Raw genomic sequence first — 57281 nt, 5'->3', positions numbered from 1 at the left:
CGATCTCGGCGATCAGCTTGCCGATCAGCGCCTGGCCGAAGGAATCGAAGTTCTGCGCCGTCATCACGAAGGCGCCCGGCCCGCCGATCACGTTGTTGCGGAAATAGGCGTCCAGCCCGCCGGCCGGGTTGGTGTGCTCGGCGTTCCACGACAGCGGCTGCTCGGTGAGGATGACGAGGCCGTTGATCTGGATGCCCTTGGCGACCGCCTCGTCGCGCGCCGCCGTCACGTCGCGACCGGAATTGTTGGTGCCGTCGCCCGACACGTCGATGGTCTTCCGCCGCGCCTGGAAGGGCGCCCGCTCGAGCTGCGCCACCGAAAAGTCGATGCCCCCCGAGATCGAGGTGCGGTCGGCGAAGGCGCGCGGGCTTTCGAGGAGCTGGGTCGCGAACTTGCCGGCGCTGTCGGCGTCGCGGATCACGGTCCAGTCGATCACGACCTTCTGGTTGCCGGCGCCGGACCACTCGATATAGGCGACCGCGATGCGGCCGAGCGTGCCGCCCGTGATCGCCGCGACCACCTTGGGGTCGGTGAGGGCCGCCGCGTAGCCGTCACGCTGGAGCTGGAACTTCTGGCCGTCGACGCTGCGCGACACGTCGGCGGCGAGCGCCAGCAGCAGGTCGACCTCCTCGGCGGCGCGGGCCGGCGGCGTCCCGGACAGCACGGCGGCAAGCATCCCCACGGCGAGCACCAGGACGCCGAGCGCGGCCCGTGCCGCGCGTCTCGGCCCGTCGAGCATCGGGATGTCGAGCATCGGGATGCCGACCACCGGGATGCGCATCGCCGCCTCCGATCGCCCCCCGCCTCGATCGGACCGGCCTCGCATCGCGGCGGACAGCCCCGTGGCGGCCGACGCCGCGCGGGGGTGTCGCGGAGCGGACGCCGCCGGCGCTGACGCACCGGCACCTCGCAGCATAACGCAAATATGACGGGAGGGATCCGTCCGGCCGCGACTCACGTCTTCGTCATGGCCGGGCTCGTGCCACGGCTGTCCACGATCTTGAGTGTCGCGAGGCGTTCGGCGCGTGGACGCCCGCGACGAGCACCGACATGACGAACGAGGGGCAGACGGCCGACCTATTCGGCCGGAATCTTCGGCCGCGGGAACGTCACCTCGACGAGGGTGCCGTCGTTGACCCGGCTGGTGATCGCGAAGGTGCCGCGGTTCGCCTCGGCGAGCGCCTTGGTCAGCGGCAGGCCGAGGCCGTTGCCGGCCGGCGGCGCCGTGTCGGCGCGGGTGTCGGCCTGCAAGGCCGACTGCAGATCCTTCTGGCTCATGCCGTGGCCGGTGTCGCGCACCCGCAGCACCACCTGGCCGCGGTCGTTCTGGCCGGTCGAGACGATCACCTGGCCGCCCGGGCCGCCGAGCCGGATGGCGTTGCCGATCAGGTTGAGGATGATCTGGTGCAGCGAGCGGGTGTCGGCGACGATCGGCGGCACCCGCGGGGCGAGCGACGAGCGGATGATGATGCGCTCGCGGTTCGCCTGCGGCTGCATGCTCTTCACGGCCTCCCGGACGATCTCGTTGAGATCGACCGACACGAAGGTCAGCTCGAGCGTGCCGCTCTCTGCCTGCGACAGGCTGAGCGTGTCGTCGATCAGCCCGGCCATCTGCTGGGCGGCGGCGCGCACATCGCGCAGATAGCCGCGGTAGCGCTCGTTGCCGACCGGGCCGTAGCGCTCCTCCAGCATCAGGTCGGTGAAGCCCATCACGGCGGTCAGCGGGGTGCGCAGGCCGTGCCCGAGCTTGGCGACGACGCCGGCCGGCTCGCCGACCGCGCGCTCCGCCGGCGCGGCGCCGGCCGCCGGTCGGTGCGCACGGGCCGCCGGCCCGGCCGGCGCGAAGGCGAGCGTCGCTCCGGCCGACGGCGCGCCCGCCCGGTGCGCCGAGAGATCGCGGAACACGACGCACAGGCGGTCGCTGCCGTCGCTCATCGGACCCATGGTCATGGCGAGCGGAACGGCGCCGCCGCCGCGCACCGCGCCCGTCACCTCGCGACCGGCGTCGAGGGAGACGCGGCCGCTCCGCCGCACCCGGGCGAGCGTGTCGCGAACGGCGTCGCGGCTCGGACCGGCGAACAAGTCCTCGAACGGCGTCTCGGCGAGGCCGCCGGCCTCGGCGCCGAACAGCACCTCGGCGCTGTGGCTCGCCGACACGATCCGGCCGTCGCGGGTCAGCACCACGACGCCGTCGAACGCGGTGTCGAGAAGCGCGTGCAGCTCGCGGATGGTCGCCTCGGCCCGCCTGAGCGCGACGTCGCCGGCGCGGGTGCGGTCCTCGCCGGCCGCCGCCAGCACGAGCGCGAAGGCGCTCTCGCCGGCCCAGCTGATCGCGAACAGCCGCGCCGCCACCGGCTTGCGGTCGCCGCGCCGGGTCAGGATGGCGAGTGCCTGGCCGTGCGGGCCGGGCGTGGTGGCGGCGAGATCGGCGTCGCCGGCGACGAACAGGCTGTCGAGTCCGCCGGCGGCGGCGAGCGCGTCGAGATCCGGATAGCCGGTCGTCGTCAGGAAGCTGCGATTGGCGAACAGGAGCTCGTCGTAGCGATAGACCAGCACCCCGACGGGAAGGCGATCGATGAGCCCGGTCGCGTCCGTCGCACCGGCCCCGCCGGACACCCCGGCGCACGCCGTCGCGTCGCCCGCCGCCGCATCGATCGACGCGACGGAAGGGCGCACGTCCCCCTCCCCGGCCGCGGCGCCCGCCCCTTCGTCCGGGCCACCCAGGCGGGCCTGGAGCTGGCGGGCGATCTCGTGGAAGGCGTTGTGCTCGCCGGCGGTCAGCGCGGCGGCGGCCGGCGCCGACGACCGCGGGTCGGGCACGACCGGAAAGCGGACGACGTTCTCCGGCGCGGCGGGATCGGGCTGCTCCTCCGCAACCGGCCCGATGGCCGGCCCCGGGACCGGGGACGGCACCGACGGGGACGGCACGGCTTCGCCGATCGTGAACACGGGCGCGCGGCGCAGCCGAGCGAAATCGGCGAGCCGGCCGAGGTCGCGACACACGCCGAAACCGCGATAGCCGAGGAAGGTGCGGGCGCGGTCGTAGACCGGCAGGCCGGAGAGCTCGACGTCGAGCCGATCCTCGCTGCCGTCGACCGGAAACGAGACGACGATGCCGCTCCAGGTGTCGCGGGTCTCGACCGCGCGCAGAACCCGGCCGTCGGGATCGAGGCCGAGCGCGGCGGCGATCTCGCGCCATGGGCGGCCGAGCGCCAGCGCGACGCGCGGCCCGATCACCTCGGCGAACTCGTCGGAGCCGAGCGTAAAGCGGCCCTCGGCATCCATCTGCCAGACGAAGCGCAGCGGGTAGCGCCGCTCGGTCGCCGGCCCGTCGATGCGCCGCGGCGTCTCGGGATCGGGGCCGGAAGTCGCGGGCCGTGGCACGTCCAAGGCGTCGGGACGGGACGAATCCGGGCCGCTGAGGTCCGCGTCGGAGGCGTCCGCATCCGCATCGTCGCGCCACTCCGCCTCGTCGTCGCGGACCGTCGCCGCGGCGCCCCCCTCGCTCGCCCCGCCCGCGGCGGACCCGACGGGCGGCGGCGATTCGGCGAGGGCCGGCGCATCGACCGCAGCGGCGTGACCCGGCCCGTCGCCTTCGGGCTCCACCTCCGGCGCGGGCTCGGGTTCGGCGATGTCGGCCGCGGCACCGACCGGCTGCGGCGCGACGACCGCCGTGGCGGGTTCTGGGCGGTCGGCCTCCGGTCGATCACCCACTGCGGCGATCTCGCCCGCCGCGGTGGCGGCCGGCGAAAGCCGGGCCAGCAGCGCCGTCTCGGCGCCCTCGCCGACCCGCACGATCTCCACCGGGCCGGACGGTCCGTCGCCGGCGGCACCGCCCTCGGCGAGCGCGCGGGCGATCAGCGTCGCGAGTGGAGGCGCCGCGCCGGCGCTCGCCTGCGCGCCGGCCGGGTTGGACGCGATTCGAGTGCCGTCGGCCGCATAGGCGGCGACCGGAACCTCGAAGGCGGCGCACAGCCGCCGCACCCGCTCGGCGAAGCTCAGCCGCGGGCCGGCCGGCTCCTGCGCGACCACCAGGACGGCGCCGCGGCCGTCCACCGTCACGCGGGTGCAGGCGCACAGGAGCGCCCGGCCGAGCGGCGCACCGAAGCCGCGCAGTCGATGGAGGATCGTGGTTCCGGACGGATAGAGGGTCGCGGCCAGCCGGGCGACCTGGGCGCCCATCGGATCGGCCGGATCGAAGCGGCGGTCGGCCAAGTCCGCGAACGAGCCGCCGCCCAGCACGGCCGCCCCGGCCGGGTTGGCGAAGAGCAGCCGCGTGGCGTCGGTCGACCACAGCCAGACCGGGGCCGCCGCCACGGCATGGACCGTGAGCCGGTATCTGAGGAGTGCCGAAAGGTCGGCCGACAGATCTCCCATCCGCTCCGCCCACATCCCGCGTTCAGCGTGTCCGCCGCGGGCCCTCCCGCGCCTCGGCGACGCGCCGGGGCGACCGCGCCGGATCGACGCCCATCGTAAACAAACCCTTAATAAATGGCGCTTTCGCAGGCGTCCACGGCGGAGCGGGCACATCCCCCGCCGACTGTTCGCTAACGTTAACGGCGGGCGCCGCCCAGAGGTTGCCGGATCGATCCGCCGATCGGGGCCGCGCCATATCGCGTACGGGTTGTTTCCGATTTGCCATTTTCATGTTGCAGTGCAATAATGACAGTGTCGCAGGCGGCCAGATCGAATCCGCCGTCGTAGGAGAGGAAGATGATGAAAGGCACCACCCCGTCCTTCGAGATCCCGTCCGAGATGCGGGCCGTCGCGGAGCGCAGCGTCGAGCAGGCCAAGCTCGCCTTCAACAACTACATGCAGGCCGCCCAGGAGGCCGTCTCGGCGTTCGAGGAGCGGGTGAAGGCCAGCCAGGTCGGCGCCCAGGGCATCAGCAAGAAGGCGATGAACTTCGCGGAACGCAACGTGATCTCGGCCTTCGACTTCGCCCAGCGGGTGGTCCAGGCGAAGGACATCCAGGAGGTCGTGAAGATGCAGACCGAGTTCGTCCAGACCCAGATGCAGGTGCTCAGCGAGCAGCTGAAGGATCTCGGCGAGACCGCGACGCGGACCGCCATGGACAGCGTGAAGGTCGCCGGTCGCGGCACCGCCACCTGATCGACCCCGCCCCTGGTGCGACGCAACATGCATTCGATCCCACGCATGTTGCACCGCATCAGAATGGGCAGACGCCCACAATCCTGACGCGCAGGATCCGCGGGAGCGTGGCTCCCGCCGGTGGTCGGCACCGGGATTCGTCCGAACCGGCCCGTCCGGGATTTGCTCGGCCGACTCCACGCGCCACATCGACGCGCCACATCGACCGCCACAGCGACGTGGCCCGCCGAACGCGCGGCGCGCCCGCATGGACGGCGCGCCCGCATGGACGGCACGCTCGCTCGGTACGGCGCGCCCTCGGCACGGCGGGCTCGTGACCCGCCCCGTGGCGCTCGACCCGAGGTGCCGCCGCCGAGGCTCCGCCCCGAAGTTCCGCGCCGACGGTCCACGCTGGACCGCCTCGCCGCTGCAGGCGGAGCCGAGCCCGGTCCGCCGCGGGCGATCCCGCTCACATGCGCGTTCCGGCATGCGACACGCGGCCGCTCCCCCGAGGCGCCGCCACCGCCCCGTCTCAGCATTTCTCCCGTTGGCGGAAGCGCGTAGACGCACCGCAAAAAGTGCGTTTCATGACAGAACCACGCTCGCAGCGGATTGCGCCGAGGCGATCCCGCGTTATTAACTCGCGCCGAGACCGGGATCGGGATCCGCGCCCGCCGCGCCTTCGCAACGCGACGTGACACCGCGACCCGCTCGTGACGGCTCGTGACGGCCCTGAGAAACGCGGGAGCGCCTCGTGACGACCAAGAAGCCTCTGAAGATCGTCGAAACTGTCCTGCGCGACGGACACCAGTCGCTCGCCGCGACCCGCATGCGCACGTCGGACATGATTCCGATGCTCGAGCAGCTGGACGAGATCGGCTACTTCGCGCTCGAGGCCTGGGGCGGCGCCACCTTCGACGCCTGTCTGCGCTTCCTCGACGAGGATCCCTGGGAGCGGCTGCGCACGCTCAAGAAGTACATCAAGAAGACGCCGATCTCGATGCTGCTGCGCGGCCAGAACGTGCTCGGCTACAACCACTACGCCGACGACGTGGTCGAGACCTTCGTGCAGCGGATGGTCGACAACGGCATCGGCCTCGTCCGCATCTTCGACGCGCTCAACGACACCCGCAACCTGGAAGTCTCGATGCGGGCCGCCAAGAAGGCCGGCGCGCACGTGCAGGGCGCCATCGTCTACACGATCAGCCCGTATCACACGACCGAGAACTTCCTGAAGGTCGCCAAGGATCTGGTCGACCTCGGCACCGACTCGATCTGCCTGAAGGACATGGCCGGCCTGCTCGCGCCCTACACGGCCTACGAGCTCGTGAAGACCATCAAGGAGAAGCTCGGCGTCCCGGTCGACGTGCACTGCCACTACACCAGCGGCATGGCGTCGATGACCTATCTGAAGGCCATGGAGGCCGGTGCCGACGTGGTCGACTGCGCGCTGTCGCCGTTCGCGCTCGGCACCTCGCAACCGGCGACCGAGGCGCTGGTCGCGGCGCTCGAAGGCCATCCGCGCGACACCGGCATCGACAAGGAGAAGCTCTACCCGATCGCCGACCACTTCCGGAAGGTGAAGAAGGATCTGGCCGACACCTTCAAGCTCAACACCGCGATCGACATCGACACCAAGGTGCTGTCGTTCCAGATCCCGGGCGGCATGCTGTCGAACTTCCTCAACCAGCTCAAGCAGCAGGGCAAGGCCGACAAGTATCCGGAGCTGATCGAGGAGCTGCCGCGGGTGCGGGCCGAGATCGGTTATCCGCCGCTCGTCACCCCGACCAGCCAGATCGTCGGCTCGATGGCCGCCTTCAACGTCATCCTCGGCCGCTACAAGGTGGTGCCGCAGGAGATCAAGGATCTGGCGCGCGGCGCCTATGGCCGTACGCCGGCGCCGATCCAGGACGTGATGAAGGAGGTGATCGCCGGGCAGAAGGTGATCGACCATCGCCCGGCCGACGACATCGCGCCCCAGATGGAGCTCCTCAAGCGCAAGCTCGCCGAGAAGGGCTACCCGGACGCGACGCTGGAGGACGTGCTCTCCTTCGCGCTCTTCCCCGAGGTGGCGCTGAAGTTCTTCGCCGCCAACCGCGGCCCGGAGCTCGCGGCGGAGTGAGAATCGACGGCGCGGGCGAGGCGTTTGCGCGCCCCGCCCGCCCTAAGGGCGTTTCGCCTGGCCGCGGCTGATCAGCCCGCCAGCCCCCGCGTCACCAGGCGGTTGAGGCGGCGGGCGAAGGCGGCCGGGTCGTCGGGCAGCTCGCCGTCGAGAATCTGCGCCTCCTCGAACAGCAGCAGTGCGAGATCCGCCGCCTCGTCGGCGTGACCGCCGGCGCTCTCGCGCGAGAGCGCGCCGACCAGCGCGTGCTTCATGTTCAGCTCGAGGATCGGCTTGGTGCCGGAGGCACGGCTCTGCTTGGCGAGCAGGCGCTCCAGCTCGCGGTCCGGCCCGGTACCACCGGCGACCAGGCAGGCCGCGCTGTCGGTGAGGCGACGCGAGGCCTTCACGTCGGAGACCCGCTCGCCGAGCGCCAGCTTGACGGCGGCGATCACCGCGGATTCGTCGACGGCCGGCGTGTCGGTCGTGCCGGCCGCGGCCTCGGCCTCGGCGTCCTCGGCGAGCGGCACCAGGCTGAAATCGACCTCGCCCTGGCTGAGCGACTTGAAGCCCTTGCCCTTGAAGTCGAGCCGCAGCGAGGTCCACAGCGCGTCCACCGGATCGGTGAGCAGCAGCACCTCGATGCCGCGCGCCTTGGCGGCTTCGAGCTTCGGGTTGGCCTTGAGGCGATCCAGATCCTCGCCGGCGAGGTAATAGATCTCGGTCTGGTTCTCGCGCAGCTCGTCGACATACTGGGCGAGCGTGCGGCCCGTGCCCTTGGTCGAGGTGAAGCGGGCGAGCGAGAGGATCTGCTCGCGCCGGTCGGGCTCCTCGTAGAGGCCCTCCTTGATCACGGCGCCGAACTCGCTCCACACGGTCGCGAGCTTCTCCGGCTCCTTCGAGGCCACGCTCTCCAGCTCGGCCAGAACCTTGGTGGTGATCGCCTTGCGCATCGCCGCGACCTGCGGATTGTTCTGCAGCATCTCGCGCGACAGGTTGAGCGGCAGATCCTCCGAGTCGACGACGCCGCGCACGAAGCGCAGCCAGCTCGGCAGCAGCGAGGCATCGTCGGTGATGTAGACGCGCCGGACATAGAGTTTCAGATGGCTCTTGCGGGCCGGATCGTAGAGATCGAACAGCGAGCCGGACGGCACGAACAAGAGCACCGCATAGGACTGCCGGCCCTCGGCGCGGTAGTGCAGCGTCACGGCCGGCTCGTCGAAGGCGCCGCAGATCGAGCGGTAGGCCTGCGCGTAGTCCTCCGGCTTGAGCTCCGACTTGGAGCGCTGCCACACGGCGCTCGCGCTGTTGAGCTGGCGCGGCTCGCCGGTCGGCCGCTTGCCGCCCGGGATCAGCATGATCGGGAACTGGATGTGGTCCGAATAGGCGTGGACGACGCGCTCGATCTCGTACTCGTCGAGATACTTCTTGGCGTCCTTCTTCAAGTGGAGGACGATCTCGGTCCCGCGTGAAAACCTCGCCGCCGTCTCGGGGTCGGCGGGCGCCACCTCGAAACCGGCGCTGCCGGTCGAGCGCCACACCCAGGTCTCGGCGGAGCCGGCGCGGCGGCTCGTCACCTCGATGCGGTCGGCCACCATGAAGGCGGCGTAGAAGCCGACACCGAACTGGCCGATCAGGCCGGAGCCGTCCTTGGCCTGGGCGAGCTTCTGGACGAAAGCGCGGGTGCCGGACCGCGCGATGGTGCCGAGATTGTCGATCAGCTCCTGCCGGTCCATGCCGACGCCGTTGTCGGAGATCGTCAGCATGGCGTCCGACTTGTCGGCCCGGATGCGGATCTTCAGCTCGGGATCCTCGACGAGCAGCTCGGGGTTCGCGATCGCCTCGTAGCGGAGGCGGTCGCAGGCGTCCGAGGCGTTGGAGATCAGCTCGCGCAGGAAGACGTCGGTCTCCGAATAGACCGAGTGCACCATGAGGTGCAGCAGCTCGGCGACCTCGGCCTGGAAGGCGTGGGTCTCGCCCGGCGGCGACGCCGTGGCGGTGGTCGCGGCCTCGGCGGCGTCGGAATCGGAAGTCACGGCGTCGGGGTTCGGGGCGTCGGAAGTCATGGCGTGCGTCCTGGCATGCGTCCTGGCGGCCACTCGGAATGGTGATGGAAACGAGGGGGATATAGCGGCGGATTCGAGGCCTGCAAGAGGGCCGGCGAGGGTCAAGCTCCGGCGCTTGCCGCGGCCGGGCGTGCCGCGGCGCCGAGCCGGCGCCCGGTGACCAGCACGGCGGCGACCGAGACAGCGAGGCAGGCCGTGACGGCGAGGAGACCGGCATGGGCGCTGCCGGTGTGCTGCAGGCTGACGCCGACGACGATCGGCCCGAGGAAGCCGCCGAGATTGCCGACCGCGTTGATCAGCGCGATGCCGCCCGCCGCCGCGGTGCGTCGGAGAAAAAGCGGCGGCATGCCCCAGAACGGCCCGAGCGTCGCGTAGATGCCGACCGTCGCGACGCCGAGCGCGACGATCGACCAAAGATTCGGCGGCAGCAGCACGGCGGCCAGCAGGCCGGCGGCGCTCAGCATGGTCGGCAGCGCGACATGCACGACGCGCTCGCGCTTACGGTCGCTGCGGCGGCCCCAAGACAGCATCGCGACGGCGCTGACCGCATAGGGGACCGCGACCATGAGGCCGACCTGCTCGATCCCGTAGCCGAGCGCCTTGACGAGCTGCGGCAGCCACATGCCGACGCCGTAGAGCCCGACCACGACGCCGAAATAGGCGAGGCCGAGAAGCCAGACGCGGGCGTCTCCGAGCGCCGGACCGAGCGCGGCGTGCAGCCGGGTTTTCGTGCGCGCCCGGTCGGCGGCGAGCCGTGCCGCCACGGTGGCGCGCTCGTCGTCGGAGAGCCAGGGTGCTGTCTTCGGGCCGTCCGGCAGATAGATCAGCACCGCGACACCGAGCCCGCAGGCCGGCAGGCCTTCGAGGATGAACAGCCACTGCCAGCCGGACAGGCCGAGAAAGCCGTGGGTCTGCAGGAGCAGGCTCGACAACGGCGCGCCGATCGCGCTCGCCAGCGGCACCGCCATCATGAACAGGCCGACGAAGCGCGCGAGCTTGTCCTGCGGAAACCAGGTGGTGAGATACAGGATCATGCCTGGCAGGAAGCCCGCCTCGGCGACCCCGAGCAGGAAGCGCAGCACGTAAAAGCTCGTCGGCCCCTGCACGAAGGCCATGCCGGCCGAGACCAGCCCCCAGGTGATCATGATGCGGGCTATCCACCGCCGCGCGCCGACCCGCTCCAGGATCAGATTGCTGGGCACCTCGAACAGGACGTAGCCGAGAAAGAAGATGCCGGCGCCCCAGCCGTAGACCGAGGCCGAGAGCCCGAGCTCGGCATTCATGGTCAGCGCCGCGAACGACACGTTCACCCGGTCGAGAAACGCGACCAGGTAGAGCACCATCATGAACGGGATCAGCCGGAGCGCGATCTTCTTGTAGAGGGGGTCGTCGGTGGACATGGGGGTCATCGGAGCCTTTTCGACTCAGCCCGCCAGGCCGAGGACGACCATCAGGGCGCTGTTCAAGTCCCGAACAGTCGCACTGTCGAGTCGGCCGAGTGGTCGCCGAATGCGGTCGCGGCGCGCCGCGACGATCTTGTCGGTCATGATCTGCGACTGCACCACGAGCCCGGTCTGCGTCGAAAACCGGATGGTCGGTCGCAACGGCAGGTCTTCGGTGACGTCGGACGTCAGCGGGCAGACCAGCACCGTGTTGGTGTCGGGACCGAGCGCGTCGGCCTGAACCACCACGGCCGGACGGGGCTTACCGAGATCGCCCGACAGCACCACCAGAACGAGGTCGCCCCGTTTCACCGGTCGTCAGGCTCGTAGACGTCGTCGATCCACGCGTCGATCGCGGCGTTCTCGGAGTGACGCGCGAGCAGCCGGCCCTGGCGCAGGATATCGGCGCGGACCGCGGGGTCGCGCAGATCCGGCACCCAGTGCTGGACCGGACGGAGGCCCCGCGCCCGCATGGCTTCGCGCCGCGTCTGCATGCGCTGACGCGGACTCTTCGGCGGCGGCTTCTTGGCGCGGGCGGGCATGGGAGGCTCCGGAGGGTGCGTAACATGTTACGCACCGGAGCGATCCGGGGCAAGCTGCCGTCGGCGAACCGAAGCTGGACGCCGTAGCCAGGGCTGAGCGCAGGACGCGCGACGATCAAGCCTGCGGGGTCGGCGTCGTCGGGGAGCTCGGGATTTCGGTCGGCCCGGACGGCGGCACGCCGAGCGGCTCGCCCGGCGTCGGCGTCTCGGTCGGCCGCGCCGGCGGAATGCCGATCGGCTCGGACGGCGAGCCCTCTCCCGGCTGCGGCGGCCGCGCCGGCGCCGGATTCGGATCCGCCGGCGTCGGCTCCGGATCGGCGGGCGCCGTCGGATAGGGCTGGTTCGGCAGCGGAATGGCCATCGGCGCGGTCCCTCGTTCGAGGGACAAGCCGCGAGCTACCGCCACGTTCCGGGACGACCGTGGCGTTGCTCCCGGATGTCGCTTCGCTACTTCTGCGCTACGCTTGCTACTGACTGCCAGGGCAGAGATCCCGGATCGTCGCACGCACACCATCCGCGCTGGGTCGACAACGAAATGCAGGCGGCGGGGCGGCTCCCGGCCAGTTGCATTGGCCGGGGGCATAAAACGCGGCAACGTTTTCAGCTTGGAGAGCCTCATGGATTGGCCAACACGACTACTCCCAATTACTGTGATTTCAGGGATAGCCCTGTTTATAGCGAAAGAAGCAATTGAGTGGCTTAAAAGAGCGCGCGCAGACAAGCGGAAACGCAGCGCGCTCAGAACCCTACTCGCCAGGGAGTGCGAACTTAACCACTGGGCCTATAAGCGGATAAAAGACGCCATTGAAGATATTAAGAGTAATTTCGAAAATCAAGAACAACATGAATATTCAATAGAGCGCCGAAAATCAGGAGAGGTGATATTTCAGCGAGCGTACAGGGATGTTAGATGGTCTTCGTTTCCACTGCCGCCAGTGCAGGCCGAACAGATGGGCAAGCTTATGCTCGAAGTTGCTATTATTGATATTGATCTATTTGCATCCCTCGAGGCCGCATACGACTCAATGATCAATTTGAACCATGTTCGCCAAAGCTTAATAGATCACATTGAGGACGAGGATGAGGGTGATGAACTGGCTGGATTTTTTGAGACGTTTCCTGAGTACGGACTAGGTGAGCTTGCTACGATAAAAGAGGATCTTGAAGCCCTATATCGAGCATGTACAGAAAAGAGCTTGGAAGGCTTCAGAATACGCTAACGAGCGCCTGATAGCGTCATTTACATGAACGCGTTCAACACACCCGCGTGGGCACGGCACGCGCTGTGCCCCTTTGACCACCCGACGGCGCGAAGGTCATTCCCTCACACATCCACCTTCAGCGCCGCAATGAACGCTTCCTGCGGGATGTCGACCTTGCCGAACTGGCGCATGCGCTTCTTGCCCTCCTTCTGCTTGTCGAGGAGCTTGCGCTTGCGCGTGATGTCGCCACCGTAGCACTTGGCCGTCACGTCCTTGCGGAACGCCCGCACCGTCTCGCGGGCGATGATCTTCGCCCCGATCGCCGCCTGGATCGGCACCTGGAACATGTGCGGCGGGATCAGCTCCTTGAGCTTCTCGCACATGGCGCGGCCGCGGCCCTCGGCGCGCGTGCGATGAACCAGCATGGAGAGCGCGTCGACCGGCTCGGCGTTCACCAGGATCGACATCTTCACCAAGTCGGCCTCGCGATAGTCGGTGAGGTGATAGTCGAACGAGGCGTAGCCCTTCGAGACGGACTTCAGGCGATCGTAGAAGTCGAACACCACCTCGTTGAGCGGCAGCTCGTACTTCACCATGGCGCGGTTGCCCACATAGGTGAGCTCGGTCTGCACGCCGCGCCGGTCCTGGCACAGCTTCAAGACGCTGCCCAGATACTCGTCCGGCGTCATGATGGTGGCCTGGATCCACGGCTCGTGGATCTCATTGATCTTCACCACGTCCGGCATGTCGACCGGATTGTGGATCTCGATCTCGGACCCGTCGGTCATGAAGATCTTGTAGATCACGCTCGGCGCGGTGGCGATCAGGTCGAGGTTGAACTCGCGCTCCAGCCGCTCCTGGATGATCTCGAGATGCAGGAGGCCGAGGAAGCCGCAGCGGAAGCCGAAGCCGAGCGCGGCCGACGTCTCCATCTCGAACGTGAAGCTCGCATCGTTGAGCCGCAGTTTTCCCATGGCGGCGCGCAAGTCCTCGAACTGCGCCGCGTCCACGGGGAACAGGCCGCAGAACACCACCGGGATGGCCGGGCGGAAGCCCGGCAGCGGCGTCGCGGTCGGCTTGCGATCGTCCGTGATGGTGTCGCCGACCCGGGTGTCGGCCACCTCCTTGATCGACGCCGTGATGAAGCCGATCTCGCCCGGGCCTAAAACGTCCTTCTCCTGCATCTTGGGCGTGAACACGCCGACGCGGTCGACCTCGTAGGTCGCGTCGGTGCCCATCATGCGCACCTTCTGGCCCTTCTTGATCGCGCCGTCGACGACGCGCAGCAGCACGACGACGCCCAGATAGGCGTCGTACCAGGAGTCCACCAGCAGGGCCTTGAGCGGCGCGTCGGGGTCGCCCTTGGGGGCCGGCAGGCGGGTGACGATCGCCTCCAGCACGTCCGGGATGCCGATGCCGGTCTTGGCCGAGATCTGCAGCGCGTCGGACGCATCGAGGCCGATCACGTCCTCGATCTGCTGCTTCACCTTGTCGGGCTCGGCGGCCGGGAGATCGACCTTGTTGAGGACCGGCACGACCTCGTGGTTGTTGTCGAGCGCCTGGTAAACGTTGGCCAGCGTCTGCGCCTCGACGCCTTGGCTCGCATCGACCACCAGCAGCGAGCCCTCGCAGGCGGCGAGCGACCGGTTGACCTCGTAGGCGAAATCGACATGCCCGGGCGTGTCGATGAGGTTGAGGACGTAGTCCTTCCCGTCCTTCGCCCGGTAGGCGAGCCGCACCGTCTGGGCCTTGATGGTGATGCCGCGCTCGCGCTCGATGTCCATCGAGTCGAGCACCTGCTCGCGCCCCTGCATCTCTCGCTCCGAGAGCGCCCCGGTGAGCTGGATCAGCCGGTCGGCGAGCGTCGACTTCCCGTGGTCGATATGGGCCACGATCGAGAAGTTGCGGATGCGGTCGATGGTCTGGGTGGTCATGAGCCGGGGGATATCATTCGCCCCGGACGGCGGCAAGGCGAGGCGGGGCGCGGAGGGCCTTGGGCGGCGCGGCAGGCGCGACGTCCCTCTCCCCGCGCGCGGGGAGAGGGTGGCTCGCCGCGAAAGCGGCGAGACGGGTGAGGGGGCGTCTCCCAGGAGCCGAGACTCGCGGAAACGCCCCCTCACCCGGATTTCCCGCCTGCGGCGTGAAATCCGACCTCTCCCCGCACGCGGGGAGAGGTTAAAGCAAGGCCGGGCTCGGAAGGCGGCTCCGCCCTACTCGGCCGCGAGCGCGTCGGCGACCGCGAAGGGCAGCACCTCGACCCGGCGGCCGGCGCGGGCGACGACGACGCGGTCGGGCTCGACCGCGTGCCAGCCGGTGCGGTCCTCGTCGAGCGGCTCGGAGACGCAGACCACGTCCTGGCCGGACGCCCGGTAGTAGAGCGTGTTGGCCTGGTCGTTGACGGCGTACCGGAAGGCATAGAGGTCGCGCCCGTTGGCGATCGCCGCGGTGAAGCGCAGCGGGTCGGCGCGCCCCTCCTCACGGGTCATCGCGGTGATGGCCGCCAGCGTGCGGGCCGTGGCGCCGATCGGATCGCGATCGAGCCCGGCGCCCAACATGGCCAGGAACACGGCCTCGGAATCGGTGGTGCCGGTGCGCGAGCCGTAGAGCTCGTCCGGAATCAACCCCTCGACCCGTCGGCGGATGCGGTTCCAGTCGCCGATGAAGCCGTTGTGCATGAACAGCCAGTTGCCGCAGGCGAACGGGTGGCAGTTCGGCCGGGTGATCGGCGTGCCGGTGGCCGAGCGCACATGGGCGAAGAACAGGTGCGAATGGATGTGGCGGCAGAGATAGCGCAGGTTCTCGTCCGACCAGGCCGGGCGCACCTCGCGGTAGAGGCCGGGCTCCGGGTGCTCGGCGTACCAGCCCAGACCGAAGCCGTCGCCGTGGGTGGCGGCGGTGGATTCCAGGGCGTGGATGCTCTGCGCGACGAGCGAGCGGGCGGGCGCCGTGACGTAGTGCTCGAGTGCGATCGTCTCGCCCCGATAGGCGATCCAGCGGCACATGGGGACATGCTCCTTCCCGGCCGCGGCTTTCGGCCCGACCGGCCGATTCACCCCTTATAATCGCAGTGCGGCAGGGGGAAGGTCAAATCGGGGTTCTCCGGACCCGACTTGGTGGCGCGAGGCTCCGGCGCGATGGTTCGGGCGGCACCCGGACCCGTTCGGATCGGCACCGGCACGCGAAACGGCCGGGCGAGGCCCGGCCGTTCGACTCGTTCGTCATGTCGCACGTGGCCGCCCTCCGGCGGCCGCGTCGTTCAGTAGCGGTAGAGCTCGGGCTTGAACGGGCCTTCGACCGGCACGCCGATATAGGTGGCCTGCTTGTCGGACAGCCGGGTCAGCTTGGCGCCGACCTTGGCGAGGTGCAGGCGGGCGACCTTCTCGTCGAGATGCTTGGGCAGCGTGTAGACCTTACGCTCGTACTTGCCCGGGTTGGCGAAGATCTCGATCTGGGCCAACGTCTGGTTGGTGAACGAGGCCGACATCACGAAGCTCGGATGACCGGTCGCGTTGCCGAGATTCACCAGCCGCCCCTCGGACAGCAGGATGATGCGGTGGCCGTCCGGGAACTCGACCTCGTCGACCTGCGGCTTGACGTTGTGCCACTTGAAGTTCTTGAGGCCCGCGACCTGGATCTCGGAGTCGAAATGGCCGATGTTGCAGACGATGGCGCGGTCCTTCATCTTGCGCATGTGATCGACCGTGATCACGTCGAGATTGCCGGTCGCGGTGACGAAGATGTCGGCGCGCGGCGCCGCCTCGTCCATGGTGACGACCTCGTAGCCTTCCATGGCGGCCTGCAGGGCGCAGATCGGATCGATCTCGGAGATCATCACGCGGCAGCCGGCGTTGCGCAGCGAGGCGGCCGAGCCTTTGCCGACGTCGCCGAAGCCCGCGACCATCGCGATCTTGCCGGCCATCATCACGTCGGTGCCGCGGCGGATGCCGTCCACCAACGACTCGCGGCAGCCGTAGAGATTGTCGAACTTCGACTTGGTGACCGAGTCGTTGACGTTGATGGCGGGCCACAGGAGCTGGCCCTTCTTCTGCATCTCGTAGAGACGGTGCACGCCCGTGGTGGTCTCCTCGGTGACCCCGCGGATCGCCTCGGCGTTGCGCTTGTACCAGCCGGGCTGCTCCTTGATCCGCTTCTTGATCGCGGCGAAGAGAACCTCCTCCTCCTCGTTGGTCGGCTTGGCGATCAGCGCCGTCTCGCCGGCCTCGACGCGAGCGCCGAGATGGATCAAGAGCGTCGCGTCGCCGCCGTCGTCGAGGATCATGTTCGGGGTGCCGCCGTCGGCCCACTCGAAGATCTTGTGGGTGTACTCCCAGTAGTCGACCAGGCTCTCGCCCTTGACGGCAAACACCGGGGTGCCGCCGGCCGCGATCGCCGCAGCGGCGTGGTCCTGGGTCGAGTAGATGTTGCACGAGGCCCAGCGGACGTCGGCGCCGAGCGCCTTGAGGGTCTCGATCAGCACCGCGGTCTGGATGGTCATGTGCAGCGAGCCGGCGATGCGGGCGCCGCGCAGCGGCTGCTCGGGGCCGTACTCGTCGCGGGTCGCCATCAGGCCGGGCATCTCGGTCTCGGCGATGGCGATCTCCTTGCGGCCCCAGTCGGCGAGGCCGATGTCCTTCACGGCATAGTCGGGGGCGGCGGCGGACGCGGGCTTCGCGGAAGCGGTCATGGAGATCCCTGGGCTGAGGCGTTTCAACAGGCGCGCCCCGACCCTCGCGGCCGCGGGCGGCGTCGGGAGCCCTATAGCAGGGCCGGGCCGCCCCTGCAAGAAACACATAAAGACTTCTTTATGTCGTTAAGCCGCGACCGGGGATGACGGATCTGACATAAGGCGACCGCAGGCGCCCCCACCGGCACATTGGGCATTCGCGGTATTGAAATGCCTCCATAAAAGCGGCCGCGGCCTGCGAAAGCGCGAGCCTCATGCTTTGCGGTGCTTGGCGACGATCGCCTCGATCTCGGCCTCGCCGACGACCTCGGCACGCCTGACTTGGGCTGCCGTTTCGTCGAGCTAGTCCAGTTCCTCGGAGGTCGCGTGATAGCATCTGCCGCGGACCGAAGGGTCGCGGCGTCTCCCGGGCTCTCGACCGCCCGTCAGTCGTCCTCGCCGAAGCGGTTGCCGATCAGCTCGACCAGGGCGGCGACGACGGCCTCCGCGTCGGGACCGAGCGCCTCGACCATGATGGTGGTGCCGGGGGCGGCGGCCAGCATCATCAGGCCCATGATCGAGTCGCCGCCGACCGTCTGGCCGCAGCGGGTGACGAACACGTCGGCCTTGAACCGCTCGACGGTCTGGACGAACTTGGCCGAGGCGCGGGCGTGCAGGCCCTTCTGGTTGATGATCGGGATGTGACGCACGACGGCGCCCTCGCGGGGCGGCGGAAACTCCGGCCCGCAAGTCCCGTCGACCGTGTCGGTCTCGTCGCTCATCGCCTGCTCATTTCCCGGCCAGAACGCGGCTGGCGATGGTGATGTACTTGCGTCCCGATTCTTGCGCGGCCGCGACCGATTCGGCCAGCGGGCATTCGACGCGGATCTTGGCGAGCTTCACCAGCATGGGCAGGTTGATGCCGGCCAGAACCTCGACATTCGGCAGGCTCATCACCGAGATCGCGAGGTTGGACGGGGTGCCGCCGAACATGTCGGTCAGGATGGCGACGCCGTCGCCGGTGTCGACCCGGCCGACCGCGTCGATGATCTCCTTGCGGCGCAGCTCGACATTGTCGTTCGGGTCGATCGTGACGGTCTCGATCTGGCTCTGTGGACCGACGACATGCTCCAGGGCGGCCCGGAACTCGACGGCGAGCCGACCGTGGGTCACGAGGACGAGGCCGATCATCGGAGCACCCCGCGGCGCGCGAACCGCGCCGCACGACAAAGCGACTGGATCATGACATCCCGGAGCCCGAGCGCAAGTCCCCGGGTCTTCGGCCTCTGCGTCCGCGGCGTGTCCCCCGACGGCCGGCGCGGCGCGGACAGCCGCGGGCCGGGCGTCGCCGATACCGCAAGGCCCGCGGACCGGCAAGCCTCGCCGGAGCACACCGGACCACCGCCCCGCGCCGGAAAGGCGACCGTCGGATCCTTTCAGACCGACGGCTAAATTCAAGTTGTCATTCGTTAATAGGCAGGCGTGACCGTTCGGTGAAGAACCTGCGACGCCACGCCTCGCCGGCCGGCGGCGTCACGGCGGGGCGACCGGCGCCGGACCGAGGCGGGCCAGAGCGGCCAGCACGGCGGGCAGAGGATCGACGCCCGCCGGAAGACGCAGCCGCGGCATCGAGACACCTTCGAGAACGACGCGGGCGTCGGATGCGGCCGGCAGGCGCTCGGCCTGCGGATCGGCGAGATCGACGACCAGCCCGACCACCGCGACCGGCTCGTGCGGGTGGCGATCGACGCCGATGCCGCGCACCTCGATCATCCCGGCGAGGTTCTCGGGCGGGCGCGCCAGGAGGCGGCCACCGACCGCCGTCACGATGGTGCGATCGTCCGCCACCAGCCGGGCGAAGCCGCCGGCCGTCACGGCCGCCTCGATCAGCCGCAGCGCCAGCCGCGACTTCCCCGATCCCGACGGCCCGCGGATCAGCACGGCGCAGCGCCCGACCAGCACCGCGGTGGCGTGGATGGTGGGGGTCACGGTGCTGGGAGTCATGGCGCTGGGGGTCATGGCGCTGGGGGTCATGGCGGAGCGAGCCCGCGGCCGGACAAGGCCTCGCCGCGGTCACGAGCGTCGCGGCTCCCGCGTTCCCTCCCCCCTTGGCGGGGAGGGGGCAGACTGCGGCCCGCCGCAAGGGACCGGCACATCAAACACTTCGGGAATGCAGGCGCCGCCGCGACACTGCATGCCCCGCGTCGCAGTCTCGCCGACGTCCCCACGGGCTCACATCGCCGGCAGGCGGACGACGAAGCGGGCGCCGAGGACGGTCGGGCCGTGGTCGCCGTCGGGATCGGGGGCGGGGGGCGGGCCGAGGCGGTTCTCGGCCCAGATGCGGCCGGCATGCGCCTCGACGATCTGCTTGGAGATCGACAGGCCGAGGCCGGAGTTCTGGCCGAATCCCTGGTCGTCGGGCCGGTCCGTGTAGAAGCGCTGGAAGATCTTGTCGAGCGCGTCCGGCCGGATGCCGGGCCCGTCGTCCTCGACCGTGATCTCGAGCTCCTTGTCGCGGCGCCGGCAGGTGACCCGCACGGTGCCGCCCTCCGGCGAGAACGAGCGCGCATTGTCGATCAGGTTGTGCACCACCTGGCCGAGCCGCGAGTCGTTGCCGGAGATCTGGAAGCTGCGCGGACCGCCGCCCTCGAAGGCGAGCGACACGCCGACGCCATTGACGCCCTTGCCGCGCTTCACCTCGTTGGCCACCGCCACCACGGTGGTGAGCAGGCGGCGCAGATCCACGGTCGCCGAGTCGTTCCGCTGCAGCTCGGCGTCGAGCCGGCTGGCGTCGGAGATGTCGGAGATCAGCCGATCGAGCCGCTTCACGTCGTGCTCGATGACGGCGAGCAGCCGCGCCTGGCTCTCCGGGGTCTTGGCCCGCGGCAAGGTCTCGACCGCGCTGCGCAGCGAGGTCAGCGGGTTCTTCAGCTCGTGCGCCACGTCGGCCGCGAAGCTCTCGATCGCCTCGATGCGGCTGTAGAGCGCGTTGGTCATGTCGCGCAGCGCGCCGGAGAGATGGCCGATCTCGTCGCGCCGGCCGGTGAAGTCAGGGATCTCGACGCGCGTCTTGATGCGCCGACGCACCCGCTCGGCGCCGTCGGCGAGCCGCCGTACCGGCCCCGCGATGGTGCCGGCGAGCAGCAGCGACAGGATGAACATGATGCCGGCGGCGATCAGCGACACCTTGAGGATCGCCAGCCGCTCGGCCTCGACGATCTGGTCGATGTCGCCCCCTTGCGTCGACAGCAGGAGCGCGGCCCGCACCACGCGCGATCGCTGGATCGGGATCGCCACCGAGACGATGACGTTGCCGCGATCGTCGATGCGCACCACGCTCGCCTTCTGGCCGGCGAGCGCCTGGGCGATCTCCGGATAGGCCTTGCCGTTCTCCTCCGGGCCGAGCTCGCGGTAGCGCGGCAGGTCGCCGCGGCCGAGCCAGCGCCGCACCGCCCCGAAGGTGCGCTCGACCGCACCCGGTCGCTCGGCGGTCGGCGGCGGCAGGTCGTAGCGCAGCACGTCGCCGCGACCGAGAAACGTGCGGCTGTCCATGAACAGCGTGCCCTCGCGGTCGTAGATGCGGGCGCGCGTGTTGGTCGGGGTGACGAGCCGGCGCAGGAGCGGCGCCACCTGCTCGGGATTGAGCGGGAACTCGTAGCCGAACAGCACGTCGTCGGAGGGTCCGTAGCTCTCGCCGGCCTGCAGCTCGAGCAGGCGCTGCGGATCGATCGTGATGGTGTCGGTATCGACCGTCGCCGACGCGGCGATGGCGCCCGAGATGATCTCGCCCTGCACCAGCAGGCTGTGCACCCGGGCATCGATCAGGCCGGCGCGGAACTGGGTCAGGTAGAGGATGCCGACCACGAGGGCCAAGAGGCCGGCGACGTTGAGGAAGACGATACGCCGGGTGAGGCTCGAGAAGGTCAGGGCCGTGAACAGCTTCCAGGCCGGCTGCAGGGCCCGGCCGAGGCTGTCGAGGCGCAGCGCCCGCGCGGCGGGAAGGGCCACGGCCTCGAGCGCCGCCATGTTGCGGCGATGGAGGGCGACGAGCCGGGAGCCGACCACGAGGGCGGCGCGTGCGGCCGGCGCCAGGGCGACCTGCAGGCGCAGGCGGGAGCGGCGCAGCGCCCGCCGCGCCCGGGCGATCCGGCGCAGCCCGGCGATGCCGAAGTAGCCGGCCAGCACCGGCTCGGTGGGGCGTGGGGCGGCGCGTCCGGGAGCGGCACGGTCGGCGGACCGGCGGATGCGCTCGGCGGCCGGCTGCAGCCAGGAGCGGACGGCGCGTCGGAACGGCCGCAGCAAGCGGCGCAGCGGGCGCCGGCGCCGGGACGGTCGCCGAACCGGAACGGTCGGCGGAGCGGCCCGCGTCTCGACGGTCGGGTCGGCGCTGTCGCGGGGCGCGCCGTCGCGGTCGGCAAGTCGATCGAGCACGGGCCGTGCGCCTCGCGGTGTCTTCGGGGCGGTGTCGTCAGGGCGTCTCGCCGGTTCGCGTCCGACCTTTTCGGCGCACCTGCGCGTCGCTCGGACCGCGCCGCCCGGCCGGACGAACCGAGGCTATTCCTTGAACCGATAGCCGACGCCGTACAAGGTCTCGATCATGTCGAAGTCGTCGTCGGTCTGCTTGAACTTCTTGCGCAGCCGCTTGATGTGGCTGTCGATGGTGCGGTCGTCGACATAGACCTGGTCGTCGTAGGCCGCGTCCATCAGGGCGTTGCGGCTCTTGACCACGCCGGGCCGCTGGGCCAGCGCCTGCAGGATCAGGAACTCGGTGACCGTGAGGGTCACGGGCTCGCCCTTCCAGGTGCAGGTGTGGCGCTCCGGATCCATGCGCAGAAGGCCGCGCTCCAGCACCTTGGCCGAGTCGGTCTCCTTCGGGGCGGCGCCGTCCTTGGGGATCGCCCGGCGCAGCACCGCCTTGACGCGCTCGACCAGGAGCCGCTGCGAGAACGGCTTCCTGATGAAGTCGTCGGCCCCCATCTTGAGGCCGAACAGCTCGTCGATCTCCTCGTCCTTGGAGGTGAGGAAGATGACGGGCACGTCGGACTTCTGGCGCAGCCGGCGGAGCGTCTCCATGCCGTCCATGCGGGGCATCTTGATGTCGAGGATCGCGAGATCCGGCATCGAGGTCTTGAACCCGTCCAGCGCCGAGGCGCCGTCCGTGTAGGTCATGATCCGATAGCCTTCGGCCTCGAGCGCGATGGAAATCGAGGTGAGGATGTTCCGGTCGTCGTCGACGAGCGCGATGGTCGGCATGGGCCTCTTTTCCCGTTGTCGGGCAAACTCTTCGGGCCTTGAAGCCCGCAAAGCTGGGCCGAAATGTGACCCCTTTCGGCGGTTCCGAAGCGGGTCCGAGCTGCGCGTTCCGAGCCGGAGTCTAGTGTTTTGCGAGCGATTTCGCCATACCGGGATCGCTCCGGGCTTTATTTCGTCGTTCCGGCACCCGACAGTCGGGGCTCGACCAGGAGACCCTCCGTGACCGACATTCCGCCTCCCCGGCCCGGCACGATGCCCGGGCGCATCCCGGAAAACGCCAAGCTTCCCGAGGACTTCGTTCCTGTGGCGGTGGCCCGGCACCTGCTGCGCGCGACACGCGCCGGCACCCTGTCGACCAACGACCGCCACACCGGCCACCCGTTCGGCTCGCTCGTCAACGTGGCGACCGCGGCGGACGGGTCGCCGGTGCTGCTGCTGTCGCGGCTCGCCACCCACACGGCGAACCTGGAGCGCGACGGCCGCGCCTCGATCCTGCTCGCCGCGACCGGCAAGGGCGATCCGCTCGCCCACCCCCGGCTCACCGTGCTGGGCAGCCTGGTGCGCGACGACGACCCGACGCTGCGGCGCCGCTTCCTGTCGCACCATCCCAAGGCCGAGCTCTACGCCGCCCTGCCCGACTTCTCGACCTGGCGCATGATGGTCGCGGCGTTCCACCTGAACGGTGGCTTCGCCCGCGCCGCCGATCTGGCGCCCGAGGAGGTGTTGAGCGACCTTTCCGGCGCCGACGAGCTCGTGGCGGCCGAGGAGAGCGCGATCGCCCACGTGAACCAGGACCACGCCGAGGCCGTGACGCTCTATGCGACCGTGCTGGCCGGCGCGCCCGCCGGGCCCTGGAAGGTGACGGGCCTCGACCCCGACGGCCTCGACCTCGCCGCCGGCGACCTCACCCGCCGCGTGGCATTCCCCGAGCGCATCACGACGGCGGCGGGGCTCCGCAAGGTGCTGAAGACGCTCGCCGACCAGGCCCGGGCGAAGGGGTGAGAGCGCATCGCGCCTCGTTGCATGTCTCCGTCGGGCACACGCGGCGCGAGGCCTTGCGGCGCCGATCGGGCCGTCTACCATCCCGGGCGTCGTCACTTCCGGGAGTCTGCAATAATGAAAACACTGCTGCTGGCCGGGCTCGCGCTCGGCCTTTTCGGCGCGTCCGCGCTCTCCTCGCCGGTCCTCGCCCAGACCGCGCCCACCACCACGCCCACCACCGCACCCGCCGCCCCGTCCGCTGCGCCGGCCCCGAGCGGCCCGGTGCTGCCCGACCCCGCCGCCAAGAAGGAGCCGATCCAGCTTCGGGACATGGGCTCGTTCCACATCGGCGGCCGCATCGTCGAGGTCACCGGCAAGCCGGTGCGCGAGGTGGTGTTCTCGGCCGGCGGCACGCCCGCCAAGATGGACCCGAACGGCCCCTATCAGGTCGAGCAGATGTACGTGCAGTACTTCTTCCCGGCCACCCGCAAGGGCAAGTTCCCGCTCCTGATGTGGCACGGCGGCGGGCTGACCGGGGTGACCTACGAGACGACACCGGACGGCCGTGACGGCTGGCTCAACATGTTCGTCCGCAAGGGCTGGGACGTCTACGTCTCCGACGCGGTGGAGCGCGGCCGCTCCGGCTATCCGAGCCCGGACATCTGGTCGAGCTCGCCCGTGTTCCTCACCCGCGGCAACGCCTTCGAGCGCTTCCGCATCGGCGCCGGACCGGGCTCCTGGAACCCCGATCCGGCCAAGCTGAAGCCGCTGCCGGGCAGCCAGTTCCCGATCGAGGCTTATGACAGCTTCGTGCGCCAGAACGTGCCGCGCTGGCTCGACAGCGACAAGGCGATCATCGCGGCCTACACGGAGCTGGTGCAGAAGGTCTGCCCCTGCGTGATCCTGTTCCACAGCCAGGCCGGCGGCTTCGCCTTCAAGATCGCCCAGGAGCATCCCGACAAGGTCAAGGCGCTGGTGGCGGTCGAGCCGGCCGTGCCGGGCGACCCGGCCAAGGCCGCGGCCCTCAAGAACGTGCCGACCCTGATGGTGTTCGGCGACTACATCGAGCAGGATTCGCGCTGGCCGACCATGCGGGCCAAGGACGTGTCCTTCGGCGACGCCGTCAAGGCGGCGGGCGGCAGCGTCGACGTCGTCGACCTGCCCAAGGTCGGCATCAAGGGCAACTCGCACATGCTCATGATGGACAAGAACAACGGCCAGGTCGCCGATCTCATCCAGGACTGGCTGGTGAAGAAGGGCCTGGTGGACTGAGCGTCCGCTCGCGATGACCCACCCCGCCCTCGTCCCGAGGAGCCCGCGTGGCGGGCGTCTCGAAGGGCGGGGGCGGCCCCCGGCGGACGTCGTCGTTCGATTCGTCGAGTCGTTCGTGAAGAAACCGCGACGCCGGAGGCCGCGTGGTTCGAGACGCGGCCGGAGTTGACACGCGGGCCACGCGTCGCGCGGACCCGGGTCGCCGCTCCTCACCATGCGGGACGTGCCCCTCGGACCATCCTCAATCCCGTCTGAACACCACCGAGGCGAGCCAGCCGGTCAGCAGCGCCATCATGGCGGTGACGATGCCGTAGAGAAGGCCGTTGTCGACCGCCGCGGTGGCGACGAAACGCTCGAAGCCGACCTTGACGATCTCGAAGGCCGAGATCGAGCGTGCCACCAGCACGCCGTCGTGGAACAGCTTCACGTCGACCTCGTAGATGCCGACCGGCGCCTCGGCCGGCAGCGGGATCGACGCCTGGAACAGGGTCGGCGACAGCATCGTGACGGCGGTCGGATCCTCGATGTAGAGCTTGCGCTCGGTCTTCAGCCGCAGGAACGCTTGGCGGAACGGGTCGTCGGCGACCACGTCGGCGATGTCGGGACCGATCTGCTGCGGCAACACCACGTTGGTGAGGCCGATCTGCAGCCGGCGCAGCCGGTCGGCCGGCACGAAGCGATCGAACGGCCGGGTGCCGAGCACGGCGAGATACGCGGGAACGCCGATGAAGGTGCGCGAGTCGGCGTTGATCCAGATGCCGAGCAGGCGATCCTTCTTCAGCGTCTTGAGCGTCTGGGGCGGCCCGACCACGGTGGCGATCACGTCGTAGCCGCCGCGCCGCGACGGCCCCGCCCCGTCGCTCTCGACGGCGCCGAACAGCACCACCTCGGCGCCCGTGAACACCGAGTTGATCAGCACCCGGTGGGTCGACAGCGAGGTGACGAGCCGCTCGGCCGCGCCCGCACCGCCGGTCGCGGACGACAGGCCGGCCAGAACGCCGGCCAACACGGCGAGGACGAGCCGCGCGCGTCTCATCGCCCGCCCTCCATCAGGCGGAACGAGAACAGCTCGCCCGGCACGACGAAGAGGTTCACGGCGAAGCGTAGGCCGACCGCGAGCACCAGGAGCCCCAGCATCAGCCGCAGCCGCTCGGAGCGCATCTTCTGGCCCGCCTGCGCCCCGAACTGCGCTCCGATGACGCCGCCGACCATCAGGATGAGGGCGAGCAGCGCGTCGACCAGATGATTGGTCGCCGAGTGCATGATGGTGGCGCCCGCCATGGTGACGAGGGTGAGCACCATCGAGGTGCCGATCACCACGCTGGTCGGCACGTGCAGGAGATAGATCAGCGCCGGCACGAGGATGAAGCCGCCGCCGATGCCCATGATGGCGCCGAGAAAGCCCATCACGAAGCCGATGAGCCACACCGGGATCACCGACACGTAGAGCCGCGACTGCTTGAACCGCACCTTCAGCGGCAGGCCGTGCAGCCAGGTGTGGCCGCCCGGATGGCGGGCCGGCACCGTGTTCTTGTCGCGCCGGAGGCGGATGATCGCCTGCACGCTCTCGGCCACCATCAGGCTGCCGACCGACGACAGGAGCACGACATAGGAGAGCGCGATGACGAGATCGAGCTGGCCGAGCGCCCGCAGCAGCGTGAACAGCCACACCCCGACCGCGGTGCCGATCAAGCCGCCGATCAGCAGCATGAAGGCGAGCGCGAGATCGATGGCGCGGCGGCGCCAGTAGTTGAGCGCCCCCGAGAACGACGACGCCGCGATGTGGCTCGATACGGTCGCCACCGCGACGGCCGGCGACACGCCGATGAAGATCAGCAGCGGCGTCATCAGGAAGCCGCCGCCGATGCCGAACATGCCCGAGATGAACCCGACCGCGGTCCCCATCGCGAAGACGAGGAACACGTTCACCGGCAGGTCGGCGATCGGGAGATAGATTTCCACGGGCTCGGATCCGCGGCCTGGTCCGGGGACGCATGCCGGTCAGAGGTCGAGGGTCGTCACGACGGCGCGCGCGGCGACAAACCACGCTGTCGCGAAGCCCTACAGGCTCGCCCCGCAAACGGAAAGTGAAATCGGCGCGACGGCGGTCGGCCGCCGTCGACCGGCACGACCCGCGCGCGGCCGGGCCTCGCATCCGATCACGACGCCCATGGCGTCACGACGCGCATGCCGCGCGCGAAAACGTCACAGCCGGGCCGCCTGCTCCATCGGAATGCGGCTCTTGGGCTTCGCCCGGCCGCGGCCGGAGGCGGCGTCCTCCCAGCCGCCGGGCGGCGGCGGCACCGTCATGGCGTCCTCGGGCGCGACCAGCGGCACGAAGCTCTGGGCGGCCAGGCGCGCGGCGGTCAGGCTCTGCTGATCGAGCCGTGCGGCGAGGTCGTCGCGCTTCTTGGCGGCGTCCTTGTCGCCCTTCTGGGCGGCGATCGCGAACCACTTGTAGGCCTCGGCGAGGTTCTGCTCGGTGCCGATGCCGCGGGCGTAGAGGATCGCGAGATTGTACTGGCTGTCGGCGACGCCGTGGCGGGCCGCCTTGGTGAACCACTGCACGGCGGTCTGGAAGTCCGGCTTGCCGTCGATCCCCTCGGCGTACAGCACGGCGATGTTGTGCATCGCATTGGCGTTGCCGCGCTCGGCCGCGGCGGCGTACCAGCGCCGCGCCTCGGCGAGATCCTTCTTCACGCCGTTGCCCTTCTCGTACAGGCTGCCGAGCCGGAACTGGGCGGGTGCGAGGCCGGCCGCGGCGGCGCGCTGGAACCACGGCACGGCGGCGGCGATGTCGGCCGTCACGCCGCGCCCCTCGGCGTAGCGCATGGCGATCTCGTAGGCGGCGGCCGGGTTGCGGGCGGCGACCCCGGCGACCAGCGGCTTGCTGGAGAAGGCGGCGGGCAAGGTCTCGGGCCAGGCCTCGATGGCCCCGCCGTCGTCCGACGGCGCGGCCGGACCGGCCGCGGGCGGCGCCGGCGTGGCGGGCAGCGGCGTCGCCGGCGGCGGCACCAGCCGGGCGACCGGCACGGTGCCGGTCACGTCCGGGGCGGGGGGAACCGGAACGGCAGCGACGCGCGACGGGGGGCTCGCCGCAGGGGCGGCGGCCGGAGCGGTCGCGGTCGGCGCCGGCAGCGCGGACGGGGCGGCCGGCACGGTCGCCGGGGCGGAGGGCGTCGGCGGCGCCACCAGGGCCGCGTCGTCCTTCAACTTCGGCATGTGCTTCTCGAGCAGCGCGCGAGCGGTCGGCGGGGCGTGCGACAGGGCGCGCGCCGCGGCGGTCCGCTCGGTCGGCGGCACCAGATCGGCGAGCTGCGAGCCGGCGCGGCTGCCGGCCTTCTCGTCCGTCGCCCCGGTGGCGGCCAGCGACGGCGCCGCGGCCTGCGGCGTGGCGGCGACCGGCGCGGACGGCGTGTCGCCGTCCGGCCCGAACGCCGACCACCCGATCGGCACCAGCGCGGCCGCGATGACGATCACGCTCGTGGTCATGAACAGGGCTCGCACCCGGTCGCCGAGTGAGCGGCCGCGACCGACCGCGGCGGGCGAGACGGCCCCGGCAGCGGCCGGCGTGCCCGGCTGCTCGCTGGCCGCCTGCGCGGCCCGGCGAGCGGCCAGGATGAAGTTCGGACGCGCCCCCGTCGTCTCGGCCGCGGGCGGCGCGACGGCCGGTCCGAGCGCCGCCTGCGAGGCGGCGATCCGCTCGGCGGCGCTGCGGCCGCCGCGGTTCCAGGGCGGGCCGGAGCCGGGCTCGATCGGCGCGTCGGGCGACGGGCCGGCGGCCGGCTCGGCATGATCGCCGTCGGGCGCCGTCGGGCGCCGCGGCGGGCCGACCGGGATGGCGAGGCCGTTGGCGCGGGCCGCCGGAGCGGCCGCGGCCGGCGCCGCGACGGGGCCGGGCGCGACCGCCGGCGCCGGGGCTGGGCCGAACGTGAGCCCCGGCATCGCCGGGCCGACCAGGGGCGGCGATGCCGGCGGAGGCACGGTCGGCGCGACCGCGGCCGGGGCGGCAGGCGCCGGGGTCATCGCGGCGGGCGCCATCGGGGCCGGGCCGTCGACCGGGGCCGGTCGACGGGGAGCGCCGCGCAGATCCTGCTCGATCGAGGCCAATCGATCGGCCATGCGGCCGAGCGTGCCATGCGCCGCCTCGAGCTGCTCGCGGGTGCGGCGGTCGGCGTCCTCCTGGTTCCGGCGCAGGCTCTCGACGTCGCGGGCGAGCGCCGTCAGGGCCGGGCTCGGCTCGGGCGGAGCCGCGGGCCGGGCCTGCAGCGCCTCGACATGGGCGAGCAGCTCGGCCATGCCGCGCTCCAGCGCCGGCAGCATCTCGAGCCGCTGCTCCGACTGCTCGATCTTGCGCACCAGGTCGACGATCCGGCTCTCCAACGGCGCCAGGCCGGGATGGTCGAGGGCCGAGCGCTCGATGCGGTCGAGCTTGTCGGCAAGCAGGCGGATGCGGTCCTCGACCTGTGCCACCATGGCGGCGTCGATGGCGCTTGCACCCAGGCGGTCGAGCTTGTCGTCGAGCTTGCTGATCTGGTCCTCGATCGGCGCCAGCGACGGGCGCTCGTCGGCGAGCAGGTCGAACTTCTCCAGGCGCTCGGCGATCGAGGCCATCAGGGGCTCGAGCGTCGGCGGCACGGCGGCAGGCGGCGCGACGGCGGGCGGCGCGACGTCGCCGGCCGCCGCCGGCGCAGCCCGGGCGGCCGCCTGGGCCACATTCTGGGCCGCGTTCTGGGCCGCCAGCGTCTCGGCGATGCCGCAGATCTGGCGCTCGAGGCTGGCGAGCAGCTCGTGCTGGGGCGAGCCGAATCCCGGCTCCGGCGCTGGCGCAGCCGGTGCCGGCGGCGTCTGCTCGATCTTCTCGGACAGCGCCCGCACCTCGGCGACGAGGGCGGCGAGCGCATCGCCCGAGGCGACCGTCGAGACGATGCCGCGCAGCGTGCCGACCGCGTCCTGGAGCTGGTGCAGCACGGTCGCGTCGAGGCCGTCGGCCGTGACCTCGTCGATCTTGTGAAACAGCGTGTTGACCGAGCCCGCGAGCTCGCCGGGGCCGAGCCCGCGCAGCGCGTCGCGCACCTCGGCGAGGCCCTGCTCGAGCGGCGCCAGCACGGCCGGATCGAAGCCGCCGCCGCGGCTCTGGTCGAGCTTGGAGGCGAGCGCCCGCACCTCGCCCTCCAGCGCCTCGAAGGCGTGGCGCGGAACGAGATCGTGGACGGCGCGGCCGATGCGGCGCAGCTCCTCGCGCAGCTCCGAAGCGATCTCCTCGGCCCGGCACGGCGAGCGCAGCGTCTCGATCCGCGTGGTGATCAGCCGGAGCTGCTCCTCGAGCCGCGACAGGTCGAGCGGCGCCGGGGCGAGCGCCGCCGGGTCCATCACGGGCGCGAACATGCTCGGCACCGAGGGCGGGCTCTCGCTGTCGAGCGCGCGCTGGCGCGCCGCGATCTCGGCGACGGCGCGGTCGAGCGGGCTGCCGCCGGAGGCACTCGCGGGCGCCTTCGCCGGCGCCGCGGCGGTGGTGGTGTCGAGCGTCGTGTGGACGAGCCGCTCGAGCTGGCGGGTGATGCCCTCGAACCGGTTGCACAGGGCGACGAGGTCGCGGTCGGGGAGCGCTCGGCTCGGCATCGCGGGTGCCGCCACGCGCGGGTCCGTCGCCGCGGACGCGGGTGCCGCCGCGGGCGCGGACGAGAGCTCGGGCGCCGACGCCGTCGTGGTGGCGAAGTCGTTCGGATCGGGCGTGCGCTCGTCCGGAATGACGGAGCCGAGCCACCGCCGGAACGACGATCCGGACCGGTGCGCCTTGTCGGGAGCTTGATCCCGCGCGTCGCGGCGACCCCCTTTGACGTAACCTGGCGCGCCTGTCATGTGGATACCCGGCCCAAACGCATCGAACGGAACCGCGACAACGGTGCGCCGACGTCCGGTCGTTAACGAACGATGGAATCGGGACGCGATCGGCGATCCTCGTCCCGACTTTCCACGGGTCACGGTAAAGAAGCGGTTAAGCGAGGCTCACCGGGGCGCGAATTCGGGGCGGTGCGACACCGCTGCCATGGCGCGTCGACGACACGGCCGCGCGACGGCAGTGCGGCGATGTCGGCTACCGATCTCCTGATCACGATTTCACGAACACGGGTGTGACATGACAAGCGGGACACCGGGCCTTTTCGTCGGGCTGAAGGGACGTGCCACGCTGGTGGTCGGCGCGGAGCACACCGCCGTGCGGGTCGGCAGCGGCGGCGTGACGGCGCTCGCCACGCCCGTGATGGTGACCCTGATGGAGGCGGCCGCGGTCGACGCGGTCGCCGCCGCGCTGCCCGACGGCCGGCAGAGCGTCGGCGTCAGGCTCGACGTCGAGCACCGCGCCGCGACCCCGCTCGGCATGCGGGTCGAGGCGGAGGCCGAGCTCGTCGCGATCGACGGCCGCACCCTGACCTTCAGGGTGACGGCGCACGACGCCGTCGAGACGGTCGGCGACGGCACACATGTGCGGGCCGTGATCGACACGGCGCGCTTCGACCAGCGCCTCGCCGCGAAAGCCGCGGCCGCCGCCGGGTGAGAATGGTCGGGCGCCGCGGCAAGCCCGCCGTGCCCGTGTCCAAGGTGCATGTCGGAGCCGATGCGGACACCAGCCTCGTCGAACCGATCGCCGTGACCGCGGCCGACGTCGCCGACAGCAAGGCCGGTCCCGCGGCCGGACCGGACGATCCGGGTGAAGTCTTCGCCGACTGTGCCCACCGAGGACGCCAACTCGGTGACGCCGTTCGCGCCGAGGGCGGCACCCCACGGATCGCTGCGGCCGCCCTGTGGGGTCGTGACGAGGCCGAGCCCCTCGCCCGGCTCGACGCCTGGAACCGGCCGATCGACCGGGTCAGGCAAAGGATCGAGACGATCTTCGGGACGTGGACGCGCAGCGACGGACGGCGTCGCATGCGATGGCGCGGGATGGGCAAGGCGACGCGCCAGATCCACGTCCCCGCCATCGCCGACGATTTGACACGGGCGCTGACCCTCACGGCCGCCGTCTGACCCGATCGGGCGGACGTGTCGCCGCCACGGCGGCGATGTCGATGTGGATCGTCATCGCCATCCGCGCCGAACCGGCGTGCCGGCGTGGCCCCCAGGCCCGCCGATCCGCCTCATCTCCGAGGTCGACAGCGAAAACCGCTAAGAAACAGTCGATTCCGCAACCCGCGCACCGGTCCTGTCGGAGCACCTGCCTGCCGTGGTGGTCCGATGTCACGCCTTTACGGCCATCACGTCGCGGGCGATCTCGGCGAACTCCTCGTCCGTCACCAGGCCGCGCTTGGCGATGCCCTTGTCCTTCACCTGGCGAAGCATCTCGCCGACCAACGCGTCGTCGGGGATCGGCAGGCCGAGCTTCTCCAGCGTGTAGGTGATCGACGCCTTGCCGCTCTTCTTGCCGAGCACCACGTCGCCGGCCCGGCCGGTGAGCGCCGGATGGGTGCCGAACATCGCGAGCGGCTCCTTCACCACGAGGTCCACGCCGATGCCGGATTCGCGGGTAAAATTCTTCGAGCCGAGGATCGGCTTGTTGGCGGCGATCGGCACGCCGGTGATGCGGCTCACCAGCGCGCCGAGTTCCGGCAGCTTGTCGAGCCGATACTGCTTGTCGTAGCCGTACAGCACGTGCAGCGCGACCATCAGCTCTTCGAGTGCGGCGTTGCCGGTGCGCTCGCCGAGCCCGTTGGCGCAGGAGTGGATGCACGACGCACCCGCCTCGACACCGGCCAGCTCGGTCGCCACCGCCATGCCGAAGTCGTTGTGGGTGTGCACTTCCACGGGCAGGCCGGTGAGCGCCTTCACGCGGCGCACCATGTATTTGATCGCCTCGGGCAGCGCGCAGCCCATGGTGTCGACGATGCCGATCGAGTCGGGCGGCGCCTCCTGCATCAGACGGGTCAGCAGATTCTCCAGATCCTCGGGCCGCGCCCGCGTCGTGTCGTAGGGGAAGTAGACGGCATAGAGGCCGCGCTTCTTGGCGTAGTTCACGACCTCGATGCTCTTCTTGAGCACGTCTTCCCACGTCCACTTGAACTGGTACTTGAGCTTCGGATAGCCGATCGGGATCTCGATGATCACGCCGTGGCAGCCGCAGTCGAGCGCCTTGTCGATGTCGACCGTCACGGCGCGCGCGAAGGAGAAGATCTTCGACGTGAGGCCGAGCTTGGAGATCTCCTTGATGGCCGTGAAGTCCATGTCGGAGACGGCCGGCATGCCGGCCTCGATGCGCTCGACGCCGACCTCGGCGAGCTTTTCCGCGATCGCCACCTTGTCGGCGACGTCCATGACGATGCCGGGCGTCTGCTCGCCGTCGCGCAGCGTCGCGTCGTGAATCTCGACCTTGGCGGGAAGCTGCCGGGCCGCGACCACGTCGGCGGCGGCGTTGTAGGGAGAGACCCACCACTCGTTGTCGCGGATGTGGGGTTCGGTCATCGGATCACCTTGGTCGAGGGTTGGTCGGCGCGGGGGCGCGAGGGTCGCAGAGGCGCGCGATCATGCAGCGGCACGATCACGCGGAGGGAGCCGGTGTTTAACGCGGGCGGACGCGGTCCGTCCATCCGGACCCGCGCAGGGCGGTCCCGCCGTTGCGACAGGGAGAACGGGGAAGCTCAGGCCTCGCCCCGCGCAGCGGGGAGAGGGAAGAAGAGCATGCCCGTCCTTACCGCCCCTCGCGGGCCCAGGTGAGCGCCAGGCTGCCGACCAGGAGGAGAAGTCCCAGGAGGCCGGCGAACATCGGCAGCACGCCGACGCCGCGCACCACGCTGGCGTCGCGCATCTTCAGGCCGATCCAACTGTCGCCCTTGAAGGTCTCGGACGAGCGCACCGCGACGACCCGCGGCACGTCGACCGCAGCGCCGGCACGCGCCGCGAGCCGCCTCGCGCTGCCGCCGGTCGCGTCGGTGAGCGGCGCCATCACGTCGGTCGTCGAGGTCACCTCGGCGAACTCGCGCGGGTTGGGTGGCCCGACATTCACCATCGCGGTGAGCTTGCCGTCGGAGGCGCGCCACAGGCCGAGCTCGCTCGCCTCGATGCTCTTGCGCCACACGCCGGCGTCGGCCGGGTCGAGCTCGAGCGTGCGGGTCGCGCCCGACGGGGCGGTCAGCGTCACGGGCGCCGCCGTCTCGGCCATGGTCTGGCGCTGCACGACGATCTCGCGGCCGCGGGCGAACAGCCGCAGCGCCTCCTCTTCCAGGTCCGGCTGCTTCATCAGCCAGTGCGACAGCCGGCGCAGGAGATCGATGTGCGGCCCGCCGCCCTCGTAGCCGCGCGCCCACAGCCAGATGTGGTCGGACAACAGGAGCGCGACGCGGCCCTCGCCCTCGCGGGCGAGCACCAGGAGCGGCTTCTCGTCCGGGCCCTTCATCACCGTCATGCCCTCGATCGAGCGCGCGTCGACCAGGCGGAACCAGCGGCTCCACGCCGGCGGCTCGGCGCCGGCGCCTTCGAGCGTGCGGGTGACGGGATGGCGCTTGCCGAGATCGGTCAGCGCGGCGTGGAACGCCTGCTCGGTGACGCGGCCGTTCGGCTCGGCCGGCAGGATCGATTCGAGCGGCGTGCGCCACAGCGAGGTCTGGCTGGCGTAGTCCGGCCCGGCCGCGACCAGCACGGCACCGCCGTCGCGCACGTAGCGGGCGATGTTGTCGAAATAGATGATCGGCAGCACGCCCTGGCGGGCGTAGCGATCGAAGATGATCAGCTGGAACTCGTTGATCTTCTGCTGGAACAATTCGCGCGTCGGAAACGCGATCAGCGACAGCTCGTTGATCGGCGTGCCGTCCTGCTTCTCGGGCGGGCGCAGGATGGTGAAGTGGACCAGATCCACGTTGGCGTCGGATTTGAGCAGGTTGCGCCAGGTGCGCTCGCCGGCATGCGGCTCGCCGGAGACCAGCAGCACGCGCAGCTTGTCGCGCACGCCGTCGATCGAGACGACGGCGCGGTTGTTGAGCGGGGTCAGCTCGTCGAGGATCGGCGACGCCTCGATCTCGACGATGTTCTGGCCCGGATGCGGGATCGGCACCTGGACGCGGACCTGATCGCCCGACAGCACGCTGCGGCGCTCGATCGTCTCGCCGTCGCGGCTGATGCGCACCTCGGCGGGGCCGCGCGGCGCGCCCGTGTCCTCGACCCGGAACGTGATGGTCTGCTGCTGGCCGACGATGCCGAAGCGCGGCGCCGAGACGAGGACAACGCGGCGGTCGCGCTCGCCCGGATGGCCGGTGACCAGCGCATGCACGGGCGCCGAGAAGCCGAGCGCGCCGGTGTCGGCCGGCACGTCGTGGACGCGGCCGTCGGTCAGCATGACGGCGCCGGCGACGCGCTCCGGCGGCACGTCGGCGAGCGCCGCGCCGAGCGCGCCGAACAGCCGTGTGCCGTCGGTCTCGCCGTCGGCCTGGCCGGCTTCGACGGTGCGCAACTCGAGCCCCGGGATGCGCTGCAGGCGCTCGGTCAGCGCGGCGCGCGCGGCTTCCGCCTGCGCGGCACGCTCGCCGAAGCTCTGGCTGGCGCTCTTGTCGACCACCATGACGGCGACCGACGACAACGGCTCGCGGTCCTCGCGGGTGAAGGAGGGATTCGCCAGCGCCAGCACCAGCAGCGCCAGCGCGAGCGTCCTGATCAGGGCGCCGCGCATGCGGGCGACGATCAGCAGGAGCGCGATCACGGCGGCGACCGCCGCGGCGGCCCACACGACGTAATCAGGAACGAGCGGCGCGAAGGAGAGGCCGAAGGTCAAAGAGTGCTCCTACCGAACATCACGAATCCGATGTCGCATGCTCATTCATGTCTCCGTCACCCTGAGGTGCCCGGCAAAGCCGGGCCTCGAAGGGCGACGGCCCCGAGCGGTGGCCGCATCCTTCGAGGCTCGGCCCGCGGCCGAGCACCTCAGGATGACGGGGCGGTTGGGTCGCCGCGGCGACGTTCATTGCCCCAGCCGCTCCAGCAGCGCCGGGACGTGGACCTGATCGGCCTTGTAGTTGCCGGTCAGGGCGTACATCACGATGTTGACGCCGGCCCGGAAGGCGTGCTCGCGCTGGCGCGGCTCGCCGGGCACCAGCGGCAGCAGCGCCTGGCCGTCCGGCCGCGTCGCCCAGGCGCCGGCGAGATCGTTCGACGTGATCAGGATCGACGACACGCCGTCGCCGGCGCGGGCCGGGCGGCGCTCGTCCGGCCCGTCCGGATCGGCGGCCGGCATCGCCTCCACCCACAGCCGCCCGGCCGTGAAGCGGCCCGGGAAGTCGCGCAGCAGGAAGAACGTCTTGGTCAGCACATGCTCGCGCGGGATCGGCTCCAGCTCGGGGATGTCGAGCGACGACAGGATGCCGCGCAGCGCCACCATGCCGGGGCTCTTCGTCTCGGCGCCGGGCGCGGCTTCCACGGCGTCGCGGGTGTCGAACAGGATGGTGCCGCCCTGCTTCATGTAGGCGTCGACCCGGGCGAGCGCCTGCGCCGAGGGCTTGGGCGCATCGGGCACGATCGGCCAGTAGATCAGCGGGAAGAAGGCGAGCTCGTCGCGCGCGACGTCGAGGCCGAGCGGCTCGCCGCCCTCCAGCGCGGTACGCTGGCCGAGGAAGACCGTGAGGCTCTGCAGGCCGGCCTTGCTGATCGCGTCGACCTCGGCGTTGCCGGTCGTCACATAGGCGAGGCGAGCGCCCGAGGTCGCCTTGGCCGCGAAGGCGTCGGCCTGCGGATCGGCGGGCCGCGGCTCGGCCCCCCGCGCCGGCGGCGGCGCGATCGTCGCGAGCGCGACGACGAGGCCGACCACGACGGCGGCCGGGGCGCGGCGCCAACCGGTCAGGCGGGAGAGCCCGCCGGCGAGCCAGAACACGATCAGCGCATCCACGAGCGCCAGCGCCGTGGCGCCGAGCAGGATCGGCCCGCGCAGATCCTGCGGCTCGGTCGTCCGGTAGGGCTCGGTGAGGGCGCCGAGCGGGGCGAGGTCGAGCGGCTTCGGGCGGTCGGTGGCGAGGAGCGTGTTCACGGCGACGAGGCCCTCCGGCGGCCCGTAGAAGCCGGGTGGATTGTCGGCGGTGGCGCGGCCCGCGTAGCCGGCGGCGACCGGCCGGGCGGTCGGCGGCAGCGGGCCGAACGCCCCGTAGCCGTCGAGCAGCCGGGTCGGCGCCACCGTGTCGGCGGTGCCTTGCGGCTTGGCGCCGGCCTCCGGGCCGACCGTCGTGCCGGACAGGCCGACAACGCGGCGGAGCATCTCGACGAAGGCGCCGGACAGCGGCAGGTCGGACCAGCGGGTGTCGGCCGTGACGTGGAAGAGCACCACCATCCCCTTGCCGCGCTTGGCGGCGGTGACGAGCGGCGTGCCGTCGGCGAGCGCCGCCCAGGTGTGATCGACGAGCGCGGAGTCGGGCTCGGCCAGCACCTGCCGCTTGACCGTGACGTCCTCGGGCACTGGCAGGCCGGCGAACGGCCCGTCCGGCGCGAAGCTCGCGAGCCGCTGCGGCTGCTCCCAGCTGAGGCTGCCACCGAGCACCCGGCCGCCGCGGCGCAGCCGCACCGGCACGAGATCGTCGTCGGCGGCGGCGAGCCGCGGTCCGGCGAAGCGCACCAGCACGCCGCCCTCCTCGACCCAGCGCGTCAGCGTCTCGCGCGCCGGTCCGGCGACGGTGCCGACATCGGCCAGCACCAGCATGGGCAGCCGTTGATCGACGAACCGGGCGACCGCCTCGGTCGGCGAGCCGCGCTCGGCGATGCGGGCGTCGGCGAACGGGGCGAGCGCCCGGCCGAGATAGAACGTCGAGGCGAGCAGCGGCTGCGCCGTCTCGCTCGTCGAGCCGGTGACGACGCCGACGGTGCGGCGGCGCCAGCGCTTGTCGAGCAGCTGCACGGCGCCGGCCGAGGCCTCGCCGGCGATCTCGAGGCGGGCGATGTCGTTGCGCAGCTCGACCGGCAGGTCGAAGCGCGCCTCGGTCTCGCGCGCCGTGCCGCCGAAGCCGAACGCCGCCTCGCCGAGCGGCAGGCCGCGCAGATCCAGCGCCCGCACCGTGCCGGCCGTGGTGCCGTCCGCCTCGGCGCGCAGCACCTTCACGGAGAGGCCCCCGGCGGCGTTGTCCGCCCCGGCGAGCGCCAGCGCCGGCCGCACTCCGCCGGTCACCACCGTGACGGCGCGGTTCTCGGCGAGTTTCTTCAGTCCGTCGACGAACTCCCCGCCACGGCCGAGATCGACGCCGTCGGCGAGCCAGACGAGCTCGGCCTCCGGCGTGCCGGCGAGGAGCCGGCCGATCGCCGGCAGCGCGTCGGCGCGCTCCACCGCGTGCGGCTTCGGCCGGATGGTGCGCAGCCGCGCCGCGGCGGCGTCCGGCGGCTCGAAGGAGAGGTCGCGGGTCGGCTCGGAGAGCGGCACCAGCGCGACGCCGCGGGCGTCCGCCTGGGCGCGAGCGACGAGATCGGTCGCGGTGCGCATCCGCGCATCGAACGTGGAGGCGGCCGACCAGCCGTCGTCGATCAGCATCACGAGCGGCGCCTTGGCCGTGGCGGTCGACACCGGCGGATTCCACAACGGCCCGGCGGCGGCCAGGATCACGAGGGCGGCCAGGGTCAGGCGCAGGAGCGTCAGCCACCACGGCGTGCGGGCCGGCGTCTCCTCCTTGGGCGCGATGTCGAACAGGAGGCGCGTCGGCGGGAAGTCGACGCGGCGCGGACGCGGCGGCACGAGGCGCAGGAGCCACCACAGCAACGGCAGGCTGACGAGCCCGATCAGCACGAGAGGGGAGGCGAAGGCGAGCGGCAGCCCGGGGATCATGCGGACCTCGCTTCGGCGAGCGCCGCGGTGTCGGCGTCGGTGCCGGCGTCGGTGCCGGCGAGATCGGCGGTCTCGTCGTCGATCGCCGCGTCGGTCGTCTCGGCAGCGTCGGCGCGCTCGCTGCGGGCGGCCGGCGACACGGCGCCGCGGCCGGCGGAGAGGCGGGCGTGGAGCTGCAGCATCAGGTCGGTCGCCGGCCGGTCGGTGCGGTGGATGACGAAGCTCCAGCCGATGCGGTCGGTCTCGGCGCGGATCTGGCTGCGGTGGAGCGCGATGCGGGCCGTGTAGTCCTCGCGCCACGCCTCGGCGCGGCCGGCCGTGACGGCGCCGAAGCCCTCCGGCTCGACGAACTCGACGCGGCCCGAATACGGGAACGTCTCCTCGGCCGGATCGACGATCTGGACGACGTGGCCGTGTGCGCCGGCGGCGGAGAGCCGCGCCAGGGTCTGCCGGATCTCGCCGATCGGGCTCCACAGGTCGGCCAGCACCAGCACCTCGGAGAGCGGCGACGGCGAGAAGGCCGGCGGCAGGCTCGCCCGTTCGGCGGCGTCGTGCAGGACGGCCTGCACCATGCGGTCGATGACGTTGCGGTTGGCCGTCACCGGCATCAGGCCCGGGATGCCGACCCGCTCGCCGCCTTGCACCAGCACCTCGCCGAGCGCCAGCGCCATCACGAGCGCGCGCTCGAGCTTCGAGTCGGTCGCCAGCCGCGAGCGGAACGCCATCGAGGGCGAGCGGTCCGGCCAAATCCACACCGTGTGGGCGGCCTCCCATTCGCGCTCGCGCACATAGAGATGCTCGTCGCGGGCCGAGCGGCGCCAATCGACACGGGCCGAGGATTCGCCGGAGACGAAGCGGCGGTACTGCCAGAAGTTCTCGCCCGGCCCGGCGCGCCGCCGTCCGTGCAGCCCGTGGATGACGGTCGCGGCGACGCGGCGCGCCTCCAGCACCAGCCGCGGCATCAGGGCGGCGAGATGCCGGCTCGACGCACCGGCGCGATCGAGCGCCTGTCGCTCGGGGCTCGGCGTCTCGGGTGTCCGCGTGTGGCGCGCCGGCGAGGCGGTGGGGGTTGCCGCCATCGGCCTATCCGATCCGGCCCTTCAGGCGGCCGATGACCCCCGGCACGGTCTCGCCGTCGGCGCGGGCCGCGAAGGTGAGCGCCATGCGGTGCTTGAGGATCGGCTCGGCGAGCGCCAGCACGTCGTCGACCGACGGCGCATAGCGGCCTTCGAGCAGGGCGCGGGCCCGCACCGCGAGCATCAGGGCCTGGCTGGCGCGCGGCGACGGGCCCCAGGCGATCAGCTTGCCGTCCGGACCTTCGGCGCCCGGACGGGCCGAGCGCACCAGCGCGAGAATCGCCTCGACCACCGACTCGCCGACCGGCAGCCGGCGCACCAGCCGCTGTGCCGCCATCAGATCGTCGGCCGACATCGCCGGCTTCGCCGTGCCCTGCTCGGCGCCCGTGGTGTCGAACAGGATCTTCCGCTCGGCGTCGATGTCGGGATAGTCGACGTCGATCTCCATCAGGAAGCGGTCGAGCTGCGCCTCGGGCAACGGATAGGTGCCCTCCTGCTCGAGCGGGTTCTGGGTGGCGAGCACGTGGAACGGCTTCGGCAGGTCGTGACGGACGCCGGCGACCGTCACGTGCTGCTCCTGCATGGCTTGCAGGAGCGCCGACTGGGTGCGCGGGCTGGCGCGGTTGATCTCGTCGGCCATCAGGAGCTGGCCGAACACCGGACCCGGGATGAAGCGGAAGCTGCGCTTGCCGCCGGCATTCTCCTCCAGCACCTCGCTGCCGAGAATGTCGGACGGCATCAGGTCCGGGGTGAACTGGATGCGCTTGGCGTCGAGCCCGAGCACCGTGCCCATGGTGTCGACGAGCTTGGTCTTGGCGAGGCCGGGGACGCCGACCAGCAGCGCGTGACCGCCCGACAGGATCGTGATGATGGCGTGCTCGACGACCCGGTCCTGCCCGAAGATCACGGTGCCGACCGCGGCGCGCGCCGCCCGCACGTGGCTCGCCGTCGTCTCCGCGGCGCGCACGATCATGTCTTCCAGCTTCTCGAGATTCTCGCCGCTCGGCACCATGCCGTGCTCCTCGTCGGGGCCGCCCGGCGGATGTCGCAGGGCCGACCGATCAACCTCTCCGGATCTGGTCCGGACACCACTCCGGACGGGGTCCGGACACATCGGCCGCCGACCCGTTCCCGGTGGGCCGAGCCCTGCGATGCGATCCATGCATCGCCAATCATGCATCGCCATCCATGCATCAACCGGGCCAGCCGGCCGTTGCGCCCGGCCGTTCCCACTCTCACCTATGCACCATAGGCTGTCGAGATGAGTCGGGGCGGGGCACCGCCCCATCACGTTCGCGCGACCTTCGGGGCACGGCGAAACAGGGTGGCGCGGATCGCGCAGCCGGACAAAATCGGGGCGAACCGTGGCGAAGGAAGGGCAGACCGGAGCGGGGCAAAGCGGGACGGGAATCGAAGCGCTCGCCGGCGCCGTGACGGCCGCGGGCGGCCGCGGGCCGCCACCCGTGCATCTGTGGAATCCGCCGGACTGCGGCGACATCGCGATGCGCATCGCCGCCGACGGCACCTGGTTCTACCAGGGTAGCCCGATCGGGCGTGCGGCGCTGGTCAAGCTCTTCGCCTCGGTCCTGCGCCGCGACGGTGATCGCTACGTGCTGGTCACGCCGGTCGAGAAGTGCGGCATCACGGTCGACGACGTGCCTTTCCTGGCGGTCGAGATGGTGGCCGCGCCGACGCCGGCCGGCGGCCCGCCGGTGCTGCGCTTCCGCACCAATGTCGACGACTGGGTGGCGTGCGACGCCGAGCACGCGCTGCGGTTCGAGCCGGAGCCCGGCACCGGCGGGCTCAAGCCCTACCTGCACGTGCGGCGGGGCCTGTGGGCTCGCGTGGTCCGGCCGGTCTATTACGACTTGGTCGCCCGCGGCGAGGAGCGTGCGGTGGATGGCCGCCTGATGTTCGGTGTCGCCTCGGGCGCTGCCTTCTTCCCCATGGTGGCGGTCGAGACTCTGAGGGATCATTCGTGATGGCCACGGGGGGCATGGGGCGATGACCACGACCGACGAGCCGGCGGTCGATCCGCTCACGCTGGGCCACGCCTTCTTCGGCCGGGCGCGTGAAAAGCTCGACATGGTGGTGCCGGCGGCGCTGACCGATCCGGAGCAGCCGGCGACCCGTGGCGACATCGACCTCGACCCCGACCTGTGGACGGCGGCGGGCGTCATCCCGGCGCGGCCGGCGGCCGTGCTGATCGGCGTCGTCGACCGGCCGGAGCCCGGCGTCATCCTCACCCAGCGCACCACCAGCCTGCCGAGCCACGCCGGGCAGATCGCGTTTCCGGGCGGCAAGATCGATCCGGGCGACGCGACGCCGCTCGACGCGGCGCTGCGCGAGGCCGAGGAGGAGGTCGGGCTCGACCGCGGGCTCGTCGACCCGATCGGCTATCTCGACCTCTACTGCACGTTCTCCGGCTTCCGCATTCTTCCGGTGGTGTCGCGGGTCGCACCCGGCTATACGCTGACCCTCAACCAGGCCGAGGTGGAGGATGCCTTCGAGGTGCCGCTCGCGTTCCTGATGGACAAGCAGAACCACGCCCTGCACAGCCGCGAGTGGAAGGGCCTGCGGCGGCGCTTCTACGTGATGCCGTATCAGGAGCGGTACATCTGGGGCGTCACGGCGGGGATTCTCCGCAATCTCTACGAACGCATCTACGAGACATGATCCGGGAGGCGATCGGGTGTTCGCCGGCACGCTGCGATGTTGCGCCATCGACGAGTCCGACCTGCATGATTGCGACGGTGACGATGTGTGACGTACATAATGTGTGACGTGTCATGATTCGCCCGATTCTCACCGAGATCGCCCTCTTCCTCACGCCTTTCGTGCTCTATGCGGCGTTCCTGATCGCGACTCGCCGCGGCCTCGTCCATCCCGACGCCTGGCGGTTGACCGTGCTGGGCTGGCTGACCCTCGCGGCGCTCGTGCTGATGATCGCCAGCCTCGTGGTGTTCGCGCAGTTCGGCGGGGCGCCGCCGCACTCGAACTATGTGCCGGCCCACATGGAGAACGGCCGGTTCGTGCCGGGCACGACGCGATGACGACGCGCCGCGTCGCCGCTGCGTGGCTCGCGGCGGAGCCGCTCGCCGCCGTGCTGGCAATGCTCGACCGCGACGGCGAGGAGGCGCGCGTCGTCGGCGGCGCGGTGCGCAACACGCTCTTGGGCGAGCCGCCCGGCGACATCGACATCGCGACGACGGCGCCGCCCGAGGAGGTGATGCGCCGGGCGCGGGCGGCCGGCCTCAAGGCGGTGCCGACCGGCATCGACCACGGCACCGTGACGGTCGTGGTCGCCGGCACGCCGTTCGAGGTGACGACCCTGCGCGAGGACGTCGAGACCTACGGCCGCAAGGCGACCGTGGCGTTCGGTCGCGACTGGGACGTCGACGCGGCGCGCCGCGACTTCACCATGAACGCGCTGTCGCTGTCGCCGGACGGCACCCTGCACGATCCGGTCGGCGGACTGCCCGACCTCGAGGCGCGGCGCGTGCGCTTCATCGGCGATCCGGCCCGGCGCATCGACGAGGATCATCTGCGCATCCTGCGCTTCTTCCGCTTCCAGGCGGCCTACGGCAACGGCACGGCCGATCCCGCGAGCCTGCACGCCTGCATCGTCGGCCGCGAGAAGCTGCGCGGGCTGTCGCGCGAGCGCGTCCGCATGGAGCTGATGAAGCTCATGGTCGCGCCGGCCGCGGCGTCGACCCTCCAGACGATGGCGGAGATCGGCATCCTGCAGCTCGTGCTCGGCGGCATCGGCCGCCCGTGGGACTTGGCCACCATGGCGGTGCGCGAGCGCGATCTCGGGCTGGCGCCGGAGGCGACGCGGCGGCTCGGCGCGCTCGCCGTGCTGATCGCCGAGGACGCCGAGCGGCTGCGCGAGCGCCTGCGCCTGACCAATGCCGAGAGCGAGCGGCTCGCCGCGATGGCGGAGGGCTGGTGGCGGCTCCACGCCACCACCTCCGAGGCCGAGGCGAAGGCGCTGCTCTACGGGCTCGGGCCGGTATCCTATGCCGACCGCATGCTGCTCGCCTGGACGCGCGCCGGCGACGCGTCGACGTTGGTGCCGGCGACCGAGGTGCCGGCGGAGGGTGTGGCCGATACCGCGGCGTGGGCGTCGCTCGTGACGTTGCCGCAGCGCTGGACGCCGCCGCGCTTCCCGCTCAAGGCGTCGCGCTTCATGGCGAGCGGCCTCGCCGGCCCGGCGCTCGGCGCCGCCATGAGGGCGGCCGAGGCGGCCTGGATCGAAGCCGGCTTTCCGCTGGACGCGGCGGCCCTGGACGGCATCGCGGCGGCGGTGCTCATGGGCCAGGGTGCGGACCGCACCGCGTAGCTCGCGAGACCGGAGTCAGGGCTGACCCGAGTCAGGGCCTCAGGCCGCGCGACAGGGCCAGCCCCGCGCCGAGGATGATCGGCGTCTGAAAGCCGATGGTGCCGAACATCCATTTGAGGATCTCGGCCTTGCTCGCCGCGATGCTGGCCTCCAGGCGAAGCTCCGCCTCCTTGATCCGGGCGTCCAGCCGTTGCTCCGTATCCTTGATCTCGGTCCGCACCGCGGCGACGTCCGCCTTGCTGGCGAGGTCGCTCTGGATCGCCTCGGAGATCGCGTCGGCGAAGCCCTCGGCCTGCTCGGCCGACATCTTCGCCTTCTCGCGCAGGGCGCGGGCGAACTTCAGGCTGTCGAAGGTCGCGATCGTCATCTGGAAACCATAGCAGAACGCGCGTCTTTCGAGGAGAGCGGCGGTTCGATGCCGCCTCGGTCGGCCTCATGTCTCCCCGGCGCTCTCCCGAACCTCGTCCTCTTCGTCGTCGGAGAAATCGCCGCCGAGGCGCAGGCCTTCGATCCAGGTCTCGCCGTCGCGCTTGATCACGGTGCGGGGCTGCACGCCGCCCTGCGCGGCGAGCGCCTGCGCCAGCGGCTGCGAATGCGTCACCACCCAGATCTGGGTGCGGCGCGCGGCGCGCACGATCAGCCGCGCGAGCGGCTCCAGCAGGTCGGGATGCAGGCTCGCCTCCGGCTCGTTCAGCGCGACGAAGCCGGGCAGGCGGTAGCCGAGCAGCGCGCCGGCGAGCGCCAGATAGCGCAGCGTTCCGTCCGACAGTTCCCCCGCCTCGAACACGCGCTTCGGGTAATCCGGGAAGATCAGGCCGAACGCGGCGGTGCGCTCCGGCGACGGCACCACCAGCCGGGCGCCCGGAAAGGCGTCGTCGATCACGGCGTCGAGATCGGCCGTGTCCTGGCGGATGTGGACGAGCGTGGCGAACACGGCCGCGAGGTCGGCGCCGTCGGAGGACAGCGTCGGCGTCGTCACGGCGAGGCAGGGCCGGCGCAGCGGCGAGTCCCGGTCGCTGCGCAGGTCGTGATAGAAGCGCCAGTCGAGCATGGTGCGGCGGACCTGGTCGATCTCCGGGCAGCGCGCCGCGTCCTGGACGGTGCCGAGCGCCGTCTCGGAGGCGAGCAGGGCGGCGCCGAGCGGCTGCTTGCGGCCGTCGTCGGCGATCGCCCAGGCCTTGGGGCCGCGCCGGTCGAGCAGGGTCAGCGGGCGCCGCCCGCCGTGCTGGACGAGTGTCTCCTCCTTCACCTGCGGCTCGAACGGGAAGGCGGCGCCGGTCGGCGGCACCAGCCCGATCTCGACCGCATAGGCGAAGCGGGCCGCATCGCCGCGCGCCGCGTCGTCCGCCATCTCGACAACGAGCTTGATGCGCACCGCCGCGCCGGCGGCGCGTCGGCCCGCCCACAGGGCCGACTGCATGCCGCCCTCGGCGGAGAGCTCGCGTGCGAGCGTGCCGGCCGCGGTCGCCTGCAGGAGCTGCAGGGCGCGATAGAGATTGCTCTTGCCGACGCCGTTGGCGCCGACGAGCACGGTCAGCGGCGCGACCGGAAAGCGGATCCCGCGCAGCGACCGGTAACCGGCGATCGCGACCTCGCGAATCTGCATCGTCACGTCACCGCCCCGCTCGCGCGTCGGGCCTCAAGGCCATTTCACCAGCGGCGGCATCGAGGAGAGGATCGACTCGACATTGCCACCGGTCTTCAGCCCGAACACGGTGCCGCGATCGTACAGCAGATTGTACTCGACGTAGCGGCCGCGGCGCACGAGTTGTTCGTCGCGCTCCGCCTCGCTCCACGGCGTCGCGAGATTGGCCCGCACGATCCGCGGATAGGCGTCCAGGAAGGCGCGGCCGACGTCCCGCGTGAAGGCGAGGTCGGCGGCCCAGTCGCCGGAATCGAGCCAGTCGTAGAAGATGCCGCCGACGCCGCGCGGCTCGTTGCGGTGCTTGAGGAAGAAATACTCGTCGCACCACGCCTTCAGCCGCTCCCACGAGGCGACGTCGGAGTGCGCGTCGCAGGCGCGCTTCATCGCCGCGTGGAACGTCACCGTGTCGGGATCCGCCTGGGTCCGGCGGCGGTCGAGCACCGGCGTGAGATCGCCGCCGCCGCCGAACCACGCCCGCGTGGTGACGACGAAGCGGGTGTTCATGTGGGCGGCCGGGACGTTCGGGTTCCAGGGATGCGCGATCAGCGAGATGCCCGAGGCCCAGAAGCGCGGATCGTCGAGGGCGCCCGGGATGTCCTTGCGGAACTCCGGTGCGAACTCGCCGTGCACGGTCGACACGTGGACGCCGACCTTCTCGAACACCCGGCCGTGCATCATCGCCATCACGCCGCCGCCGCCGTCCGCCCCGGCGTGGTCGGTACGTCGCCACGGGGTGCGCACGAAGCGGCCCGGCGGCTCGGGATAGAGCGCCGGCGGCGCGTCGTCCTCGATCGCCTCGAAGGCGGCGCAGATGTCGTCGCGCAGCCGCTCGAACCAGGCGCGCGCCTCGCGCTTGCGGACATCGAGCACGGCGGGCGCGGGCAGCGGCGAGGACACGGGACCGGGCGCCGTGGCGGTGGTGAGCGGGGTGGCGGGGGTGGTCATGTGATCATATCCGTCTTTTTGTATATGATACGGATGCGGGCGAGGGTGGTGCGCCGGCCTTCCCGGCATGATGGCGGCAGCGTGACGCCGGCATGACGGGCGCGGCGAAGCGAGATCAGTGGTCGTCGGTCACCGGTGGATCGTGGGCGGTCATCGGATCGCGGTCGTCGGGTCGCGGTCGTCGGGTCGCTGTCATCGGCTCGCGGTCGTCACAGCCGTGATGTCACGACGGTCCGAGGTTAATCTCGGAAGACTAGAGCGCGACCGGTGCCGAGGAAAGCGGCTCCGGTGCGCCGGACACCGGGTCTGCGGCGGCGAGGACAGGGGCGAACCCGCCGGTCTGGCGCAGCGCCTCGCCGGCCACCATGGCGCAGGCCATCGCGACGTTGAGCGACCGCAGCCCCGGCCGCATCGGCACCGTCACCCGGGCGTCGGCGCCGGCGTGCACCCGCTCCGGCACGCCGCCGGTCTCGCGCCCCAGCAGCAGCACGTCGTCGGGCGTGAAGCGATGCGCCGTGTACGGCGTCGCGGCCTTGGTGGTGAGCAGCACGAGACGCCGGCCGTGCGTCCGCCGGTCCGCCTCGAAGGCGTCGAACGAGGCGTGCCGTGTCAGGTCCACGTAAGCCAGATAGTCCATGCCGGCGCGCCGGAAGGCACGGTCGGTGGTCGGGAAGCCGGCCGGCTCGATCAGGTCGACCGGCACGCCGAGGCAGGCGGCGAGCCGCATGATCGTTCCGGTGTTCTGCGGGATGTCGGGCTCGTAGAGGGCGATGCGCATGCGTCAACGTGCCGTCTTCTCGCGCGACCGGGCGAGGGCGCGTCGCCGGCCCGCCGCGGCGGCCCTGTCGCACCCTGATTCCAGAACACCGACCATCATGCGCTCACCTTCCGGGACAGGTACGCCGCCGCCCGTTAATGCGCCGGACCAGGCCCCCTCTCATCCTATTTGCCATATGGCGCAGCCGGCAACCCGACGGGCTTGCGCTTCCCGCCCAAAGGGTGCCAATAGAAAGAATTCAATGTGGCGCGGATCGCGCCGCACGCGAGGTCGGCCGCGGCCGATCCCGCCGCCGACTTCGCCAGGGTCGGCCCTCGCCGGGTTGCCCGCCCATCGTATCGAAAGGGACCGAAGACTGTGACCAATCCGTCATTGCCATCAGAGCCGACCCGGCGCGATTTCCTCTATATCGCCACGGGCGCGGTCGGCGCGATCGGGGTGGGGTTCACGTTGGTGCCGCTGATCGCCCAGATGAACCCCGACGCTTCGACCATCGCGGCCGGCGCGCCGATCGAGGTCGACCTCGCGCCCATCTCCGAAGGCCAGGTGATCAAGGTGACCTGGCGCGGCAAGCCGATCTTCATCTCCCATCGCACCAAGCAGGAGGTGACGCAGGCCCAGGCCGTGCCGATGAACCAGCTCAAGGATCCGCAGACCGATCAGGACCGCACCAAGCCGGGCCACGAGCAGTGGCTGGTCGTCATCGGCATCTGCACCCATCTCGGCTGCATCCCGATGGCCAAGTCGGGCGAGTACAATGGCTGGTTCTGCCCGTGCCACGGCTCGGTCTACGACGACTCCGGCCGCATCCGCCAGGGACCGGCGCCGCTCAACCTCGCGATCCCGCCCTATCGCTTCGTGTCCGATTCCAAGATCGAGATCGGCTGACGCGGCCTGCGACCCGCAGTGCCCTCCGGACAGAGACCTAAAATGAGTGGACCTTCCAAGTTCCAGCCGACGCATCCTGCGCTCAAGTGGTTCGAGGCGCGGCTTCCCATCGTCAGCCTGCTGTACGACTCCTTCGTGTCGTATCCGACGCCCAAGAATCTGAACTTTCTCTGGACGTTCGGTGCGATCCTGTCGTTCATCCTGATCATCCAGATCGTCACCGGCGTCATCCTGGTGATGCACTACACGCCGAACGTCGACCTCGCCTTCAATTCCGTCGAGCATCTGATGCGCGACGTGAACTACGGCTGGCTGATGCGATACGCGCACGCCAACGGCGCCGCGATGTTCTTCTTCGCCGTCTACATCCACATGTTCCGCGGCATGTACTACGGCTCCTACAAGGAGCCCCGCGAGGTGCTGTGGATCATCGGCGTGATCATCTATCTCCTGATGATGGCGACCGGCTTCCTCGGCTACGTGCTGCCGTGGGGCCAGATGAGCTACTGGGCCGCCACCGTGATCACCAACCTGTTCTCGGCCATCCCGTGGGTCGGCGAGCCGATCGTCACCTGGCTGTGGGGCGGCTACTCGGTCGGTGATCCCACCCTGACCCGGTTCTTCTCGCTTCACTACCTGCTGCCCTTCGTGATCGTCGCCTTCGTGGTGCTGCACGTGTGGGCCTTGCACGTGGTCGGCCAGAACAACCCGGCCGGCGTCGAGCCGAAGTCCGACGACGACGTGGTGCCGTTCACGCCCTACGCCACCATGAAGGATCTGTTCTGGTTCTCGGCCTTCCTGCTGCTGTTCTTCTGGTTCCTGTTCTACCTGCCGAACTATCTCGGCCACGCCGACAACTACATCCCGGCGAACCCGAGCGTCACCCCGGCCCACATCGTGCCGGAGTGGTACTACCTGCCGTTCTACGCGATCCTGCGCGCCATCCCGAACAAGCTCGCCGGCGTCATCGCGCTGTTCGCCTCGATCCTGATCCTCGCCTTCCTGCCCTGGCTCGACACGTCCAAGGTCAAGTCCGCCACCTACCGGCCGCTGTTCAAGATCTTCTTCTGGATCTTCGTCGCGGTCTGCATCCTGCTCGGCTGGCTCGGCGCCAAGCCGGCGGAAGGCGGCTACGTGATCGCGGCCCAGATCCTCACGGCCTACTACTTCCTGCACTTCATTCTGATCCTGCCGGTGATCGGCCTGATCGAGAAGCCGCTGCCGGTTCCGGACTCGATCTCGGAGGCGGTGGCCGGCAAGAAGAAGGTCGGTGCGGGTGCGGTCGCGGCGATCGTCGCACTGGTCGGTCTCGGCGCCCTGGCGCTCGGCACCGGCACGGCGCAGGCGTCCGGCGAGCAGCCCAAGCCGCCGCAGCAGAAGTGGACCTTCGCGGGTCCGTTCGGCACCTTCGACCGGGCCCAGCTGCAGCGCGGCTTCCAGGTCTACAAGGAGGTCTGCTCGGCGTGCCACGGCCTCTCGCTGGTGTCGTTCCGCAACCTCGCGGAGCCGGGCGGTCCCGGCTTCACCACCCAGCAGGCGGCCGCGGTCGCGGCCGAGGCCAAGGTGAAAGACGGGCCGAACGACCAGGGCGAGATGTTCGAGCGCGCCGGCCGCCTCGCCGACCGCTTCCCCTCGCCCTATCCGAACCCGCAGGCCGCGGCCGCGGCGTTCAACGGCGCGGCGCCGCCCGACCTGTCGGTGATGGCCAAGGCGCGCACCTACGAGCGCGGCTTCCCGACCTTCGTGTTCGACATCCTGACCCAGTATCAGGAGGCGGGGCCGGACTACATCGTCGCCTTGCTGACCGGCTACGAGGATCCGCCCGCAGACTTCAAGCTGCCGGACGGCTCCAACTACAACAAGTACTTCCCGGGCCATGCGCTGGCCATGCCGCCGCCCCTCTCGGACGGCGTCGTCACCTATACGGACGGCACGCCGCAGACCACCGAGCAATACGCCAAGGACGTCACCGCGTTCCTGATGTGGACGGCGGAGCCGCACCTCGAGGCGCGCAAGAAGCTCGGCTTCCAGGTGATGATCTTCGTCCTGGTGCTCACCGGCCTCCTGTACTTCACGTACCAGAAGGTCTGGCACGACGTGAAACACCCGAAGGCGTCGGGCGGCTCCAAGACCGCTTGACGACGACCGCCTGACGACGACCGCCTGACGACGGCCGCCCGACGACGACGGTCCGACGACGACGGTCCGAGACGCGATCCCGACGCCTCGCTCACGCGGTGTCGATCGAGAGCGACAACCAACCGGCCCGCGCGAGCGGGCCGGTTTCGTTTTGGTCGGAGACATCGGGATTTGGTCGAAGACACGGTGCCGGGCATTCACGTCTTCGGCCTCGGGGCAAGACCATGGATGGCCGAACGAGCCCGGCCATGACGGAGACGGCATGACCACCGAGAAGCAGAGGATGCTCGCCGGCGCACTCTACCGGCCCGGCGATGCCGAGATCCAGGCCGACCAGGCGGCGACCAAGACCTGGCTGGCGCGCTAGCTACAACGCGATGCTCGACTCCTCCGCGACCACGCGGCGCGAGGTGTTGCGGGAGCGCCTCGCCGCGGTCGGCGACGGCGCCGTGATCCGGCCGCCGTTCTTCTGCGACTTCGGCTTCAACATCACGCTCGGGCGCGACGTGTTTCTCAACTACGACTGCGTGATCCTCGACGTCGTCGCGGTCACGATCGGCGACGCCACCCAGATCGGCCCGGCCGTGCAGATCTACGCCGCCGACCATCCGCGCGATCCCGAGACGCGCCGCGCCGGGCTCGAATTCGGACGGCCCGTCGTGATCGGGACGAACGTCTGGATCGGCGGCGCCGCCGTGATCCTGCCCGGCCTGACGATCGGCGACGACGCCGTGATCGGCGCCGGCAGCATCGTCACCCGCGACGTGCCGCGGGGCGCCACGGTCGCCGGCAACCCGGCCCGCGTGCTGCGGAGCTGATCGGACGCAGAGAGCGGCGAGGCGCGACTGTTTTCGCACCTCGCCCCGGCGGGGAGAGGTCGGATCTCGCGCACCCGCGCGAGATCCGAGTGAGGGACGGCCGCGGCCGGCCGACCGGCGCCGCGACTCCTCACCCCGCTGGGGCGTCCTGTCGCCCGTCCGGCTTTCCGCTCGTTCCCGCCGAAGCGGGGATCCGGAGCCGCACGTCGTGCGGCCCCTGGGTTCCCGCTTTCGCGGGGACGAATGGATCGAGAGACGTTCGATCCCTGATCGGATCACTCGATCTTCAGGCCGATGCGGTTGACGACGTCGCCCCACTTGGCGATCTCGGCCTTGACGAAGCGTTCGGCGTCGGCCTGCGAGCCGCCCAGCGCCGCGAAGCCGATGCGGGCGAACTGCTCCTTCACGTCCGGATCCTTCAGCACCGTGTTCAGGTCGGCGTTGAGCTTGTCGATCACGGTCTGCGGCGTCTTGGCCGGCACGAACAGCGCCACCCAGGTGGCGTCGTCGACCGCCTCCAGCCCGGCCTCGCCGACGGTCGGCACGTCCGGCAGTGCCTCGACCCGCTTGGCGCTGGTGACCGCGAGCGGCACCACCTTGCCGGACTTGACGAGCTCGGTCGCCGCCGGCATCGCGACGCTGGCGAGCGCGACATGGCCGCCCATCACGGCATTGAGGGCGGGGCCGGCGCCCGTGAACGGCGCGTGCGGAATGTCGACCTTGGCGAGGAAGCGGAAGATGCGCTCGCCCGAGAGATGCGGCGTCGTGCCGGTACCGGCCGAGCCGAAGGCGAGGCTCTTGGTCTTCGACAGCGTGATCACGTCCGCGAGCGTCTTGGCGCCGAGATCGGGCGCGGCGACGATCAGATTCGGCGTCGTCGCCGCGAGCCCGGCGACCTTGAAGTCGGTCTCGCCGGCATAGCCCGGGTTCTTGTAGAGGCTCGGATTGACCGCGAAGGCGCTGGTCGAGACCAGCACCGTGTAGCCGTCCGGCTGGCCGCGCGCCACCTGCACGGCCGCGATGTTGCCGCCGGCACCGCCGCGGTTCTCGATGACGACCGACTGGCCCCAGAGCTGCTGCAGCTTGAGCCCGACGATGCGGCCGATGATGTCGGCCGGGCCGGCCGGCGCGAAGGCGATCAGGAAGCGCACCGGCTGCGTCGGATAGGCCGGCGCCTGGGCCTGCGCGACGGGCGCGAGAGCGAAGGTGGCGGCGAGCACCGTGGCGGCCGTGGCCAGCCGTCGCGTCAGGTCCAGCATGGGATCTCCTCGTTCGAGTCTTCTTCGTGGCGTCGGGGACGCTCGTCGACGATGCAGGCCGGTCAGGCGTCCCAGTCCGGGCGGACCGGACCCGAGACGCCGGTGAAGGCGCCGGGCTCGAGCTCGGCGACGAGCAGGCGGGCGGGATCGACCGGGCCGGGCATCTGGGCGCTGCCGCGTGGCACGCGCTTGAAGCCGGCTCGGGCGTAGTAGGGCTCGTCGCCGACCAGCAGCACGAGCCGGTGGCCGCGGGCGCGCGCTTCGGCCAGCGCCCGCTCCATCAGCTCGAGGCCGATGCCGCGGTCGCGGAACGGCGGCTCGACGGTCAGCGGCCCGAGCAGCAGCGCCTTGGTGTCGCCGATGCGAATCGCGGTCAGCCGCACCGCGCCGACCAGCAGGGTGCCGATGCGGGCCAGGAACGACAGGTCGCGATGATGCGGGGCGCGCTCCCGGATCCGGTAGGCGGTGCGGGCATAGGCGCCGGGGCCGAAGGTCCGCTCGTGCAGCCGCTCGACCGCGGCCGTGTCGGCCGGTGTCTCGGGGAGGATGGTGAGCGACAGATCCGTCATGATGCAGAGAGGGGCTCGGAGGGGATGCCCGGCGCGGCCATCGTGCCTAGATACGAGCCTAGATAGCAGTCATCGGTCGGCCGGAGAAGCGGGCGCCCGCGTGGAGGCGGAGGCGGAGAAACGCATGGGTCTGCTCGTCGACGGAGTGTGGCACGACCAGTGGTACGACACCAAGGCGACCGGCGGGCGGTTCGTGCGCACCGAGTCGCAGTTCCGACACTGGGTGACGGCCGACGGCGCCGCCGGGCCGAGCGGCGACGGCGGCTTTCCGGCCGCGCCGGGGCGCTACCGACTCTACGTGTCGCTCGCCTGCCCGTGGGCGCATCGCACCCTGATCATGCGCGCGCTGAAGCGGCTCGACGACGTCGTTCCGGTGTCGGTCGTGTCGCCCCTGATGGGCCGCTCCGGCTGGACCTTCGACATCGCCGAAGGATCGACCGGCGATCCCGTCCTCGGCGCCCGCACGCTCGCCGACCTCTACGTCGCGGCGAAGCCGGACTACTCCGGACGGGTCACCGTGCCGGTGCTGTGGGACACGGCCCGCGCCACGATCGTCAACAACGAGTCGGCCGAGATCATGCGGATGCTGAACCGCGCCTTCGACGCCTTCACGCAGGTGAGCGACGACTCCGCGCCGGCCGAGCTTCGCGACGAGATCGACCGCATCAACGCCTTCGTCTACGCCAATATCAACAACGGCGTGTACCGGGCCGGCTTCGCCACGACCCAGAGCGCCTACGAGGAGGCGTTCCGGGCGTTGTTCGCGGCGCTCGACGAGATCGAGGCACGGCTCGCGACGCGACGTTATCTGGTCGGCGACCGACCGACCGAGGCGGACTGGCGCCTGTTCACGACGCTGGTCCGCTTCGACGCCGTCTATGTCGGGCACTTCAAGTGCAACCTGCGGCGGATCGCCGACTACCCCGCCCTGTCGAACTATCTGCGCGACCTCTATCAGGTGCCGGGCGTCGCCGGAACCGTGTCGCTCGACCACATCAAGCGCCACTATTACGGCAGCCACCCGACCATCAACCCGACCGGCATCGTGCCGCTCGGACCGGAGCTCGACTTCTCGGCCCCGCACGACCGCGCCCGCTTCTCGCGGTGAGGATCGGCCGCGAGGCGGCCCGCGCTACCAGCGGCCGGTCGCCGGAGCGCCGTGGAAGACCTCGGCGATGCGGGCGCGGGTGCCGCGCGTCGTCTCCGCCGGCAGGGCATCGAGCGGGAAGAAGCCGGTGGCGACGATCTCGTGGTTCGGGGTCGGCGCCGAGGGCTGTTCGAACGCCCGCACCACGTAGAGCGCGACATGGTCGCGCCGCGACACGTGGGCATTGTGGTAGACCCCGTGCAGGGCCGGGGCGGCGGTGAGCCGGACGTTTCCCTCCTCGAGCAGCTCACGCGCCAGCGCCTCGTGCAGGGTTTCGCCCGGCTCGACGCCACCGCCCGGCAGATACCAGCCCGACACGTAGGAGTGCTTGACCAGCAGCACCCGGTCGTCACCGTCGATCACCATCGCCCGCACCCCGAGGGTCAGGCCGCGGCTGAACCGCCACCACACATGCATGGCGCTGCGCAACGCCCGCTCGCCGGACCGCCGCAGGCGAGCCGCCGGGCCGTCCCCGACCGTGGAGGGCGGCCCGGGTCGGGCGTCGCGGGACGGTGACGGAACGGGTCGGGACGCATCGTAGTCGGCCATCGCTGTGCTCGGCTGCGAATGATTCGGTTCACGCTGGCAACTGCGCCCGACCGCGCCTGATTCGGCACGCGATGCCGGCTCTGTGAGGACGTCCCGCCGATCGGCCCGCCCTCGGGGACCGCCGAAGCCTGGTCGATCGTGCCGCTCTCCGAGGCGCACCACCCGCGCTCCAACCGTCACCCCGGTGATCGGCGCCGACGGTTGCACACGGCCTCCGATGCGGTCGAAACAATACGATCACAATCACGTGAGCCGGCACACCTCCGACATCTGAAACCTCATTCCTCGACGACACAGTCAAGGATTGGGAGAGAAAGGTGACAGATAGTTTCCTAATTCGAGAAGACGAGGGATCGAATCATATTTGGTCGTGGTTGTTCGGTATTGATTCGAGTGGCGGATTGAGATTGTGTAGCCTCGATACAAGTACACCAATGAAGACCGAAACGAGACCGCCCTCATCCTAAAGTTTATAGGGAATAAGTCGCCGATCAAAGAGATCCGAAAATGCACAATGGATGGGCTAATTCGATTCGGACTTAGAATTAGACTTGAGGCTAGTACACTCTGATCGCCCGAAGGGACATGAATACATGCCCCCTCGTCTTGCGTGCAGTCGGAGTATTGGCCCGGACCTGGGTCGTCTCCCGGCCCGACGGATCGCCGAGCCCGAGTCGCAGTAGGGGATTCCGAGTGACCACCTCCGACGCACTGTTCCGCGACCTCACCGTCTACGCCGCCGTGCTGGACCGGTTCGGGTTCATTCTCGCGGTCAACCCGCAGTGGAAGTCCTTCGTCGATTCGGGCGGGTTGGTGCTGCCCTTCGAGGACCGCTCGCCGCCCAATTACGGCATCGGCGAGAACTACCTGCGGTTCTGTGCCTTCGCGGATCCCCTGTCGCCGCGCCTGATCACCGGCATCTCCCAGCTCCTCGCCGGCCAGACCGAGATCGTCTCGATCATCTATCAACGCCGTTCGGCCGTCCAGAACACGTCCTTCATGCTGCTCGGGCTGCCCTATGCGACCGACGGCAGCCGCGCGATCCTGCTGCACGTCGACGTCACGGCCGTGGCGGCCGCGCTCGCCGAGGCACAACGCGCCGACGGCCCGACCGCGGTGCCGGCCGGTGCCGGGTCGGCGGATGCGGCCGAGCGGTCGGACGTCGTCGCCGCGGCCGGGCTCGAGGCGGCGGTGCTGGGCGCCGTCACCCGGACGTCGGCCCGTGGCGTCGCGGCCCGTCTGCACGGCAGCGACAGTGGCGACGACCGCCAGCCGATCCTCAGCAAGCGGCAGTGGCAGGTGCTGTCGCTGATGACCAACGGCCTGACCAATGTGGAGATCGCGCGCCAGCTCGGGCTGTCGCCCAACACGGTCAAGATCCACGTGTCGGGCATCCTGGCCCGGCTCGGCCTGCCGTCACGCACCCAGGCCGTGCATTGGGCCTTGACCCAGGGCCGCACCGAGAAGCAGGCGGCGAGCCCCGACGGGCGCCCTTGAATATCCGAGCCCGATCCCGTCGCGATCACGTCACGTCCCGCACCAGGCGCGGCGACGGTCGCTTCGACACAGCGATCGAGCCTGCCGGAATCGATCCTGCAGGGCCCGATCCTGGAGGGCTCGATCCTGGAGGGCGTAGTCCCGAGGCCCGCCTCGCGGGTCGGTGAAACCGTTTTCACCGACCGCGGATCGCGCCGTCTGGCCGGCGTGTCATCCGACTGGTTCCCGACGAGGCCGCACCGATCGCGGGCTGGCCCGAGATCGACACGACAAGTGCCAAAGTCCGCTGAAGCCCACCCGGGCGGGCCGTCGTGATGGACGACGGCAACCTCCGCCGCCGGCGACCGCGGGCCTCTCAGTCCTCGTCGTCCTCGTCGGCCTTGCCGCCGCCGATCTGCTTGAGCTTGGCGAACACCGCCTCGACGTCGAGCTCTTCGCTCGGACGCCGGGCCTCGTCCTCCTCGGCCTCCTCGGCGCCCGCCCCGGTGGTGACCTCGGCCGGCAGCAGCGTGACGCCCTGCTCGGTCTCGATCGGCGGCCGCTCCTTGGCGGCGCGGGCGACCTCCATGTCGAGGTCGATCTGCGAGCACAGGCCGAGCGTCACCGGGTCGAGCGGCGTCAGGCTGGCCGAGTTCCAGTGGGTGCGGTCGCGGATCGCCTTGATGGTCGCCTTGGTGGTGCCGACCAGGCGCATCACCTGGCTGTCCTTCAGCTCGGGATGGTTGCGCACCAGCCAGAGGATCGCGTTGGGGCGGTCCTGGCGGCGCGACACCGGGGTGTAGCGGGGCCCGCGCTTGCGCTTGGCCTCCGGCACCCGCACCTTCGACTCGGCGAGCCGCAGCCGGACGGAGGTATCCTTCTCGGCCCGGGCGATCTCCTCGCGGCTGAGCTGGCCGGTGACGATCGGGTCGAGGCCCTTGATCCCTTGGGCGGCGTCGCCGTCGGCGATCGCCTTCACCTCGAGCGGGTGCAGCTTGCAGAAATCGGCGATCTGATCGAACGAGAGAGCCGTGTTCTCGACCAACCAGACAGCGGTGGCCTTGGGCATGAGCGGCTGGGTCGACATGGTCAAAGCTCCTCTGTGCCTCGCCCGCCCCTCGGAGGCGAAGCCTGTGTCATTTCAGGAAATGACGGAATTCTGAACCTATATAGTCGAGACGACGGCCCCGGCGCAACCCGCCCGGACCCTCGCCCAGGGCACCGAACTCGGGTTAACGGCGGTTTCGGGGTAGCGGAAGGTCTGAT

The 57281-nt window shown here is 70.7% G+C and carries 48 protein-coding genes and 1 pseudogene (1 of these 49 running past the window's edge); 17 read left to right on the top strand and 32 right to left on the bottom strand.

The features are described from left to right. The 3 genes from ACFSOX_RS09125 to ACFSOX_RS09115 all read right to left on the bottom strand — a co-directional run. Window positions 1-781 carry the 5' portion of a DUF1194 domain-containing protein gene (locus tag ACFSOX_RS09125; protein WP_378477492.1) on the bottom strand. The gene continues 53 nt to the left of window position 1, outside the view, so only the first 781 of its 834 coding nucleotides appear in the window; it begins with the start codon at window positions 779-781; the stop codon falls past the left edge of the window. A gap of 296 nt (window positions 782-1077) precedes the next feature. Next, the gene (locus tag ACFSOX_RS09120) at window positions 1078-4377 is read right to left on the bottom strand and encodes a PAS domain-containing sensor histidine kinase (RefSeq protein ID WP_378477491.1); all 3300 of its coding nucleotides are present in this window, start codon (window positions 4375-4377) and stop codon (window positions 1078-1080) included. A 176-nt stretch (window positions 4378-4553) separates the two neighbouring features. Next, window positions 4554-4727, bottom strand: a complete 174-nt coding sequence (locus ACFSOX_RS09115; RefSeq protein WP_378477490.1) for a hypothetical protein — start codon at window positions 4725-4727, stop codon at window positions 4554-4556. Here ACFSOX_RS09115 and ACFSOX_RS09110 point away from each other — a divergent pair. Then, window positions 4714-5112 (top strand): phasin family protein, encoded by a 399-nt coding sequence (locus ACFSOX_RS09110; RefSeq protein ID WP_378477489.1) that lies wholly within the window; start codon window positions 4714-4716, stop codon window positions 5110-5112. The genes ACFSOX_RS09115 and ACFSOX_RS09110 overlap by 14 nt on opposite strands. A gap of 733 nt (window positions 5113-5845) precedes the next feature. Then, window positions 5846-7213 (top strand): pyruvate carboxylase subunit B, encoded by a 1368-nt coding sequence (locus tag ACFSOX_RS09105; protein ID WP_378477488.1) that lies wholly within the window; start codon window positions 5846-5848, stop codon window positions 7211-7213. Window positions 7214-7284: 71 nt separating this feature from the next. On the opposite strand, the gene htpG is transcribed toward ACFSOX_RS09105, so the two are convergent. The 5 genes from htpG to ACFSOX_RS09080 form a co-directional block, all read right to left on the bottom strand. Then, the gene (gene htpG / locus ACFSOX_RS09100; RefSeq protein ID WP_378477588.1) at window positions 7285-9123 is read right to left on the bottom strand and encodes a molecular chaperone HtpG; all 1839 of its coding nucleotides are present in this window, start codon (window positions 9121-9123) and stop codon (window positions 7285-7287) included. Window positions 9124-9359: 236 nt separating this feature from the next. Next, complete coding sequence (locus ACFSOX_RS09095; RefSeq protein ID WP_378477487.1) at window positions 9360-10658, bottom strand: MFS transporter; 1299 nt, start codon at window positions 10656-10658, stop codon at window positions 9360-9362. A 24-nt stretch (window positions 10659-10682) separates the two neighbouring features. Next, window positions 10683-11012 (bottom strand): type II toxin-antitoxin system PemK/MazF family toxin, encoded by a 330-nt coding sequence (locus ACFSOX_RS09090; RefSeq protein ID WP_378477486.1) that lies wholly within the window; start codon window positions 11010-11012, stop codon window positions 10683-10685. Next, window positions 11009-11242 carry an antitoxin MazE family protein gene (locus ACFSOX_RS09085; protein ID WP_378477485.1) on the bottom strand — a complete coding sequence of 78 codons (234 nt, stop codon included), beginning with the start codon at window positions 11240-11242 and terminating at the stop codon, window positions 11009-11011. The genes ACFSOX_RS09090 and ACFSOX_RS09085 overlap by 4 nt, the downstream gene beginning before the upstream one ends. A gap of 115 nt (window positions 11243-11357) precedes the next feature. After that, window positions 11358-11603: a hypothetical protein gene (locus tag ACFSOX_RS09080; protein WP_378477484.1), complete on the bottom strand. Its 246-nt coding sequence runs from the start codon at window positions 11601-11603 to the stop codon at window positions 11358-11360. Window positions 11604-11859: 256 nt separating this feature from the next. Here ACFSOX_RS09080 and ACFSOX_RS09075 point away from each other — a divergent pair, with 256 nt between their 5' ends. Further along, window positions 11860-12462 (top strand): hypothetical protein, encoded by a 603-nt coding sequence (locus ACFSOX_RS09075; RefSeq protein ID WP_378477483.1) that lies wholly within the window; start codon window positions 11860-11862, stop codon window positions 12460-12462. 104 nt (window positions 12463-12566) lie between these two features. Here ACFSOX_RS09075 and lepA read toward each other — a convergent pair whose 3' ends face one another. The 8 genes from lepA to ACFSOX_RS09035 all read right to left on the bottom strand — a co-directional run bounded on the left by lepA (window position 12567) and on the right by ACFSOX_RS09035 (window position 22360). After that, on the bottom strand, window positions 12567-14378 hold the full coding sequence (gene lepA / locus ACFSOX_RS09070; protein WP_378477482.1) for a translation elongation factor 4: 1812 nt from the start codon (window positions 14376-14378) through the stop codon (window positions 12567-12569). Window positions 14379-14654: 276 nt separating this feature from the next. Then, window positions 14655-15446, bottom strand: a complete 792-nt coding sequence (locus ACFSOX_RS09065; protein WP_378477481.1) for a class II glutamine amidotransferase — start codon at window positions 15444-15446, stop codon at window positions 14655-14657. 254 nt (window positions 15447-15700) lie between these two features. Further along, on the bottom strand, window positions 15701-17128 hold the full coding sequence (gene ahcY / locus ACFSOX_RS09060; protein WP_378477480.1) for an adenosylhomocysteinase: 1428 nt from the start codon (window positions 17126-17128) through the stop codon (window positions 15701-15703). A 425-nt stretch (window positions 17129-17553) separates the two neighbouring features. Continuing rightward, window positions 17554-17889, bottom strand: coding sequence for an HPr family phosphocarrier protein (locus ACFSOX_RS09055; protein WP_378477479.1), 336 nt, complete (start codon window positions 17887-17889; stop codon window positions 17554-17556). A 7-nt stretch (window positions 17890-17896) separates the two neighbouring features. Beyond that, complete coding sequence (locus ACFSOX_RS09050) at window positions 17897-18298, bottom strand: PTS sugar transporter subunit IIA (protein WP_378477478.1); 402 nt, start codon at window positions 18296-18298, stop codon at window positions 17897-17899. A gap of 342 nt (window positions 18299-18640) precedes the next feature. Then, window positions 18641-19111: an HPr kinase/phosphorylase gene (locus ACFSOX_RS09045; RefSeq protein ID WP_378477477.1), complete on the bottom strand. Its 471-nt coding sequence runs from the start codon at window positions 19109-19111 to the stop codon at window positions 18641-18643. A 228-nt stretch (window positions 19112-19339) separates the two neighbouring features. Then, window positions 19340-21538, bottom strand: coding sequence for a stimulus-sensing domain-containing protein (locus ACFSOX_RS09040; protein ID WP_378477476.1), 2199 nt, complete (start codon window positions 21536-21538; stop codon window positions 19340-19342). Window positions 21539-21661: 123 nt separating this feature from the next. Continuing rightward, the gene (locus ACFSOX_RS09035; protein ID WP_111358581.1) at window positions 21662-22360 is read right to left on the bottom strand and encodes a response regulator transcription factor; all 699 of its coding nucleotides are present in this window, start codon (window positions 22358-22360) and stop codon (window positions 21662-21664) included. A gap of 219 nt (window positions 22361-22579) precedes the next feature. Here ACFSOX_RS09035 and ACFSOX_RS09030 point away from each other — a divergent pair, with 219 nt between their 5' ends. Then, a complete protein-coding gene (locus tag ACFSOX_RS09030) occupies window positions 22580-23362 on the top strand; it encodes a HugZ family pyridoxamine 5'-phosphate oxidase (protein WP_378477475.1) in 783 nt (260 codons plus the stop codon). Between the two features lie 114 nt (window positions 23363-23476). Then, window positions 23477-24613, top strand: a complete 1137-nt coding sequence (locus ACFSOX_RS09025; protein WP_378477474.1) for an alpha/beta hydrolase — start codon at window positions 23477-23479, stop codon at window positions 24611-24613. 241 nt (window positions 24614-24854) lie between these two features. Here the strand turns inward: ACFSOX_RS09025 and ACFSOX_RS09020 are convergent, their stop codons facing one another. The 3 genes from ACFSOX_RS09020 to ACFSOX_RS09010 form a co-directional block, all read right to left on the bottom strand. Then, a complete protein-coding gene (locus tag ACFSOX_RS09020; protein WP_378477473.1) occupies window positions 24855-25649 on the bottom strand; it encodes a TIGR02186 family protein in 795 nt (264 codons plus the stop codon). After that, on the bottom strand, window positions 25646-26575 hold the full coding sequence (locus ACFSOX_RS09015) for a sulfite exporter TauE/SafE family protein (protein ID WP_378477472.1): 930 nt from the start codon (window positions 26573-26575) through the stop codon (window positions 25646-25648). Before ACFSOX_RS09015 ends, ACFSOX_RS09020 begins: the two co-directional genes overlap by 4 nt. Window positions 26576-26818: 243 nt before the next feature. Beyond that, complete coding sequence (locus tag ACFSOX_RS09010; RefSeq protein WP_378477471.1) at window positions 26819-30250, bottom strand: hypothetical protein; 3432 nt, start codon at window positions 30248-30250, stop codon at window positions 26819-26821. A gap of 502 nt (window positions 30251-30752) precedes the next feature. Here ACFSOX_RS09010 and ACFSOX_RS09005 point away from each other — a divergent pair. Next, entirely contained in the window at window positions 30753-31169 is a 417-nt protein-coding gene (locus ACFSOX_RS09005; RefSeq protein WP_378477470.1) for a thioesterase family protein, read from the top strand. Window positions 31170-31171: 2 nt separating this feature from the next. After that, complete coding sequence (locus ACFSOX_RS09000) at window positions 31172-31639, top strand: transposase (RefSeq protein ID WP_378477469.1); 468 nt, start codon at window positions 31172-31174, stop codon at window positions 31637-31639. Window positions 31640-31849: 210 nt separating this feature from the next. Here ACFSOX_RS09000 and ACFSOX_RS08995 read toward each other — a convergent pair whose 3' ends face one another. The 5 genes from ACFSOX_RS08995 to ACFSOX_RS08975 form a co-directional block, all read right to left on the bottom strand. After that, on the bottom strand, window positions 31850-33067 hold the full coding sequence (locus tag ACFSOX_RS08995; protein WP_378477468.1) for a LeuA family protein: 1218 nt from the start codon (window positions 33065-33067) through the stop codon (window positions 31850-31852). Window positions 33068-33293: 226 nt separating this feature from the next. Continuing rightward, the gene (locus ACFSOX_RS08990; RefSeq protein WP_378477467.1) at window positions 33294-35366 is read right to left on the bottom strand and encodes a hypothetical protein; all 2073 of its coding nucleotides are present in this window, start codon (window positions 35364-35366) and stop codon (window positions 33294-33296) included. A gap of 186 nt (window positions 35367-35552) precedes the next feature. Further along, window positions 35553-38381 carry a DUF4159 domain-containing protein gene (locus ACFSOX_RS08985; protein ID WP_378477587.1) on the bottom strand — a complete coding sequence of 943 codons (2829 nt, stop codon included), beginning with the start codon at window positions 38379-38381 and terminating at the stop codon, window positions 35553-35555. After that, a complete protein-coding gene (locus ACFSOX_RS08980) occupies window positions 38381-39463 on the bottom strand; it encodes a DUF58 domain-containing protein (RefSeq protein WP_378477466.1) in 1083 nt (360 codons plus the stop codon). The genes ACFSOX_RS08985 and ACFSOX_RS08980 overlap by 1 nt, the downstream gene beginning before the upstream one ends. Before the next feature lie 4 nt (window positions 39464-39467). Continuing rightward, entirely contained in the window at window positions 39468-40472 is a 1005-nt protein-coding gene (locus ACFSOX_RS08975; RefSeq protein ID WP_378477465.1) for an AAA family ATPase, read from the bottom strand. Between the two features lie 352 nt (window positions 40473-40824). Here ACFSOX_RS08975 and ACFSOX_RS08970 point away from each other — a divergent pair, with 352 nt between their 5' ends. From ACFSOX_RS08970 to ACFSOX_RS08955, 4 genes are all read left to right on the top strand, one after another. Beyond that, window positions 40825-41442, top strand: coding sequence for a DUF1285 domain-containing protein (locus tag ACFSOX_RS08970; protein WP_378477464.1), 618 nt, complete (start codon window positions 40825-40827; stop codon window positions 41440-41442). Window positions 41443-41464: 22 nt separating this feature from the next. Then, the gene (locus ACFSOX_RS08965; RefSeq protein WP_378477463.1) at window positions 41465-42136 is read left to right on the top strand and encodes a CoA pyrophosphatase; all 672 of its coding nucleotides are present in this window, start codon (window positions 41465-41467) and stop codon (window positions 42134-42136) included. A gap of 113 nt (window positions 42137-42249) precedes the next feature. Continuing rightward, a complete protein-coding gene (locus ACFSOX_RS08960) occupies window positions 42250-42513 on the top strand; it encodes a DUF6111 family protein (protein WP_378477462.1) in 264 nt (87 codons plus the stop codon). Further along, window positions 42510-43802 carry a CCA tRNA nucleotidyltransferase gene (locus ACFSOX_RS08955; RefSeq protein ID WP_378477461.1) on the top strand — a complete coding sequence of 431 codons (1293 nt, stop codon included), beginning with the start codon at window positions 42510-42512 and terminating at the stop codon, window positions 43800-43802. Before ACFSOX_RS08960 ends, ACFSOX_RS08955 begins: the two co-directional genes overlap by 4 nt. Window positions 43803-43833: 31 nt before the next feature. Here ACFSOX_RS08955 and ACFSOX_RS08950 read toward each other — a convergent pair whose 3' ends face one another. The 4 genes from ACFSOX_RS08950 to ACFSOX_RS08935 form a co-directional block, all read right to left on the bottom strand. Then, on the bottom strand, window positions 43834-44169 hold the full coding sequence (locus ACFSOX_RS08950; RefSeq protein ID WP_378477460.1) for a CCDC90 family protein: 336 nt from the start codon (window positions 44167-44169) through the stop codon (window positions 43834-43836). A gap of 66 nt (window positions 44170-44235) precedes the next feature. After that, window positions 44236-45408 (bottom strand): AAA family ATPase, encoded by a 1173-nt coding sequence (locus tag ACFSOX_RS08945; protein WP_378477459.1) that lies wholly within the window; start codon window positions 45406-45408, stop codon window positions 44236-44238. 33 nt (window positions 45409-45441) lie between these two features. Continuing rightward, window positions 45442-46392 carry an oxygen-dependent coproporphyrinogen oxidase gene (gene hemF / locus ACFSOX_RS08940; RefSeq protein WP_378477458.1) on the bottom strand — a complete coding sequence of 317 codons (951 nt, stop codon included), beginning with the start codon at window positions 46390-46392 and terminating at the stop codon, window positions 45442-45444. A gap of 253 nt (window positions 46393-46645) precedes the next feature. Continuing rightward, a complete protein-coding gene (locus tag ACFSOX_RS08935) occupies window positions 46646-47170 on the bottom strand; it encodes a tRNA (cytidine(34)-2'-O)-methyltransferase (RefSeq protein WP_378477457.1) in 525 nt (174 codons plus the stop codon). A gap of 357 nt (window positions 47171-47527) precedes the next feature. Between ACFSOX_RS08935 and petA the strand changes: the two genes are divergently transcribed. The 4 genes and pseudogenes from petA to ACFSOX_RS08915 form a co-directional block, all read left to right on the top strand. After that, the gene (gene petA / locus ACFSOX_RS08930; RefSeq protein ID WP_378477456.1) at window positions 47528-48058 is read left to right on the top strand and encodes a ubiquinol-cytochrome c reductase iron-sulfur subunit; all 531 of its coding nucleotides are present in this window, start codon (window positions 47528-47530) and stop codon (window positions 48056-48058) included. Window positions 48059-48100: 42 nt separating this feature from the next. Then, window positions 48101-50197: a cytochrome c1 gene (locus ACFSOX_RS08925; RefSeq protein ID WP_378477455.1), complete on the top strand. Its 2097-nt coding sequence runs from the start codon at window positions 48101-48103 to the stop codon at window positions 50195-50197. Between the two features lie 262 nt (window positions 50198-50459). Further along, window positions 50460-50564, top strand: coding sequence for a maltose acetyltransferase domain-containing protein (locus ACFSOX_RS08920; RefSeq protein WP_378477454.1), 105 nt, complete (start codon window positions 50460-50462; stop codon window positions 50562-50564). 292 nt (window positions 50565-50856) lie between these two features. Continuing rightward, window positions 50857-51009: pseudogene (locus tag ACFSOX_RS08915) on the top strand (DapH/DapD/GlmU-related protein); the annotation flags it as partial. Window positions 51010-51290: 281 nt separating this feature from the next. On the opposite strand, the gene ACFSOX_RS08910 reads toward ACFSOX_RS08915, so the two are convergent. Together ACFSOX_RS08910 and ACFSOX_RS08905 are read right to left on the bottom strand one after the other, a co-directional pair. Continuing rightward, window positions 51291-52274 carry a tripartite tricarboxylate transporter substrate binding protein gene (locus ACFSOX_RS08910; protein WP_378477453.1) on the bottom strand — a complete coding sequence of 328 codons (984 nt, stop codon included), beginning with the start codon at window positions 52272-52274 and terminating at the stop codon, window positions 51291-51293. A 62-nt stretch (window positions 52275-52336) separates the two neighbouring features. After that, window positions 52337-52843 (bottom strand): GNAT family N-acetyltransferase, encoded by a 507-nt coding sequence (locus ACFSOX_RS08905; protein ID WP_378477452.1) that lies wholly within the window; start codon window positions 52841-52843, stop codon window positions 52337-52339. Window positions 52844-52967: 124 nt separating this feature from the next. Here ACFSOX_RS08905 and ACFSOX_RS08900 point away from each other — a divergent pair, with 124 nt between their 5' ends. Then, window positions 52968-53951 (top strand): glutathione S-transferase family protein, encoded by a 984-nt coding sequence (locus tag ACFSOX_RS08900; protein WP_378477451.1) that lies wholly within the window; start codon window positions 52968-52970, stop codon window positions 53949-53951. A 24-nt stretch (window positions 53952-53975) separates the two neighbouring features. Here ACFSOX_RS08900 and ACFSOX_RS08895 read toward each other — a convergent pair whose 3' ends face one another. Further along, window positions 53976-54407 carry an NUDIX domain-containing protein gene (locus ACFSOX_RS08895; protein WP_378477586.1) on the bottom strand — a complete coding sequence of 144 codons (432 nt, stop codon included), beginning with the start codon at window positions 54405-54407 and terminating at the stop codon, window positions 53976-53978. 825 nt (window positions 54408-55232) lie between these two features. Here ACFSOX_RS08895 and ACFSOX_RS08890 point away from each other — a divergent pair. Further along, complete coding sequence (locus tag ACFSOX_RS08890) at window positions 55233-56036, top strand: response regulator transcription factor (protein WP_378477450.1); 804 nt, start codon at window positions 55233-55235, stop codon at window positions 56034-56036. A 355-nt stretch (window positions 56037-56391) separates the two neighbouring features. On the opposite strand, the gene ACFSOX_RS08885 is transcribed toward ACFSOX_RS08890, so the two are convergent. After that, window positions 56392-57102 (bottom strand): DUF1013 domain-containing protein, encoded by a 711-nt coding sequence (locus ACFSOX_RS08885; RefSeq protein WP_378477449.1) that lies wholly within the window; start codon window positions 57100-57102, stop codon window positions 56392-56394. Window positions 57103-57281: the final 179 nt, after the last annotated feature.

The organism is Rhodoplanes azumiensis (assembly GCF_042682915.1).
GTDB classification, from domain to species: Bacteria; Pseudomonadota; Alphaproteobacteria; order Rhizobiales; family Xanthobacteraceae; genus Rhodoplanes; species Rhodoplanes azumiensis.
This window is presented reverse-complemented; position numbering and strand designations above follow the sequence as displayed.

Bases quoted from the DNA above. Each gene is read 5' to 3' on its own strand.
- ACFSOX_RS09120 (WP_378477491.1), bottom strand. From the start codon at position 4,377: ATGGGAGATCTGTCGGCCGACCTTTCGGCACTCCTCAGATACCGGCTC.
- ACFSOX_RS09110 (WP_378477489.1), top strand. From the start codon at position 4,714: ATGATGAAAGGCACCACCCCGTCCTTCGAGATCCCGTCCGAGATGCGG.
- htpG (WP_378477588.1), bottom strand. From the start codon at position 9,123: ATGGTGCACTCGGTCTATTCGGAGACCGACGTCTTCCTGCGCGAGCTG.
- ACFSOX_RS09095 (WP_378477487.1), bottom strand. From the start codon at position 10,658: ATGTCCACCGACGACCCCCTCTACAAGAAGATCGCGCTCCGGCTGATC.
- ACFSOX_RS09085 (WP_378477485.1), bottom strand. From the start codon at position 11,242: ATGCCCGCCCGCGCCAAGAAGCCGCCGCCGAAGAGTCCGCGTCAGCGC.
- ACFSOX_RS09080 (WP_378477484.1), bottom strand. From the start codon at position 11,603: ATGGCCATTCCGCTGCCGAACCAGCCCTATCCGACGGCGCCCGCCGAT.
- ACFSOX_RS09075 (WP_378477483.1), top strand. From the start codon at position 11,860: ATGGATTGGCCAACACGACTACTCCCAATTACTGTGATTTCAGGGATA.
- lepA (WP_378477482.1), bottom strand. From the start codon at position 14,378: ATGACCACCCAGACCATCGACCGCATCCGCAACTTCTCGATCGTGGCC.
- ACFSOX_RS09065 (WP_378477481.1), bottom strand. From the start codon at position 15,446: ATGTGCCGCTGGATCGCCTATCGGGGCGAGACGATCGCACTCGAGCAC.
- ahcY (WP_378477480.1), bottom strand. From the start codon at position 17,128: ATGACCGCTTCCGCGAAGCCCGCGTCCGCCGCCGCCCCCGACTATGCC.
- ACFSOX_RS09055 (WP_378477479.1), bottom strand. From the start codon at position 17,889: ATGAGCGACGAGACCGACACGGTCGACGGGACTTGCGGGCCGGAGTTT.
- ACFSOX_RS09050 (WP_378477478.1), bottom strand. From the start codon at position 18,298: ATGATCGGCCTCGTCCTCGTGACCCACGGTCGGCTCGCCGTCGAGTTC.
- ACFSOX_RS09045 (WP_378477477.1), bottom strand. From the start codon at position 19,111: ATGACTCCCAGCACCGTGACCCCCACCATCCACGCCACCGCGGTGCTG.
- ACFSOX_RS09035 (WP_111358581.1), bottom strand. From the start codon at position 22,360: ATGCCGACCATCGCGCTCGTCGACGACGACCGGAACATCCTCACCTCG.
- ACFSOX_RS09025 (WP_378477474.1), top strand. From the start codon at position 23,477: ATGAAAACACTGCTGCTGGCCGGGCTCGCGCTCGGCCTTTTCGGCGCG.
- ACFSOX_RS09020 (WP_378477473.1), bottom strand. From the start codon at position 25,649: ATGAGACGCGCGCGGCTCGTCCTCGCCGTGTTGGCCGGCGTTCTGGCC.
- ACFSOX_RS09005 (WP_378477470.1), top strand. From the start codon at position 30,753: ATGACAAGCGGGACACCGGGCCTTTTCGTCGGGCTGAAGGGACGTGCC.
- ACFSOX_RS09000 (WP_378477469.1), top strand. From the start codon at position 31,172: ATGGTCGGGCGCCGCGGCAAGCCCGCCGTGCCCGTGTCCAAGGTGCAT.
- ACFSOX_RS08995 (WP_378477468.1), bottom strand. From the start codon at position 33,067: ATGACCGAACCCCACATCCGCGACAACGAGTGGTGGGTCTCTCCCTAC.
- ACFSOX_RS08980 (WP_378477466.1), bottom strand. From the start codon at position 39,463: ATGGCGGCAACCCCCACCGCCTCGCCGGCGCGCCACACGCGGACACCC.
- ACFSOX_RS08975 (WP_378477465.1), bottom strand. From the start codon at position 40,472: ATGGTGCCGAGCGGCGAGAATCTCGAGAAGCTGGAAGACATGATCGTG.
- ACFSOX_RS08965 (WP_378477463.1), top strand. From the start codon at position 41,465: ATGACCACGACCGACGAGCCGGCGGTCGATCCGCTCACGCTGGGCCAC.
- ACFSOX_RS08960 (WP_378477462.1), top strand. From the start codon at position 42,250: ATGATTCGCCCGATTCTCACCGAGATCGCCCTCTTCCTCACGCCTTTC.
- ACFSOX_RS08955 (WP_378477461.1), top strand. From the start codon at position 42,510: ATGACGACGCGCCGCGTCGCCGCTGCGTGGCTCGCGGCGGAGCCGCTC.
- ACFSOX_RS08950 (WP_378477460.1), bottom strand. From the start codon at position 44,169: ATGACGATCGCGACCTTCGACAGCCTGAAGTTCGCCCGCGCCCTGCGC.
- ACFSOX_RS08945 (WP_378477459.1), bottom strand. From the start codon at position 45,408: ATGCAGATTCGCGAGGTCGCGATCGCCGGTTACCGGTCGCTGCGCGGG.
- hemF (WP_378477458.1), bottom strand. From the start codon at position 46,392: ATGACCACCCCCGCCACCCCGCTCACCACCGCCACGGCGCCCGGTCCC.
- ACFSOX_RS08935 (WP_378477457.1), bottom strand. From the start codon at position 47,170: ATGCGCATCGCCCTCTACGAGCCCGACATCCCGCAGAACACCGGAACG.
- ACFSOX_RS08925 (WP_378477455.1), top strand. From the start codon at position 48,101: ATGAGTGGACCTTCCAAGTTCCAGCCGACGCATCCTGCGCTCAAGTGG.
- ACFSOX_RS08920 (WP_378477454.1), top strand. From the start codon at position 50,460: ATGACCACCGAGAAGCAGAGGATGCTCGCCGGCGCACTCTACCGGCCC.
- ACFSOX_RS08910 (WP_378477453.1), bottom strand. From the start codon at position 52,274: ATGCTGGACCTGACGCGACGGCTGGCCACGGCCGCCACGGTGCTCGCC.
- ACFSOX_RS08905 (WP_378477452.1), bottom strand. From the start codon at position 52,843: ATGACGGATCTGTCGCTCACCATCCTCCCCGAGACACCGGCCGACACG.
- ACFSOX_RS08900 (WP_378477451.1), top strand. From the start codon at position 52,968: ATGGGTCTGCTCGTCGACGGAGTGTGGCACGACCAGTGGTACGACACC.
- ACFSOX_RS08895 (WP_378477586.1), bottom strand. From the start codon at position 54,407: ATGCATGTGTGGTGGCGGTTCAGCCGCGGCCTGACCCTCGGGGTGCGG.
- ACFSOX_RS08885 (WP_378477449.1), bottom strand. From the start codon at position 57,102: ATGTCGACCCAGCCGCTCATGCCCAAGGCCACCGCTGTCTGGTTGGTC.